The organism is Acidisphaera sp. L21, assembly GCF_009765685.1.
Lineage (GTDB): Bacteria > Pseudomonadota > Alphaproteobacteria > Acetobacterales > Acetobacteraceae > LMUY01.
This window is the reverse complement of sequence record NZ_LMUY01000015.1, coordinates 295,728-345,935: the sequence shown is the minus strand read 5'-3', so window position 1 is coordinate 345,935 and position 50,208 is coordinate 295,728. Positions and strand designations below refer to the sequence as shown.

Sequence of the window (50,208 nt, the reverse complement as noted above, 5' to 3'; positions counted from 1 at the left end):
AACTGTGCCACTCACGGTTGATCCTGGCAGTGCAACCAGTGTACCGCCACTTTGAACCGTCGTGTCGTTCGCCGTGCCGCCCGACGAGACAAATTCCAGACCGCCGGTGTTGATGACCGTTCCGTTGGTCGTACCGAGGCGGCCAACCTCTTGTTCTCCACCACTGCCGATCGTCGCGTCCGTTGACGTGCCGAGGTCTAGAACCTCTTGCAGACCACCATCGATGACCGCGCCGCTTGCGACGGCAAACACGCTTTCCGTCCCGCCGTTTTCAATGTGGGTTCCGTTGGCAAAGCCGCTATAGACGACATCCGCGCCGCCAGTTTCCACCGTAGTGGCGAACGCCGCGGCAGTGATCGCAAACGTCCCATCACTGCCAACGGTGGTGTTGCTAGCAATACCCCCCGACAGTAATTGCACGTCGGCGCCCACAATCGTCGCACTATTAATGTCGATGACGCCGCCGCCGTGAACAACCACGCCGTTCAGGGTAGTGTCGGACAGGGCAGAACCGAAGTTTTGTTCAGTGCCGTCTTCGATGCTGCCGCTGTTGAGCAACAAACCGGAAAACGTGACCGTTCCACCAGCATTTACGATGGTCCCGCTGGCATTGCCGCCCAATGCAATAAACTCGGCGCCGCCACTGCTGACGATACCAGCACTTGTCGTAGCACCACTAGAGACTGTGACGGTCCCGCCACTGCTCACCACGGCATTGTTGGCGACGCCGCCAGAGAGCACAATGAGTTCATCACCGTCGTTTACGCCAATGCCGGGACTCGATTGCCCGGCGCTAACAATGATAATTGCCATATAACCCCTCGAATTTCCGCCTTGCCTATCAGAGCAACTCAATCCTCCGAATTACCCTAGCAAGAATCATTCTGACAAGACAATGGAATAAAGACGTCCGACCCAAACCCCATATTGCGAGAACAATCTGCAAGATTCGCGGTATTCAGACGGCTATAGTTTGGCCGACCACTCTCGCGCTGCTGTGTCTTCTAGGCGGTTTTCCTCGATTTGTGCGCATACATAGAGATGATTTGGTCACGCACCTGATACTGCGGCTGCAATAGTATCGAGACTTTGAGGAAACCAACGTTTCACGGTGCCGGCTCTCGGCGTATTGATACCCCGCATTGTTCGAGGTCAGTAAGCCGTCCGGTTTGTGACCACGGCGGACGAGGGTCTTGCCGCCCAAGCCGTCCTTGTTTGAGCGACCGCCGACTTGGATGTTGATGACAGTGGCGCCGCTACTGACTGTTACCATGCCGCCGCCAGTGACAGCGTCGGCAATGGCGGTGCTGCCGTTTCCAACGATGTCCATTGCGGCAACGATGGTGCTAGCGGAGGCTGCCCGAGCACCTTCGTACGGTAGTCTGTTCCAGGAATGGTGGCACTGCCGCCACCGACAAGCACGCTGTCGAATGCGGTAGCGACGGCATTGAACGGAATGTTGCCAGCGCGGGTAACCGTGGTCGTGATGATGGTGCCATTGGACGAGACGGTCAGTATCTCGCTGGCGCTGACAGTGAGGCCACTGCTGGTAACGCCGGCATCGACAAAGTTGTTAAATGGCACAGTGATCGTGACACCAGGCTAAGCCGTCGTGCCAGTAGCAGTGCCGCCAGAATCGATGACAATGCCGTGCCCGGCAGATGGGTCGATACTGCTGGTCGCGTCGAACCCAGATCCTTTTATGGCCGAGGCCGAGGTCAATGAACCACCGGCCGAGATGACGAGGGTGCCGCCGCTGCCAACATCGGTGCTGACAGTAAGACCGCCGCAAGGCCGATGCCCGTGTTGGACGCGACGCCGCCCGCCAATACCGTCAGTGCTCCATCACCGGCGCTGCCACCTGTGAGTTTTCCGCCGAATGCTGTGCCACCGCTCAGGCTGAGCGAACCACCATTGGTGACGCCGACGTTAGACGCGGTGCCGCCTGCCAGCACGATGGCCGTGTCCCTGCTGGCCGGGACGCCGCTGAAAACCTGGCTAGATAGCGGGCCACGGGTGCAGAACGATCAGTATCATGTAAAAAGATGATGACGTGACGAAAATTCTCAGCAGTCTGTATCTTTCGACAAGCTGGTTTGAGGTTGAATAAATGCTGAGTGAAAGCGCGCGTGAGAGTTCAAGTTATGGTCCGGCGGCGACGGTTGCTGGGTCGGCCGATCCCGGGGCACCTGTCAGGCCTGTCACTGCAGGCGCACAATCGTCTGGCGAGCCGCTAAAGGAGCAGCCAGCTTATCCCCTCGCCGCTGCCGTCCCCACTCAGCAGGCGCCGGACGGCATCCGCTTCGATTTCAATCTCGGCTGCCGGGTGGTGCTGTCCGCGCGGGAAGATTTGAAGGTCTGGCGGGTCCGGCTGCGCGATCTGGACACCGGCAACACCCTGTTTGACACAAGTGTACAACAGGGTCATCAACAGCACCAAGCGCTGGTTCGTCCGCTTTCGGGTTGAGGTCTGGGCTGGTGACACACTCATATTGCAGCATGATTACGACGCCCGAGACCGACCCGTCTTGGTGCAATTCCCGGTGGGCACGCTCGGTGACACGATGGGCTGGTTCCCCTACGCTGTCCGCTTCGGCACCACCCGGGGCTGTAAACTTACCTGCGCGATGTCCAAGCTCATCATCCCTTTGTTCCGCGACGCCTACACGGATATCGAGTTCATCCCGCACGAGGACGTGGACGCCACGCGATTCTACGCCACCTACAGTCTCGGGCTATTCTTCGACGATGCGGATGCGGTGTGGCAGCCCACGGATTTTCGGATGGTCGGGCTGCATCGCACCGCCGCCTACATCCTGGGTGTAGCGGCGGAGGAGTTTGCCCCGGTGATCACCCTTCCGGACGAGAGCCGCGCGATCGCCGAACCGTATGTCTGCATCGGAGTGCAGAGCTCCAGCCAGTGCAAATACTGGAACAACCCGAATGGCTGGGCTGCTATCATCCCCTGGTTAAAGCAACGTGGCTACCGGGTGATCTGCATTGACCAAAAATCGGTGCATGGCACCGGACTGGTCTGGAACCACATACCGCACGGGGCGGAGGACGAGACCGGCGACCGCCCGCTGGCTGAGCGGGCTCGCTGGTTGCGCCACGCTGCCGGGTTCATCGGCCTGTCGAGTGGGCTATCGTGGCTGGCGTGGGCCGCGGGCACCAAGGTTCTGATGATCAGCGGCTTCACCCATCCGGCTAACGAATTCTCAACACCATACCGGGTCCATAATTGGCATTCCTGCAATAGCTGCTGGAACGATCCAACTCTTCGGTTTAACCATAAGGATTTTCTGTGGTGCCCTCGCCATAGCGGCACGCCCCGGCAGTTTGAGTGTACACGGTTGATCACGGCTGAGCACGTCTTGGCCACTTTGGAGCGAATGCTACCAGCGTGCTGATACCTTGGTTCGGGAAGGAAGATTCTCGAGAATGCTCTGTCCCGCAGCCCAGCCCTTGGTCAGCTTGGGCTGCCGCGATCCTGCTGCCTTCTTTGAAAGCAGGCGGCAGCGACGGGTGGCTTTGGCGCGCGACGGGCCCGGGTCCGTCTGTTACCGTTGGAACGCCCATCGAAGCCCCGGCGCGATGCCGAGACTACCGACACGAACCAGACGCCTGCCAATCAAAAGATTTTGCAAGCCATGCATTCGGAGAGCCCATCTCGGCAACAAGTCGACGCCGGCTTGGATAGTCAGGGGCTTGCGGCGGTCAGGGCATGCGATTGGCTGGCCGTTGAGTCAGTACTAGCCTGGCCGCCTCCCGCGGGCGGGCAGCGCAAATCAGGCCCGGTCGCATTGTCGAGATCAGAGCCAACGCTGACATTCTGGTCCGCGAAGCCAAGTCCGCCGCTAGCGCTTGTGCGATTTGGGCTATCTCGGCGAAATATCGATCTTGATCGGCGACCGACATGTCGGGCCCGGCGTCGCCTATCCAAGCGCTCAGAAGCCTGTTTAGCGGACGTCGATAAAGTTGAGGTGGCTCCATAAAAGCTGGAATTACCTTGCCTCAGACGCGCTGGTTATTTTGTTTTCGAGACGGCTAAGCATCTGAATTTACTGGCATGTTTTAATTTCAAAGGGCTTTCCGTCTAAATAATTGGGATTCTTCGCATCCGAATGATTAGGGCACGCGTATTGCCTAAAGAATTTCAAGGTGCGTCATGCTGCAACGATTGGCTATTCTGCCTTTGACTGAGATTTTACTCGGCCTACCTCTTAGCGGCGGATGGGCTCCAGCCCCGGCATCGCTGTATTCCGCCTTGAATGAATTGCTCGATGACAACTCCCCCATGGTTGAAGAGAGCGTTGAAGACGATGGCAACGAGAACTTCAATTGGCTGGTGAGGCTGACCGAACAGGGCATTGACGCACGCGTCCGGATTGAAGCTCGTTGGGCTACGACAACCAATCTGAGCTGAGCACGGCCCCTAGCTACTCAGGGGGGCGCTGACGGTGAAAGACAGCCTTTGTTCGTTAGTGGAGTAAATTCATTGATCCGCAAAATCAGCCCGAAGCCTCAGACAAAGGCGGAAAACTGGGAGTTCTTTATCTACGTCAAAGACGACACTCGAAAAGTCTTCGATCTGCGAGGGCCCACCTCCGACAACGAACCCGACACTCGGCAAGTTCATGAGGCAAATCGCTCAAGAGGCTGTCACTGGGCGGTTTCTGCGAGGCAAGGACCTTGTTATGCGGAACCAGCGCGCATTGCATTCCAAGAGAGTTTCCCGGATTATACCTTCGTTGAAAATGCTTTGGCACCTGAGCCAACGGCACTGGCTGTGACAGCGAAACCGTTAAAATGGTCAGCTCATCAAGCCTCGACCTAGCGGGAAGATCTCTTGAAACGATGAAAACTTGGCGCCCCGCAGCGTTTGGATGAGCTCTGATTCCCAAATCAGCACACGCCTAGGGCTGACGGTGGTTCGCGTGGTATTCTGTTTACCAAGCTCCCACGCGCAGGCGAGGTTGGAGCCGTAGCTCGTCAGCTGGTGGAAGTTCTAGTTTAGGGGCGCAGCGGCCCGGTCAACTGCTGTCTCCAGAGCTTCGGTTAATTCGTGAAGGACCTTCCGTAGGTTGCCGATCGCCTCGTCACTCAATGCAAGATCACATTTCACCTGAGCCTGAGCCTGGTTCATTCCGCTTTCCAGATCACGCCCGGCGGCGGTCAATTGATTGTCGATGATCCGCTCGTCCTCAGCGCGGCGGCTTCGCTCGATTAGGCCGGCGGCCTTCATTCTCTGGAGCATCGGCGTCATCGTGCTGGGATCGATCTTCAGCGCACGGCACAGTTCGACGGACGTCATGCTGGGCTGTTCCATGAGCGCCGCCAGCACGAGGTATTGGGTGTAGGTAAAACCGAGTTCCGTCAGCGGCCCACGATAGCTACGGGTAATCGCATTCGTCGCAGCATAAAGCGCAAAACAGAGTTGGTTGGAGAGGTAAAGGTTGCGGGACTTAGCGGGAGCTGGCGCTTCGGACATATTCGCCTCTAATTTCATCGTGCAAGACGACTTAATACCATCAGTCAACCGCCTCAAGTGCAGCCAATATCCCTACCAAGCAATGAAGTTTTCGACTTTGGGGCGTTATTTTCGGCGTATAATATTGTTAAATCCTTTCTATTATTGGTTACCAGGTGCCTACAACCGCACCCCTTGATTACGGTTTGTTTTGCGAAGAGGGTGGCCCTCGGATTATCCGTATGGATAGAAGTTGCAAGCCATCGACGAAACCTTCGTTCCACCATGATACTTCCGTCGGGTGGACGCTTCAAACCCGGTGGCTTTCCAGCGTCTATGATTTTTTGGCTGGATGAGCTCGGAGGTGGATCGATGCTTGGTCAGCCAGGGTTTCTCGATGTCGACGATCGCGTAAAGTGACTCAGCGACCTCGGCGATCAGCTGGAAGCCTTCAGCCTACCGTGGATTTCGAAATGTTTCGCGCTGATCTTATCGCGGCTCTGGACTATTTCGATGGAACGCAGGGTTGGCGGCCGCACTTCGATCCCGGCATGATGTTCAAAAAATACTGGTCATTCAGACGACCAACCCTCTGCCGGACGAGCGCACCGAGTTTTTGATCAACGATCGGCTGTCGTTCATTCAGTTTTTTGGGTTCGGCCTGTCGGACCGCGTGCCGAATGGATAGCGTCCGTGATGGTGGTGGAATTCTGTTGACTGAAACGGTGTAGGCGGAGGTGGTCATCGGATCGGCTGGCTAATACCAAGTCTCTGAGTGTCTGACTTTCGGGGTGTTGCCGACGCGGGAGGGTTCCGATTCTAGGTGGTGAACGAGAAAGGTCGCCATGCCAATATCGCTCCGAGTTGATTTGGATGCGGCGGGTCTTCGGCTGGCGGCGCGCCGAACGACGGATGCCGCACAAGCGCGACGACTGTGGATCATGTCCGTCAACGCGGTGGAATTTGCGGCGTAGTTCGAAGAGCTTGACCGCTCCCAGTCGCTTGGTATGGCTATGAGCACCAATTCCGGGGTGACGTATGAACACGAACCTTTTTCCCCGCCCTGTCGAGGTGTCGGATGTCCCAGAGGGCCATGTCGGCCTGGTCGTGAACGGCGGACTCATGCGCGGTATGCGATCGGCGTCGCGCATGAGTGCGGCCGGTGCCGTCTTCATGCGCGACGTCTCCACCGCCCCGGTCTATCGCCTCTGGTCGATCCTGGACCGCCATCCCGGCATGGTAAGGTTCGCGGCGGGCGGCACAGCTGTCGCGGCCGAACTCTACGCCGTCCCACGTCTGTGTTTCGCCCAAGTCGTGGAGGAGGAGGCGCCGGGCCTGAGCGTCGGCCGCATCCTCCTGGATGACGGCACCTCACCGCTGGGCGTTATCATCGAGCCGTGGCGTGTGGAGGGAATGGATGAGATTACACAGTATGGCGGCTGGCGTCCCTACGTTGCACGCAGAGGTATTCCCCAAGACATTTGATGGCCGGGCAATGGACCTCGGTGCGTGATCGAGACTTAGCTGTTCCCCAGCGACGCGGGTCGCCTCCACGGCATGTGTCACAGATAACGCTGGCACCGCATGGCCGTAGAGCCCGGTGAAGCGTTGAGATGCCGTTGGCGCTCGTGGGGGTTGTTCGTTGGCCAAAGGAATTGGCTTGCCGAGGGGCGATAATATCACCGCGGACGGCGTTCAGGCCCCTCCTCGGGGCATAGGCTGTGTCCGAACGGCAGGATCATCCCGGCAAACGCCTCGATTCTATGCGACAGCGTGTCCCCGCCCTGCGGCTTGGCACGGCACGAACCCGTGGTGCTCATCGTATGCGCCCCGCGAACCGCCGTCGCCGCAGACGTGCCAAACCGCTCGGCCGCAGCCCGGCGCGACAAGCCGCCAGACACAGCAGAAACAACACACCTGCGCAGATCCTGAGAAAGCGGTTGATCCATACATGCTGCCCCGCCAGCTTGCTGGGTGAACAACCTCGGGCCCGCGTCAAGGAAGCCGCGTGATTCGCTGTAAATGAAAACTGCTCGAGCGTGGCTCGACAGGCCAGTTTCAGAATAGCGGGACCGCTTCTAACTGGTCGCAAGCGTGTTGGTTGATGATCTTATCCTCGGCCATCAGGTTCATGGCTGGGCGTTGCAAGTCAGCCATAGCCGATGCAACGATCTCGCGCATATCTTCGCAGTTGAAGATACCGAGTTGCCGGAGCTTCACCAGCATTTTGACTTGAAGCATTAAGCCGGCAGCGGATATTCCACGATACCATGCCTCGTCTTCGTCCGCCTTCGTTTCCAAGTCGGTCATTTTGGCCCCGCAACTGCGTCTCGCGTCCCGCCTACGTCGAAACCGGCGACACACCAGCCCCTCATAATGGGTCGAAACTGGTAAAGATTTGTAAAGCGTCGTGCGCCGCACACACAAACTTCGCCCAAGCCCGTGGCGCCACTATCCGCTCGGCTCATACTTTCCTCCGCCGCACAGGTCCTCCCACACCTCCATAGGCGGTCGGCAACGCCCCGCAGGTTCCGCGCATACGCTGCCTCCATTTTGTCCCACGGCGTGCGCACCAGGGTCGCCTCCGCCACCTCACGGACGCGGCGCCCGATGGCAACCGCGAAATCGAGTGGGCAGCGCCGGTATGGCACGGGGGCCAGACCCGCCCCCGGCCGGCACCGGGCCCGGAGCGTACTCGTGAAGCCAGTCGAGGCGCGTGCAAAACGTCGCTAGTTCACAGCGCACCGATGGCGCATAATGAAAACAACAGAAGGGCAGCTACATGTCGGAACTCAAAGCACCGCTGACGGAAAGCGATGTTGACACCGCGTATCGCATCTTCCTCGGCCGCCCCCCGGAGAAAGCGCAAACTGTGGCCAATCATCTTGCGAAATACAAAACGAAAGATGAGTTTCGCAGAGCGGTGGTGACGGCAAAGGAGTTCTACGACAGAAACATCGTCGAGATTTCGAGATATGTCATCGCAACGGCCCCAATTTCGAGTGTCAAGAACATCGACGTCAATGTTTCGGGCGAAGACAGGGCCGCATTGTTCAAGCACGTCCACGATGTATGGTCGAAACTGGGAGCAACAGATCCGCATTTCTCAGTGCTGAGCACTCCGAAATACAAACCAGACAATATCGCGGCAAATCAACAAGAATTCTACGACAGCGGTCGTGGCGAACTCGAGGTCGTGTTTCGGCGATTGGAGTCGCTTGGCCTAGCGCCCGCCAGCGACGGTGTGGCGCTTGAACTAGGAGCGGGGGTCGGCCGTGTCACGCGCCATCTTGGCGACAGGTTTGCCAACGTCGTCGGGTATGACGTGTCCGCCAACCACCTCGCACTGGCATCCTCCTACGTGTCCGAGCAGGCGATCGCCAACGTGGAGTTCCGTCACCTCACGTCCATCGATTCGGCATCTTTCCCGGATCACGATTTCTTCTACTCGCGCATCGTCCTGCAGCATAACCCACCGCCAATCATTGCCTTTCTGCTAGATCGTGTGCTCGCGCGAATGAACCCCAACGGCGTTGCGGTATTTCAGTTAATGACGGCCCGATCTGGCTATACATTCGACGTCAAGAAATACTTGTCGAGCATGGACCAGCTTGACGATCAGGAGTTGCATGTATTGCCCCAGGCAGATGTGTTCCGAATTCTCCGCAACAGGGGTTTGACCTGCGTTGAGGCGGCCCGCGACTCGATGTTGCGCGGGTTTGACCGCACGAGCATGACGTTTATTGCCCAGAAGATGGGATGACCCGAAATAGCGCGTCGTGACCGGCTCACTCGCTCGCAAAGCTGCATGACGCGCGGCTAGCGCCGCATGCGGCGCCACGCGAGGTAGTGGCGCGCCCCCAGTTCTACGATCGATTCGCCATCAAAATGGGGACGTCGCGTCTCCTGGCTTTCGGCCAAGCCGTCCGTCTGAACGACACAAACGCCCGCTGGCGGCCTGTCGCGAAGGCGATCGAATGCGTCATTGCGGGAGGTCCATCGTTCGCTCCCCGCAAACCGGGCCAGTTCCTGGACCGAGACTGTCGTCACGCCGAGTCGCCACTGCGGCAATGCCTTGAACTGTTCCAGCAGGCAATCGAATGCGTCTGCATAGGCCTGCATCGAATTGTAGGGCGTCGACGCCGCGCTCGAGTCTGCCTCGCCCTGCGCGACGATGATGTGATCAATCGCTGCCGACGGATGCAGGGCGCTCAACAGGGCGAGATGCCTCTGCAATTCCGACCACATATGGGGCGATTTGTTGGTCGGGACCCATTCCCCGATGCTCTTGTTGCGCGCCCAGTTCGGGACGATGACGATGGCACGCGAAGCCGGCAGATCGCCCGATGCGCGAAGGAAATTTGCGAACTGAACGCCGACGTTGTTGAACGCCTCCTTGGAGGAACTGACCGTCACGAGCGGCACCTTGGAGTCGATGACCCCCAAATTCAACGGTGGCAGCCCGAACGCGGCGGGATATAATCCTTGATGCTCCCGCGACGCCCTCAGGATGAGGATGTCGGAGCCCACGCGTTTCGAGCCCCCAGTGTCGAACCCGGTGTTGGATTGACCCGATACTACCAGGACGAAGGGCCGATCCCCACCCATTGGGAGCGCCCGATCAGTCACAGGGTTTCCAGAGCACTGCGTTACTGGTGATCATCTGCCGTTCCGTAGCGGATCCGCCGTTCCCATGCGACCGTCGCCATGGATGTCCTGCATCATATCAGTTGGCATTTCGCGTGGACAACGCTTACGTTCCCTTCGCGCTGGGTCGGGACGACCCTGGCATCACCGGGCCGCTAACCCAAGCCACCGGGATCGGGCGTGCGGTCTCCACTGCCACATCGGTCGCGCTGCCCCGTCAGCAACACTGGGCCGCCTCACAAAAATTGGGACAGAGTTGGTCCGCCGGGCTAAGCTTTGGCGGAAAAGGTAAGGATCACCTGATGCCTAGCGACACCCAGGCGCCCCAGCCGGCACAGCCCGCTGCGGGGCCATCTCGCCCCTCAAATCCCTATCGCGGCCTGCCCGACAGCGCGTTTTGGAGCCGCGCGGTGGCCCGCCCCGAACCGCAGGACGTAGACCCGGTCATCCGCCCGGCCTTCACGCTTGGCCGCTCCGACAAAATCGCAACCGCCGGATCATGCTTCGCCCAGCATATCGCCCGCACCTTGAAGCGCGCGAATTTCAACTATCTCGTCGTCGAGGACGGGCCTGAGGAACGGAATTACGGCCTGTTCTCTGCCCGATTCGCCAACATATACACGATCCGGCAGTTGCTGCAGCTGTTCCAGCGAGCCTACGGCTTGTTCGAGCCAGCCGTCGCCACTTGGCGGCACGACGGGGCCTACGTCGATCCCTTCCGTCCCCAGGTCGAGCCCGGCGGCTTTCGGTCGGAGGAAGCCCTGCTGGCCGATCGCGAAAGCCACCTTGCCGCCGTGCGGGAGATGTTCGAGACCCGCGACGTGTTCATCTTCACGCTCGGCCTTACGGAGGCTTGGCGCTCGACCATCGACGGTGCGGTCTACCCCTCGGCACCCGGCGTGGCGGGCGGCGCGGAGCATGCTGGCGACTGCGAATTCGTCAATTTCGAGGTCGAGGAGATGGTCGCCGACCTCAAGGCGTTCCTGACCAAGTTCCGCGTCCTGAACCCGGCGGTCCGGGTGATCCTGACGGTATCGCCCGTCCCGCTCATCGCGACCTACGAGGATCGCCACGTCCTCGTCTCCACCACCGTGAGCAAGTCCGCCTTGCGCGTCGTCGCGGACCAAATCAGCCGCAAGGTGGAGAACGTAGCCTACTTTCCATCCTACGAAATCATCACCGGCGCGCATGCCCGATACGGCTACTACGAGGACGATCTGCGTGAGGTTGCCCCGCGTGGCGTCGATCAGGTCATGGGATTGTTCCGCAAGCATTATCTGTCCGAGGAGGCTAGCACCTACGCACCGGAACGTCCGACCCGCGCCATTGCCGATCGATCCGCCGAAGAAGCCGATTTGTACAAAGTGGTTTGCGAAGAAGAAGCGATCGTTCAATGAGCCTAACCTTCCGTGTGGTCCGTCATTGCACGGCACGCAGCTTCGCCGCAGCATTGAATTGCTGGTCCCGGACCGGCGCGCGGCCGTCATCCACCTGGCAGAGCCGCCACCGAGCCGTCTGAACGCGAAAAGTCGGGTGGCTAAAACGACTGGCCGAAGCGGACGTGGTCTTCACGCTCCCCAGCAGCGGCGGCGTCTGCGGCGATTTCGAGCCTGATGGGCTGGAGCCGATCTGTGAGAAGGTCGTTGCGTTTCCCAACCTCACATTCACTGGCTACCAACCCGATTGCTTTTACATCGGGAAGGATGGCCGCGACATCCAAGGGCCGATGGGCACCTATCACTCCGCCCTCGTGGCCGGTGCCTTCCTCGACGGTTTGCAGCCAGACAGATCCGTTCGGCTGTTCAACAACTACGTTTTGCCTCGCTTGGAGTCGCCATCCGGGCGCTGGACCTCGCCGGTATCCCATTCGACCGCGACCTCATCGCGAACGTTTCCGACGACTAACTCGTCCGCGCCGTGCGCTGGCCGGTGTGTCCGGCGATCGCTGAGGCCCTCGGCAAGCCCGACGGTGGCTATGACTTCTTCCATGGGAGCGGGGGAAAGCCGCACCGTAAGTTGTTCACGATTTCCCGCCACTATCGGGCCCAGGACTGGTAGACCCACCCATGCCGACCACGATCCACGGGTTTTCGGGCGGATTGCGTCGTGCCGCGTCCAAGCCAGACGACGCGCTCGGTGACGAACGCCCGACTACCTCCCGCGGCGCTGTGCGAGAAGGCGGCGCTGTGATCAGGGCACAAAGCCCGCCCACCCCAGGGTGAGAGCGAGCCCCCTATCGCGCGTGGGAACTTGGAGCTGGGATTCGACAAGCGGGACCCTCCATTTGTCGAAGCGGGCACTTTGCATGCTCGGCGCGGAACGAGAAATCGCCCACCATTCCGATCTTCTCCGACTCATCCATTGCGATGATCGTGACGCCGTTGCCAAAATCTTCGATAAGCATGGCGCCAGCGGCGATCGCGACGTCGACTTCCGGCCCTCCAAGGACGGGGCGGAGGGCGCTTGGCTGCGGATGCAGGGCGGTGCCACCAACGAGATATCGGACCCAAAGGCGTTTCGCGGGATCCTGATCGACATAGGCCGCCTGAAAGTGGCCGAGCGCGCGATCAACCGGCTGGCGGCCATCGTTGCCTCCTCAGAAGACGCCATCGTTGGGAAAACGCTTCAGGGGATCGTCACGGATTGGAACCGCGGCGCGGAGATCATCTTCGGCTACAGCGCGGCGGAAATGGTCGGACACCCAATCTCCAATCTGCTGCCGCCGGGTCGCCAGGACGAGGCCGGAGCCATCCTGGCGCGCATTGAACGTGGCGAACGGGTCGAGCATTTCGAAACCCAACGCCGCCGCAAGGATGGTGCCATCATCGACATATCGCTGACCGTATCATGTGTTTGGGATAATGCGGGCCGGCTCCTTGGACTGTCGAAGATTGCGCGCGATATCACGGCGACGAAGCTCGCCTATGCAGCGCTGGCCGAACGCGAGGCGCATTTGCAATCCGTGCTGGACACCGTGCCGGATGCGATGGTTGTCATCGACAGCCTTGGCATCATGCAGTCGTTCAGCGCGACGGCGGAACGGTTGTTCGGCTACAGCTCCGACGAGGCCACCGGCCAAAACGTCAGCATTCTGATGCCCGCACCCTATCGCGGACAGCATGATGGGTATCTGTCCCGCTACATGACGACGGGGGAACGCCGCATCATCGGCATCGGCCGCCTGGTCACCGGGCGCCGGAAAGATGGTTCGACCTTCCCTATGGAGCTGTCGGTCGGCGAGACGCAGTCCGGCAAGCAGCGCTTCTTTACCGGCTTCGTGCGGGATCTGACGGATCGTGAACTCACGCAACGGCGGCTTCACGAGTTACAGGCCAAACTGATCCACATGTCACGCTACACAGCCATGGGCGAGATGGCGTCCGCGCTGGCGCACGAGCTCAACCAGCCGCTCACCGCGGTAGCCAACTATCTCAAGGGATGCCACCGGCTGCTTGCCTCCGAACAGCTGCCCGACATTGCGACCGTGCGCGATGCGATCGAACTGGCTGCGGAACAGGCGTTGCGCGCCGGGCAGATTATCCGTCGCCTGCGCGACTTCGTGGCGAATGGTGAAACCGAACGGCGACTCGAAAGCCTGCATCGCCTGATCGAGGAGGCGAGCGCCCTCGCATTGATCGGCGCGAAGGAGGCTGGCATCTCGGCCAAGCTGGAGTTCGATCCGTCGATCGAGTTCGTCCTGGTAGACAAGATCCAAATTCAGCAGGTCCTGCTGAACCTTCTCCGCAACGCGATGGAGGCCATGCAGGACACAGCCGAACGCAAGCTGCTCGTCTCTACCAACCGGGTCGGTGAGGACATCGTGGAGGTCGGCGTCGTGGATACAGGGGCCGGCATCGCCGCCGAAATCGACGGACTTCTTTTCCAGCCATTCACGACGACCAAGCGCCACGGAATGGGGGTCGGGCTTTCGATTTCTCGCACCATCATGGAAGCACATGGCGGCCGTCTCTGGGCGGAGCCTAATCCCGGTGGCGGAACCGCGTTCCGCTTTACGCTGAGAATTGCCACCGAAGGACAGGCTGATCATGACGAGTGAGGCCTTCGTTCACCTGATCGATGACGACGATGGCGTCAGGCGTTCGCTCGCCTTCCTGTTGACGGCCGCGGGCCACAGCGTGCGGGTGCATGAGTCCGCGATCGCGTTTCTCGCGGCTTTGCCAACGATCCAACCCGGTTGCATTATCAGCGACGTGCGCATGCCGGGAATGGACGGGATCGAGTTGCAGCAGCGGTTGCGTGATGCGGGAACCAACCTGCCCATCATCATCATGACCGGCCATAGCGATGTGCCGCTCGCGGTAAAAGCGATGAAGGCGGGTGCGATCGATTTTATCGAGAAGCCATTCGATGATGAGGTCATGCTGGCTGCAATCCGCATCGCGTTGGACGAACACGACCAAGCTGGCCATCGCGAGGCAGAGGCGGCGAATGTCCAAGCCAAAGTAAAGTCGCTGACCAACCGCGAGCGTCAAGTGCTCGACCGGCTGCTCGAAGGCCGGCCGAATAAAATCATCGCTTATGATTTGACACTCAGTACCAGAACCGTCGAGGTGCATCGGGCGAGCGTCATGACGAAGATGGCGGCCAATAGTTTGTCCGAGCTTGTGCGGATGGCGTTAAACGCCGGAATGATGCCATCCCCACCATAACCGCGACTGCGATTTATACCTTGTGTTGCAACAATATTGGTTTGTTTGCACGCGATTCTCCGACGAGCGGCCTATACTCCCGATTTCCGGCACTGCGGGAATTGACGAGAGCGGAAATGACAATCGGGAAAGAGATCGTCTTCGTCGTCGATGACGACGATGCGGTTCGGGGGTCGCTGAAATTCTCGCTGGAGATCGAGGGGCTCACGGTACGCCTCTGCGCCGGCGGTGCGGAGCTTCTCGCCCATCCGGAACTCGATTGCGCGCGCTGCATCGTGCTGGATTACAAGATGCCCAGCATGGATGGCTTCGACGTCCTGGACGAACTTGCGATCGCAAAGGTCCAAGTGCCGATTATCCTCATCACCGTCTACGCCACCCCGGCGCTGTACCGGCGAGCAAAGGCGGCCGGCGTGGTGCGCGTGCTGGAAAAGCCGCTGTTCAACGGTGGCTTGCTGGAGAGCATTCATCACGTTCTGGGTACCAGCCCGGCCTCCAGCACCGCCTAGCGGCCAAGTTTGCCCCGGCGTGACGTCGCGCATCCCTGACTACGTAGAATCCGGCCCTGACATCATATGCGCCGCCGCGTAGAATGGCCGAATAACTGTCGTAGGGGCCGGGGCATGGCGAATTCGGATGTTTTTGCGTTTGAGAAATCGGGGCTCAGCCCCTTCCTGTTCGCGGAAATAGGGACCGATCTTAACGGCTCGGGGCTCACGATCCTGTCAACGCTCGCCAGGCTCGGTGCTGATCCTTGGGCCGAGGCAGCGCAGTGGTCAAGTGGTTCCCGATCCGCAGCGGCTGATTCTCTGGCGGCGGCGATCGTGCGGATGCCGCTCGATGCCGATGTCATTGCCAACGCGCCAGCGATCGCGCGCCGGCTGATCAAGCTGCTGCCCCGGCAGAACACGGTGTCCGACGCCCCCAACAGCCGCAGCATCAAGCGCTGGACGGCCGCTGGCGGCGGTTCGCTCATTCTGGTGTACGTCGCCGTAGCGCTGACGGTCGTTCTCAGCATCGGCTACGGGCTGATGTGGACGGCACCCCATGTCGACACTGCCCCGGCGTCTGAAAGCCAAGTCATCATTCCGCCGAAGTAAAGCCGCGCACGCCTGCCCGGTGCGCCCGGGTTTAGTGATAGCCCATATCTGCCCGCACCTTGCCGCGGAACACCCAGTAGGACCAGGCGGTATACAACAAGATGGTGGGCAGCAGGAATACAGTCCCAACCAGCAAGAAGGCCTGTGTCTTTGGCGAGGATGCCGCCTGCCACAGCGTATAGTAATGCGGCACAATCATCGGCCACAGGCTGATGGCGATGCCGAGATAGGATAGCAGGAACAGCGCCACCGCCCCGAGAAAGGGCGCCCCCTCCGATGGACTGCGCAGCGTCCGGCCGATGAATAGGGCGACTAGGATCGTCATCAGCGGCACCGGGGCAAACCACACGATATTCGGCCAGTCCAACCAGCGATGCGCGATGTCCGGATCCAGAATTGGGGTCCACACGCTCACGGCGGCGATGCAGATGACGACGCCCAGCAGGCACCATCCCCCCTGCCCGCGCACGCGTTGCTGCAGCGGCCCCGACGTCTTCATGATAAGCCAACCCGCGCCGAGCAGTCCGTAACCGAACACCAGCGCCACCCCGGTGAGGCAGGAGAACAGCGTGAAGCAGTCGAAGCTGCTACCCGTGAACTCCCGCCCCTGCACCTGGAAGCCTTGGATGAACGCGCCCAATACAACGCCCTGCGCGAACGTCGCGAGCACCGATCCGAAGAAGAAGCCGTGATCCCAAAAGGTGCGATGCGCCGCGTCCCGGAAGCGGAATTCGAACGCTACGCCCCGGAACACCAGCGACAGCAGCATGATCAGCACCGGGAAATAGACCGCCGGGATGATGATGGCGAAGGCGAGCGGAAATGCCACCAGCAAGCCCACCCCGCCCAGGATCAGCCATGTCTCGTTACCATCCCAAACAGGGGCGATGCTGTTCATCAGCAGGTTGCGCGACGCCGTGTCTGGCGCGAACCGGTACAGGATGCCGACACCCAGATCAAACCCGTCCAACAGGACATAGAGGAAGATGCCGACGGCAAGGATAACGGTCCAGATCGGCACGAAATCCAACAGCAATGCGGGCATCATGACGTGATTCCCTGGTTATGCCCGGGTGGCAGCGAGGTGATGGGTAATGTGGGCCGCCCGCTTTGCACCGGGGCATCCAATGCCTGCGCCTGAGGACCCAACCGGATGATGCGCCGCATGACGAAGAAGCCGCCGGGGAAGATGATGGCATAGACCACGATATAGCCAATCAACGACAGCAGAACGTCGAGGCCCGTCAGCGACGGTGACACCGAATTGGCCGTTCGCATCAGGCCGAACACCGTCCATGGTTGCCGCCCAACCTCGGTGGTTACCCAGCCGGCGAGCACGGCGATGAACCCCAACGGACCTGCCCATTGGCATGCGAGCAGGAAGCTGCGCGATGTGACGAAGGCACTGCCGCGCCGCATGATGTTGCCCGCGATGATGAGGGCCAGCATCAACATGCCGACGCCCACCATGATGCGAAAGGCATAGAACGGCGGCCCGACCGGCGGCCGTTGATCCGCAGGCCATTCTTTCAGCCCTTTGATCTGGCCGGTCCAGGAATGCGTCAGCAGCAGGCTGCCGAGCCATGGAATGGATATCTCGCTCCGCATCACCGCATCCTTGTCGTCGGGGATGCCGAACAATGTCAGCGGGGCGGGTGAGGCAGTGTCGTATCGCCCTTCCAGCGCTGCCAATTTGGTGGGCTGATATTCCAGCGTGTTCAGACCGTGCAGGTCGCCCAACCCGATTTGCACCGGCACCAGGACCAGCAGCACCCACAGCGTCGCCGACATGATGGTCCGCCCCTCCGCAATGAAGCGGCCGCTGCGCACCAGCCAGGCGCCGATGCCGAGCACGACGAATCCCGTGGTGATGTAGAAGGCGACGACCGTATGGGCCAAGCGATACGGAAAGGACGGGTTGAAAATGACCTGCCACCAATCCGTCGGGAAAAATCGGCCGTCGACGATTTCGTAGCCCGCTGGGGTTTGCATCCAGCTATTGGCAGCCAAGATCCAGAACGAGGACGACAACGTGCCCAGCGCCACCGCCAGCGCCGCCACGAAATGCACCCAGCGCGGGACTAATTTCCGCCCGAACAGCAGGACGCCTAGGAACGTCGCTTCGAGAAAGAACGCCGTCAGTCCCTCATAGGCAAGAAGCGGCGAGATGACGTTCGCCGTGGCGTCGGAGAACCGGCTCCAATTCGTGCCGAACTGGAACGGCATGACGATGCCGGACACCACACCCATGCCGAATGCGACGGAGAAGATCCGGATCCAAAATTGCGAGATCCGGGCGTAGATCTGCTTGCCGGTAAAGAAACTCATGCCCTCGGCGAAAGCGATGTACGAGGCGAGCCCGACCGTGAAGGCGGGAAGGAGAATGTGAAGCGCAATCACCCAGACGAATTGCAGGCGGGAGAGCAGCAGCGGATCTAGATGCATGGGGAACTCCAACGCCAATCCCGAATTTCCGGCATGTCGACGCCATGTGCGATGACGTAGCGCCGGTGTTCCACCAAGTGATCGCGAACGGCCTGCCTTGCATAGGCGGCGTTGTCGCCCAGGCGGGGCACGCGATCGATCGCGTCTGCCACCAGGTGGAACCGGTCCAACTCATTCAGCACCACCATATCGAACGGCGTGGTCGTCGTCCCCTCGTCCATGAAGCCGTGGACGTGGAAATTGTGGTGGTTGGTGCGATGGTAGATCAGGCGGTGAATAAGCGCCGGGTAGCCGTGAAAGGCGAAGATCACCGGCTTGTCTTTGGTGAACAAACTGTCGAACGCGTCATCCGACAGGCCGTGTGGGTGGGCGGATTTCGGCTGCAGGGTCATCAGATCGACCACATTGACTACGCGCACTCGTAGATCCGGCAGATGCTGGCGCAGCAGATCCACCGCGGCCATGCATTCCAGGGTCGGCACATCCCCGGCGCAGGCCATGACAAGATCCGGATCACTGGCCCCGCCCTCGATGCGGTCGTTGCTGGCCCATTCCCAGATGCCCAGCCCGGCCTCGCAATGCCTGACGGCCGCATCCATGGCCAACCATTGCGGTTCCGGCTGCTTGCCGGCGACGATGACGTTGATGCGATCCCAGCTGCGTAGGCAATGGTCCGTCACCCACAGCAGGGTGTTGGCGTCGCAGGGCAGATAAATCCGCGCGATGCCCGCCTTCTTGTTGGCGACGTGATCCATAAACCCCGGGTCCTGGTGGCTGGAGCCGTTATGATCCTGCCGCCAGACATGCGACGTCAGCAGATAATTCAGCGACGCGATGGGGCGGCGCCACGCGATTGCCCGGCTGCTTTTCAGCCATTTGGCATGCTGATTGACCATGGAGTCCACGATGTGGATGAACGCCTCGTAACACGAGAACAGGCCATGCCGCCCCGTCAGCAGGTAACCCTCCAGCCAGCCCTGGCAATTATGTTCACTAAGGATTTCCATAACCCGGCCATCGGGGCTCAGATTCTCGTCGTCATCCGCGATCGTGGCAGCATCCCAGGTGCGCCCGGTTGCCTCCAGCAAAGCATCCAGACGGTTGGATGCTGTCTCGTCCGGGCCGACCACGCGGAAATTCCGGCTCTCGGCATTGGCGCGCATCGTATCGCGCAGGAAAAACCCCATGACACGTGTTGCCTCGCCATCGGTCTGGCCGGGACGCTCGACCGGCACGGCGTAGGTGGTGAAATCAGGCAGACGCAGCGGCCGCATGAGCGCGCCGCCATTGGCGTGCGGGTTGGCCCCCATCCGGCTGTCGCCGACCGGTGCCAGCGCCGCGATCTCGGCATTCAGGCGGCCGGCGGTATCGAACAGCTCCTCCGGATGATAGCTACGCATCCATGTTTCCAGCAGCGCGATGTGCCCGGGCTTGCTCATATCGGCGATCGGCACCTGGTGCGACCGCCACGACCCCTCGGTCTTCTTGCCATCGACGAATTTGGGTCCCGTCCAGCCCTTGGGGCTGCGCAACACGATCATTGGCCAGCGGGCGCGGTCGGCCTGCCCGCTGCTGCGGGCGGTCCGCTGGATGGCGTGGATGGCTGTTATCGCCTGGTCCATCGCCGCCGCCATGGCCTGATGCATGGCCGCCGGGTCGTCACCCTCGACGAAGATCGGGTCGTGACCATACCCGGCCAGCAGACTGGCAAGTTCGGCATGGGGAATACGGGACAGGATCGTCGGGTTGGCGATCTTCCAGCCATTCAGGTGCAGGATCGGCAACACGGCCCCGTCCGTCCTGGGGTCGATGAATTTGTTGGAGTGCCAGGACGCCGCCAACGGCCCCGTCTCCGCTTCGCCATCGCCGATCACGCAGGCGGCGATCAGGTCGGGGTTGTCGAGGACGGCGCCATAGGCGTGGGATAGCGAGTAGCCGAGTTCACCGCCTTCATGGATGGAGCCCGGCGTGTCGGGCGCGGCGTGGCTGGGAATGCCGCCGGGAAACGAGAACTGGCGAAACAGCCGGCGCATGCCGTCTTCATCCGCGGAAATTTCGGGATAGGTCTCGCTGTAGGTCCCCTCCAGCCAAGTGCTCGCCACCACGCCGGGTGCACCATGGCCTGGCCCGGCGACGAACAAGACGTTCAACCCCTGCGCCTTGATGACCCGGTTCAGGTGCAGATAGATTAGGTTCAGCCCGGGCACGGTGCCGAAATGGCCCAGAAGCCGGGGCTTGATGTGCGCCGCCGTCAGTGGCTCCCGCAGCATGGGATTGTCGAGCAGATAGACCTGCCCGACCGACAAGTAGTTCGCCGCACGCCACCACGCATTCATGAGGTCCAATTCGGCAATAGCCAGTGGATTTGCGCCGGATGTCTGCATGAATGCTGTCCTAGGGTCGGAAGAAGCGCGGTCTTGAGCGGACCAGGGGCAATCCCCCGCGATAGACCGAGAGGATTGCTTGGTCGCTAGGCCGAATTACGCGGCGAGCGCTGGGATCGCTGGTGCGTCGGCGTGAATGTCGAGCCGCGCCGGGCCACTCGCCTGCAGCATCTCCTTGGCCCGCTGGATCTCGCTCTGCGGACCATGCGCCACGATCAGGTAGCTATCCGCCTTCAGCGCCGTCTCGTACTGCAGCACACTGTGATGCGGGATGCCGATGCTGAACAACGCCGCACCCAACGCGCCCAGGCCGCCCATGACAACCGCCCCCTCGACGGCGCCGGTAATCGCGGTGAAGACGCCGGCCGCCAATGAGCCCAACACGACGATTGGGCCGAGCACGGGGATGGTCAGCATCATGCCGCCGAACAGCAGGCCCCACAGGCCGCCCCAATAGGCCCCGCGAGAGCCCCAGAACTTGACCCGGTCACCCGCGCTGTAGAACCCGGTGACCTGCTCATCGGTATGATAGCCGCGACCGACGATGCTGAAATGCTTCATATCCAGGCCACCATCCGACACCTGGCGGATCGCAGTCTCGGCCGCGTCATGAGTCGCATAGATTGCAACCAGCGTTTCGTGTTGTGCCATGCTGTGTGATCCTTGCTTGATGATGGTCGCCGATGAGGAAACGGCGATATCGTTCTGCACGCTGGTGACACCGGGTGCCGACCATGCGGTGGCCGCCGCCATCTGCTTGTCACGCAACAGCCCAACCGACCCCGTGAGGTGGATGCGGCCGCCATTGGCAGTGACGTTGATCGTCTTGGGATCGAAATACCAGGAACGATGCAGTGCGTGCGTGATCTCATCGCACAGATCGGCGACGTCGACGCGCGGCTTGATGCTGATCTGGTCCGACAGGCCTTTGACGCCAAACAGATGGCGGATTTCAATGCGCGCGTTGTCTTTTTGATAGTAGGAGTCAACCTGGCCGGTGAGCGTAACCCAGCCGTGTTCGACCTGAACCTTGACGGCGTCCTTGGGGATCGTGACGTCCCAGCCCAACCGGTCGATAGCGGCGCCGGCGATTTCCTCGTCGGTTCGCATAGTCTCGAACGGGAGGCGAACCTCGATTTCCTCGGCGACTGCCTTCACGCCCTTGACACGGTGGGCGGCCATTTCGGCGGCATATTTCTCGGAGAAACTGGCGACATGGCCGGTGAGTGTCACCACACCGGCATTGGCGGCGACCCCGATATGGGCGGCAACGACGCTTGGCTCCCAGCCGAGTTCTGCGGTGACGGCTTGCTGGAGTTGACGGTCGGCTGACATGGTGGCCTCGCTTTTTGCTGCGTCATTCGCACGCAGGAATAGAGAAGTATTCAGCCGGGCCAGCAATTGCGGTTAGTACTCGGCCCGGCGCCGGCTAGTGCGACAAGAACGAACAGCGAGTGGGGTGCAGCAGGATGTCGCGGGTGACGCCACCCAGCACCCATTCGCGAACCCGGTTATGGCCGTATGCGCCAGTGACCATGAGCCCCGCGTGTTTCTCACCGGCGAAGCTGTTCAGGATATGGCGCCCATCCTCGGCGGATTGTGGGGTTGCCACATCCGCGTTGACGCCGTGGCCACTCAGCCAACTGGCGACGTCGCGCAAATGCTCCTGCGCGAGCGCCAGATCCTCCGGCCGGGTGACCTCGACAACCGTCACGCGCCCAGCCTGGCGCAGCAGGGGCAAGGCGTCCTGCACGGCACGCCGAGTTTCGGTAGTGTCCTTCCATCCGACTACGACCTGATCCAAATCGAGCTTGATCGCGGATGGCGGTATGACCATGACGGGGCGGCCGATTTGCATGACCAGATCGCCCAGTGCGACACGGCGACCGGAATCAAACACTGATTCACGCGGTTCCGGCGCGATCAGCAGCAGGTCGGCGGCCCGGGCTTGCGCGGCGATGAAGTCGGACAGGGAGTCGTAGCCAATCGTGGAACGCCATTGCAAATTGGCAACACGCCCCTTCATGGCGGCACGAAACGCCGTTTCCACCGCACGGGTCTGCATCTCCATCGTGGAGCGATCTTGCTCGATCGCCTCACCGGCGATGTAGCCGTCGCTGCCGTAGATCATCATGGGCTGGCAGGCGGCGATGCCGATGACGCTGGCACCAAACTGCTCCGCCAGATCGGCAGTCACCCGAAGCAGATTTTCATTCGATTGGCCAAGGTCCAGATGCACCATCAGGCTTGTGTAGGTCATGGCGTTTTGCTCCAGGTTTTGCGGTGAGGATGAGTAGGCCGAGGCTAGGCCGTGACACCGATGAGGATGCCGAGCGTCGCGATCGATATGATCGTGCTGAGCAGGATCGTGGCGTCCGATTCAGCGACGTAGACGTCGTATTCCACCGCGAACATCGCCGTCATCGAGGCCGTGGGCAGGGCTGCCAGCAAGATCATCTCGCGCCGGTAGACGCCGACGACATTGAATAATACGGCAAACCCCAACATGACGGCCGGCTGCAGCGCGACCTTGCAGAACACGTTCAGCAGCGCCGCCCACCCGATGCTGAATTTCTGCCCGCTGAGGACCAGGCCAAGCGCAAACAGCGCCACGCCAGATGTTGCGACGCCAATCAGGTTGAATGATTTTGCCACAAACTCAGGCAGCGGAAATTGGATCAACGCAAAGGCAATGCCCGCGAGAGGCGCCCAAACCAGCGGCTGCTTGATGGCACCCAACACGGAGGTCCAAATGACCGCGCCCCGGCTGGCATCCTTCTGCCTTGGCTTACCGGCCTCAAGCAGCGTGAGCGTCAGGGGCAGTAGCAGAAAACTGGAGATCAAATTGCCAATGACCACCGACAGCATCGCCGATGTGCCAATCACGGCAATCAGTACCGGTACACCCATGAACGCCATATTGGGAAACGCACTGTTGAGCGCCTGTAGCGCACTTGCCGCAACCGGCTTGCGAAATGCAACCAGGGAGATCGCCAGCGCGATCAGGTAGACGCTGAGTAACCCTGCAGCAATTCCTACGAAGAACTGCCAGTTCTCAAGTTCGGGCAGAGTCAGCTTGGCCGTTGCGGTGAATAGCAGCGCGGGCAGGCAAAAATCCAGCGCAAGCGTGGCAAGCACGGCGCTTTGTGTCGACTTGACGAGCCCGAGGCGGCCCGCGAGTAGGCCGAGTATGATCACGAACGCCACTGGTACGAGCGCCTGAACAATCATCGACAGGGATGACATGCGAACTCCTGAAGGATGCAAGTGGGTTCGGGCACCCTCGCCGGCACTTGCGTGCCAGCGAGCCGCCATGGCGTGTTACCGGGCGTAGGTCGGCGTGTAGAGTTGCGCCTCGATCCACGCGCGGATGTCCGCAGGGCGTTCGACCTGGGCGAGGCCTTTGTCGAACATGAACTCCGCAACACGAACGGCCGTCGTCACTTCCGTTTCCAGGATATTAGACTGGCTCGGGAACAACCGGCCCATCGCCCGCAGATCATCGCTGACCTGGTCTGCCATGGCCTGCGCGGCGACAATGAAGCATTCGTCGGTCAGCAGCTTCGGCCGCGCGGCATGCACGGCCAGCCCGATTGCCGGGTAGATGTAGAAATTATTCGCCTGCCCCGGATGGAACGTTTTGCCATCGATGGTCACGTCCGGGAACTGCACACCTGCCGCATAGAGCACCTGGCCTTTCGACCACGCATAGGCGTCCTGCGGCAGGCACTCGGTCTTCTCAGTCGGATTGGAGAGCGAGAATAGGATCGGCCGTTTGTTGAGCCGGCTCATCGTTTCGACAATATGCCGGGTGAAGAGGTTCTGCACGGTGCTGACGCCGATGAGCATCGTAGGCTTGAATGCCTCGATCGCGGCGACGATTTGGGGCGACTCGTTCGCGACGTCTAGATGATTGAACGGCTTGGTGGCGGCCATCTTATGCGCGAAGGGTCGCTTCTGGGCTGCGAGCCCAGCGCGGTCGGTCACCACTACGCCTTGGGTGTCGAACATCATGATCTGGCTGCGCGCCTCGGCATCCGTCAGACCATTGACGCGCATGGCGGACATGATCAGGTCGGCGATTCCGATCGCAGCCGAGCCTGCACCGAGGAAGAACACCTTCTGGTCGGTGATCTGTGCATTCAGTATTTGCAGCGCGGTGGTGAGGCCGGCCAAAACGATAGCGCCGGTGCCCTGAATGTCGTCGTCGTGACACAGGATCTTGTCCTTGTAGCGCGCCAGGATCCGGATCGCGTCCGTGCCCTTCCAATCTTCGAAATGCAGCAGGCACTGGGGGAACACGGTCTGAACTGCCTGCACGAATTCCTCAACCAATTCGTCCAGCTCGGCCTCGGTCGGCGGTACGTCGCGAATACCGAGATAGAGCGGATCTGCCCGCAATGCTGCGTTCGTGGTGCCGATATCGAACAACACTGGCAGCAGGCTGTCAGGCGGGACGCCGGCGCAGGCGGTATAGAGTTGCAGCTTGCCGATGGGAATACCCATGCCGTTGGCGCCGATATCACCCAGGCCCAATATCCGGCCGCCGGTCGACACGCAGATGACGCGGACATCGGCCACCGGCCAGTTGCGCAGCACCTCGGCCATACGGCCCTTCATGTCCCGCGTGATGTACATGCCGCGGGCGCGCCGATAAATGTGGCCGAACTTCAGGCAGGCTTCCGCGATGGTCGGATCGTACAGCACGGGGATGAAGCGCGCCGGGTCCGACATGACGACGTGGTAGAACAACGTCTCGTTCCGGTCGGCCAGATCGATAAGGTAGATGTAGCGATCGAGATCGGTTTGCATGACGGCGAGTTGCTGTTCGACGCGCTCGGCCTGGCGCTCCAGCGTTTCGACCGCATGCGGCAGCAAGCCTTCCAGGCCATGCTGGCGACGCTCCGCAACTGTGAAGGCCGTGCCGTGCGTCAGGACGTGATCGTTGAGAAGACCGAGCCCATGTTCGGCATTCGCAGAGGCTTTTACGAGCTGGTCCATGATTTTCTCCAAGATCAAGCCGGTGAGGGCACCGGTGGTTTTGCAAGGCAGTCGGCGGCGTCTGTAAGAGTGTTCTCGCCGCGAAGCAGCGCCGACGATAGAATCGGAAAATACGTAAAACCGTTTGCTGCTCTGTCGCTCAGTCGACGCCGAGGCGAGCAAACACTGAGTGTTTCAACAGATCCAGGCACAGTGCCAGACCACACGCCGCACCCAACACGCCCACGACCAACACTGCGGATAGGGGGGCCATGGCAATGCCGGTGACGGCCAGTATCGATGCGGCCGCGATATCGACCACGGATGAAATCGCCAGTGCCAGGCTGGGACGCAGGCTCCATAGGCGGGGGCGTCCACGGATGGCGTAAATCATCGCCTGGCTGCCAAAGACCAGCGTGATGAACGAGAGCGTTTGCAACGCGGTGAGCGGGAGCCGCAGGACGAATGTTCCGAAGGCGAGAACACCGCAGCCAAACGCCAGCAGACACACACCCAGTGCCGTTCCGGCGATCGTCAAATTGCCGATCTTCCAGGCATTCGGCTTGGACGACGCCCGGACGTGATCGGTCGTCAAGGACATCGCCAGGAAATCGCCGGCGATCATGATGATCACCATCAGCAGCGGCGTCAGCACCGCGTGCCCCGTCATGACCAGCCCGGCAATCAGGAAGAAGACCGTCACAATCTTTTTGGTGATGGAATTGATGGTGTACGTCTGGATCCGTTGAAACGTGATCCGCCCCTGCCGCACAGCATCAATGACGCCGGACAGGCCGGGCGCCGTCAGCACCATGCCAGCCGCGGATTTTGCGATATCGGTGGCGGTGGATACTGCAATTCCTATGTGCGCCTGGCGCAAAGGCGGCGCATCGTTCGCGCCATCGCCGCACATGCCAACAATCTCACCCGCTGCCTGGAATAGTTTGACCAGGTCATATTTGTCCTCCGGCGTGACGCCGGCGAAAATTCCGAATGTGTTTGCCTGCAATTGCTTGGGAAACGCGCTAGCGGGGCATACCGATCCGGGTAGGCCAACGGCTTCGGCGACGATTACCGCGGTTTTCGCCGCATCGCCCGTGACCATCACGGTTTGGATGCCAAGGTCGCGCAAGGCCTGGACCAGCGGCGCGGAGTCTGGTCGCGGCGGATCGCTCAGCGCGATGAGGCCTGCAAGTTGGAGCGCGCTGCCCTGCCCGGTCGCCACGGCCAGGACGCGGAACCCCTGATGTTCCAGGCTGTCTGCCCGGTCCGCGCCAACCGATTGCGCGCCGCAAAGCCGGATGACGGCGGCGAAGGCGCCTTTGACGACGTGGCATTCGGCGCCAGACTGGTCGGAAAACAGCGCCTCCGCCGTTTTCATCGCCGGGTCGAACGGCGTGAACTTGAGCAATCGCGGCGCGCCAGGACTGGGTTTTCCCGCCGCGGTGCGGATCGCGCTATCAACGGGATCCGGCCCGCCTTCCGAGCTTGCCAATGCGGCCAGAGCCAGCACCTGCGCGGCGGCAAACCCGGGCATCGCCTCAACATCGGCCACCGCCAATTGGTTCTGGGTCAGCGTGCCGGTTTTATCGACGCATAGCAGCGTCATCGTGCCCGCCTCGTCGACCGCGGAAAGCCGCGTTGGCAAGACTCCGACCTTGGCGAGCGCCTTGGCGCCGATCGCCGCAGCCAGGGTGAACGTGGCGGGCAACGCGACTGGAATGGAGCCAAGCACCGCAGTAAGCACGAGCGGCAGGATTGCCGAGAACGGCAGATGCAGGATTGACGCATAGATCGCCATGACGACGATGGCGCACCCGGCAAAGCCCATGAGGTTTCGCACCACCTTGACGACGGCGGTCTGCTGCGAACTGGTGACGTGGGCGGCCACGACGAGTTCTGCCGTACGGCCGAATTTGGTGTGGCTGCCGGTCGTTGAAACGACAGCCATGGCCTCACCGCGCCGGATGAGGGACCCGGCGTAGACCCTAGTCCCTGCGTTCGCCTGGATCGGGACCGACTCACCCGTCAGCATCGACTGGTCAACCAGAACCTGCCCATCGGAGATATCGGCATCCGCGGCAACCACGCCGCCGAGCGAGAGTTTGACGGTGTCGCCCGGCACCAACCGTGCCGCTTGCAGCACACGCCACTGTCCATCCCGCAGCACAAACGCATTCATGGCGAGGCTGGATTTGAGCGCCTTCAGCGTTTGCTGCGCTCGACCCTCCTGCACCAGTCCGATGATGGAGTTGAAGAGGAGCAGGCCAAAAATGACCGAGGCCTCGAAATACTTGCCCAGGCCTAACTCAAGCGCGATCGCGGCTTCCAGCATCCACGGGACGGGCGCCCAGAATTTCCCGACCGCGCGGCGCCAGGGCCGGGCTACGGTGTCGGGCATGGTGTTGGTGCCGAACTGGGCAAGCCGGCGCGTGGCTTCCGCCTCGGTCAGCCCGGTGGCACTCTGCAAAACCGGTGTGGGTTTCGTCTCAGCGAGGGAGAGTATTGGCATAGGCGCGATTAGCCGCTCGCGGGCTGTCCCGTAAGCATCGGCAATTACGTAACGGTGCCGCCAGCTTGGTCACTTGTCTGGCGTTTCGGAGCGGAATGTCCCGCCACGCCGGCGATGACGTGGGTGCAACTGCCCCCATGTGGTCTTGGGGCAAACAAGCGAGCTGGGCATGAAGATTGCGATCATAGGGGCCGGACTGGCAGGTCTGGCCGCAGGACGAGGGTTAGTTGAGGCCGGGCATCAGGTCCGACTGGTCGACAAGGGCCGCGGGCCGGGGGGACGAATGTCCAGTCGCCGGGTCACCACTGCCATGGGCGAGGCAGGCTTCGACCATGGGGCGCAATACTTCACTGTACGGGATAGCGGATTCCGCGAACAGGTTCTTGCCTGGCGCGAGCTTGGCCTGGTGGCAGAATGGCCGGCGCCGGGCCCGGGATGCTGGGTCGGGACGCCGGCGATGAACGCGCCGGTGAAACACCTGGCGCAAGATGCCGACGTCACCTGGGGCGCCCGGGTGGACAGCATGTCGGGCAGCGCCGGCAGTTGGGCGTTGCAGGGCGAGGCAGTTCCGGCGGACACGTTCGAGGCTGTCCTGCTGGCCGTGCCATCCGAAAATGCGATGCCGTTGCTGGATGACATTGCACCGGCCATGGCGTCGCGCGCCCGCCAGACCCCGGCAAGCCCGTGCTGGACGGTGATGGCAGCCTTCGACGCGGGGGTCGACTTCGCCGCAGATGTCGCGCGGGAGGACGGCGCCATTGGTTGGGCGGCTCGGAACTCGTCCAAACCTGGTCGCACCGGGCCGGAGGCATGGGTCATCCAGGCAGGCACCGCCTGGTCTGTGACGCATCTTGAGGACTCACCCGGCGAAGTTGTCCCGGCCTTGCTCGCGGCGTTCGCACAACGGGTTGGAACGATTTTGCCCGGCGTGCTCAGCGCGACCGCGCATCGGTGGCGTTACGCAAAATCCGGCAATTCCGGCGATGTCGCGCTATGGGATAGCAATTTGGGGCTCGGCGCTTGCGGCGACTGGCTGGCTGGACCAAGGGTGGAAAGCGCCTGGATGTCCGGCGTTCGGCTGGCCCGCTTGGTCGGCTACAGCATAGCGGTGGCGCGGTAGCAAGGCCCCCCGGGCTCATGGCCGGGCTTTATACGAGTTATCCATGCGCCGACGCGAGAGGCATGCCCATGGCGACGGAGGCGACGGCCATCGATCTTTTCGATAGCTGAACTACCACAGCCGAACTCCCGCCCTGGGGGTGAACCGCTTCGGCCGTCAACTCCACCCCGTGAGCGGGTTGAACGCCGGTGCCAATACCAGGTTGCCCGTAGCGGCGCGGTTCTGGCCCATTGAAGAAGTCGTTATGACGCCCACCCGCTTGGCGTATAGCTGCACGATCGCCTGCCGAGGCACTCGGATGCAGGTCACTGAAGGCCCCGTGTGTTATCGGTCGCAGACGGTTCGCGGCCGCGCCCTGGCTTGGTCGACGGCCGAGTTGGCAGCGGCCGTGCGGCTGCGGGCAACATGACTAGAGGTGCGGCAGGTTCAGCGCATCAACGACCTAAACCGCCGCCTCACCGATCTGCTCCGGGACAAGGACTCCCTGTTACAGCAAAAGGAGTTCCGGATCACCGAGGTGAACCAGCGGGTTCAGAACAGCTTGCAGCTCGTCTCCAGCTTTCTGTCGGTGCAAGCACGGCAATCGGAGGATGGGGACCTGCAGGCGGCGCTGGGGGAAGCGCGCCGCCGGTTGACCGCGGTCGCGCTGGTGCATCGCAGACTATATCTTGGCAACCAGGTCGAATTCCTCGACGCAGCCCGATACATCGAAGAGCTGTGCGCGGAGACGTTCTCCTTCATGGGAGAGGAGTGGAAGCGGAACCTCCTGCTCACATTGACTCCGATGCAGATTTCGACCGACCGTGCAGTGCCGCTTGGCTTCGTGCTGAACGAACTGCTGATCAACGCCGACAAATATGCCTATGCCGGATCGGCCGGCCCGATCGAAGTATCGCTGACGCAGGGCCGGACGCATTTCATCCTGGTGGTGGCCGATAAGGGCGGCGGTAAGGTTGGTCCGAAACCCGGCTTCGGGTCGCGCATCATGACAGGCTTCGTGGGCCAGTCGGCTGGCGCAATGACATACGGTGACAGCAGACCGGGATTGCGTGTCGAAGTGAGCGTCCCGATCCTGAAGCACTAAGCGTCTGGGCGTCCGCGAGCCTTCACGATCCGGATGCGCGCGACGATACCTTGCGCCGTGAGCCGAACCTTCCATGGCAGCAGGTCGGCATCATCCTCTGCGATGCTCTGCTCCTCGATCAAGGCGGTGTCGGAATCAAGCAATTCGCCCAGCAGCACGGAATGCTTGCCGACACCGAGCATCCACTCGCCGGCGCCCGGCATCGCGATCAGAAGGTCGTCGATGCGTGATTCAGCTGATGTCATGATGTCTTCGTTGGTGAGCGCGGTTTAAGCAGGGGTGGATGATCGATCGCGTACCGGGTATCCCACCCGGCCTGCCAGCCTTTAGCCGCCCGATCCGAATCATGGCCGGCACGGCAGTCCGGGCCTCGCCATGTTTTTGGGCAATCTTGCCGTCGGCAAACACGACAGCAGCGTAACCGGGACCAGGGCAAGGGCTCATCGTTCTTCGGCGACCAGAAAGGGCCAGCCTTCACAGGCGCAGGTCTGGCGACCAATAGCGAGGCATTTCCTTCGTACGCGAGTTAGCATGGGCCTGGTAGGCAAATTTGCCCGCAGGACGGCGAGAATCAGGAGCCGAGACATGACCAACACACCCGCCCATGACTGGATGCTGCCAAAGCTCATCGGGCTGCTGGCCGAAGCGGAGAAGGTGGGCATCGCGCAACAGATCGCCGTTGCGGTGCTGACCGACCTGCTGGAGGGGCCGGCGTTCAACCAGTCGGAGCTAGAGCCCGGCCCAGCCGCTTGAGCGATCGGGCTCGTTCGTGGTCGTGCGGCGATGCTGGGCCGCCGTGTATCGCCAGATGAATCTTCACGCAGGTAAAACTACTGCATTCCATTGGCGAAAAAATGCACTATAATGTTAACCAGTCGTTTTAATGATCTGTGACGAGAAATCATGCGCATCGTTGGCTGGGTTCTGGTCGTGCTTATCTGTGTCGTCGTCATCGGCGGCGCCTCCAGCTACTACCTGGGCTGGCCCAGCTTCGCCGCGCAATACACGCAATCCGCCTATAACGGCGCGCCCGCAAGCCAGGGCAACGGCGCCTACGTGCCGCGATACAGCAATGTCCGCGGCCTGCAAGACGCGCCGCGCGATGACGTGGCACAGGGCGCCAGGATCGACATGCAGCATTGCCTGAACACGATGGATCTGCGCGGCCTGAAGCGCCCCGTGGCCGAGCACACGTGTGAAGAGATCATCGCAGGTATTTCGCGTTAAGCGCCCGCTGCCGCCGTTAGGGCAAAGCAAAGACGCCGCTAGAAACACTCCGCACGCCGGTGACGATGGCGCCCCGGGCTGGGTTGCTGCTGACGGGAACGGCGCCCGTGCCCAACACGGGCGCCGGGTCGAATTTCGGGTGCGGGCGATCTGCCTCGGCAGAGGGCGGGGGCGCACTGGCACGGGCAGAGCATGATGCGGCGCCTGGCAGCCCGCAGGAGGATTGTGCAGCCATACAATCCCGAACCCTTGCACAGGCGGACAGGGATGCGGCCGAACTGCGGCTAGAGCGGGATCAGGTGCTCGCGGACATCTCGCTGCTGCGCGATTGGGCCATCGAGCGTCCGGCCGCGGGACAGCTATCCGTGTGGCAAACCATCGTGGTGTGGCTGCGGGGCAAGCGGAAGACGCGCCATTTCTGGCTCCAGGACGCCAATACCGCGCGGAATGCGCGCGATTGGCCACGCGCCGCCATGGTTGATGCCCGGCGGCTGGACCTCGTACCCGGCGAGGCTGCGATCTGGATCCAGTACGGACACGCCTTGAAGGAGTCGGGAGAGTTGGACTGCGCCCTGCTCGCCTACGAGCGAAGCCGGTTGCTGGACCCGGCGGATAGCGACCGCGATATTCATCTGACGCATCTTCGCCGGATGATTGCCAAGGCGAAGGCGGCGGCGCACGCCGGCTAGCCGCGAAGCAATATCCTTATTCGGTGTGACGTAGACCACGCCTATCACTGGCGCATGCGTGGTTCGGTGATGCAGCCTGGGCAGGCAGATGACGGGCGGAATGGGTTTCTCACCCCCCGGGAATCTGCCACTCTAGCGACAGGACAACGCCAAGAGGTCACGAATGCCACGCCATGCTCTGCTGCCCACCCTCGCCCTTGCTGCGATGCTGGGCGGGCCTGCCTATGCGCAAACTGCCCCAAGTCCGGAGCAGGCCAAGGCGCTGGAGGCGCAGGTGACGGCCTGGCTGAAGCAGGTGACGGGTAATTCCGTCACCCTGCCCGCCCGCCCGATCGAGTTGACGCCGGAAGGCGACCACTACCTGGTGCGTGTGCCGCTGGGCGGTCTCGGCAAGGTGCAGCCGGCGAACGCCGCCATCACCATGAAGGCCCGCGCGCTGGATGGCACGCGCTGGGCGCTGGATGACCAGCAATTCCCGGCGGACCTGACGGTCACCACCAGCGAAATGGTGCCCGACGCACCGGATGCGAAGGACCCCAGCCCGACCGGGACGCATTCCGAAGCCGTCACCTACCACGCCGTCGTCGGAAAACAGGACGTGCACGGCGTCTTCGACCCGACCTACAGCACGGCCACCACGAATGGCGGCACTATCGCCTCGATGGATCTGACGAAGACTGGCGGCGCTGGCGCATCCACCACGCATCTTGGTCGCATGACCAGCCAATCCAGCACGCAGCCGACCGACCCGGCGCATATCAACCTCCTGGTGGATGGCACGGGCGAGGATTACACCATCAAGTCGGCGATGCCGGATGGCGGCTCCATCAGCATCAGTTCGAGCCGGCTACACGTGATGTCCGCGATTTCCGGCTTGGCGCATGACCAATTGCTGCCCGTGATCCAATCGCTGGCAGCGATCGGCAAACTCAGCCAGGGATCGCATCCCGATGGCGACCAACAAGGCCCCACGCCCGCCGAAAAAGTCGCAATGCGCGACCTACTGCAGAAGGCCCATGCCCTGCTGACCGGCACGAAGGTGGACGAGTCGCTGGAGGGCGTGAAGTTCGACGTCAGCGGCACCAGCGGATCGATCGGCAAGGTGCAGATCTCGTTCGGGGGCGACGCACCGCAGAATCTGCTATCGGCCGACATGGGACTGACGCTGGATGGGCTGGTGGTGGACGCGCTGCCGCCCAACCTGGCCGGGTTCGTGCCGACGCACTTCACCATCCATCCCACAGTGTCCAACATCGCGGTGGATGCGCTGACGAAGATGGGCATGGACGCGACGGCGCCGGTCAAGCCCGGCGGATCGCCGGCGCCTGACCCGGATGTGCAGGCGCTATTCGCCCATGGCGGCCTCAACGCCGGGTTCGACAAGCTGGCGATGGACATTGCCGGGACGACGCTGGAGGGCGATGGCAAGTTCGTCGTGACGGGGCCGCAAACCGTCACCGGCCAGGCGCAATTCACCGCCAAGGGGCTGGATGCGCTGATCACCAAGATGCAGGCCGACCCGATGCTGGCCCAGGGCGTGCCGGTGGTGATCTTCCTGAAGGGCATCGCCCGCACCACGGCCGATCAGTCGGTCTGGCAGGTCAGCGTCAACAACACCAAGCTTCTGGTGAATGGCGTGGATCTGTCGGCGATGGCCGGCGCGATGTCGAAGTAGGCAGCGGGGTGGCGGCCTACACCGACACGTAGGCCGCCAGCATGACCAGGGCCGCCACACCCAATGTGGCATGGAGACCGATCACCAGGGGCGACGGCGCCCGGCGTCGCAACCGAGCCGCGAGGAGCCCGGCGCCGATCAGCAATGTGATGGCGACCAGCACCGCCGCGATGCGCCCGAACGCGCCAGCGCCGAACTCCACACCGCGCGCCGGCCCACGCAGCCCCACCAGCAACAGGACGAATGTAACGAGAGCAAGCCCACCATGCGCCGCGCCCACCGCCCAATAGCGCAGCCCGGTGGATGCCGCGACCACGCCGAGCACGACGACGCCGGCCAGCGAACAAGCCGACCACACCAACATCGCTGCGACTAGGCCGCCTTCGCCTGGCCAACGATGCGGTTCAGACTGCGCAGCGTCTCCCGCGCGGTCTTGATCCGCTCGTCCACCGCCATCTCGCGCACGATCGCCAGCTTGTGGTCGGGGCGCAGCTTCACCGCGCCCTTCTGGGTGCCCAGCCAGCCAACCAAGCCGGCCGGGTTGCTAAAGGCATTGCCGCGGAACTGCAGCACCATGCCCTTCGGCCCGGCCTCCAACCGCTCGACCCCAGCCTCGCGGCAGCCGCGCTTCAGCGCCATGACCTGCAGCAAATTGTCCACTTCGTTTGGCAACGCGCCGAACCGGTCGACCAATTCGGCCGCCATCGCCTCGCTCTCCCCATCCGAGGCGAGCGTGCCGATGCGACGATACAGGCCCAGCCGCACTGGCAGATCACGCACATAGGTCTCCGGGATCAGCACCGGCAGGCCCAACGAGATATTCGGCGTCCAGTCGCGGGCCTCCGACTTGCTGTGGCGGCCGCGTTCGGTGCGCAACTCGCCGACGGCGTCCTCGAGCATCTGCTGATACAGCTCGATGCCGACTTCGCGGATATGGCCGCTTTGTTCGTCGCCCAGCAAGTTGCCTGCACCGCGGATGTCTAGGTCGTGCGAGGCGAGCGTGAAGCCGGCGCCGAGTTGGTCGAGCGTTTGCATCACGTTCAGCCGCTTTTCCGCCGCGACCGACAGGCGGTGGCTGGCAGGCCAGGTCAGGTAGGCGTAGCCGCGATGCTTGCCGCGGCCGACACGGCCACGAAGCTGGTAGAGTTGGCCCAGGCCGAACATGTCGGCGCGGTAGATGATCAGCGTGTTCACCGCGGGCATGTCCAACCCGCTCTCCACGATGTTGGTGGACAGCAGAATGTCGTATTTGCCATCACCGAACTCGGTCATCACCCGTTCCAGCTCGGTCGGCGCCAGGCGGCCGTGCGCCTCCACCATTCGTGCCTCGGGCACGATCTCACGCAGGCGTTCGGCCATGCGGCCGAGATCCTCCACGCGCGGAACGACGCAGAAGATCTGGCCGCCGCGGAAGCGTTCGCGCTGGATCGCCTCGCGCGCCACCACACCGTCGAACGGCATGATGAAGGTGCGCACGGCCAGGCGGTCGACCGGCGGGGTGGCGATCAGGCTCATCTCCCGCACCCCGGTCAGCGCCAGTTGCAGCGTGCGCGGGATCGGCGTGGCGGACAGGGTCAGTACGTGCACATCGGCCTTCAGCGCCTTCAGTTTCTCCTTATGGGAGACCCCGAAATGCTGCTCCTCATCCACGATCAGCAGGCCGAGATCGACGAACTCGATCCCCTTGGCCAGCAGCGCGTGGGTGCCGACGACGATGCTGACGCTGCCATCGGCCAGGCCGCGCTTGGTCTCGGCCGCGTCCTTCGCCGTCACCATGCGGCTCAATTGGCCGATCTTCACTGGCAGGCCCTCGAACCGCTTGGTGAAAGTGCGGAAATGCTGCCGGGCGAGCAAGGTGGTGGGCACGACGACGGCGACCTGGGCCCCGCTCATCGCGGCCACGAAAGCGGCGCGGAGGGCGACTTCGGTCTTGCCGAAGCCGACGTCGCCGCAGATCAGCCGGTCCATCGGGCGGCCGGCCGACAGATCCTCCAGCACGTCGCTGATGGCGCGGGCCTGGTCCTCGGTTTCGGAGAACGGGAAACGGGCGCAGAACTCGTCCCACGCGCCTTCCTGCGGGGTCAGGCTCGTTGCCTCCTGCACCCGGCGTTCCGCGGCGGTGCGGATCAGCACGCTCGCCATGTCGCGGATGCGCTGCTTCATCCGCGCCTTGCGGTTCTGCCAGGACGCACCGCCCAGTTTGTCCAGCGTCGCCCCGCCCTCGGCGCCGAAGCGGCTGAGCACCTCGATATTTTCGACCGGCAGGAACAGCTTGTCGTCGCCGTCGTACAGCAGGCGCAGACAGTCGTGCGACGCACCGCTCACCTGCAGCGTCACCAGCCCGGCATAACGGCCGATGCCGTGATCCTGGTGCACCACCAGGTCACCCTCCGCGATCTCCGTCGCTTCGGCGATGAACTGGTCGGCGCGCTTGCGGCGGCGCGGCGGCCGGCTGATGCGCTCACCCAGCAAATCCTGCTCGCCCACCACGCCAAGATCGCCGGCGACGAAGCCGCGCTCGACGCCCAGGGTCACCAGCACCACGTGGTCGCGCGGGGCGACACGCACCTTCTGCCAGGTGTCGGCGATATGCGCCTTCAGCCCGTTCTCGCGCAGCAGATTGGCCATCCGCTCGCGCGAGCCGCGGGTCCAGGCCGCCACCACGCAGCGGCGACGCTCCTTCGCCCAACTCGCCGACTGATCGGCCAGTTGCTTGAACACGTCGCTATTGGCGTGGGCGCCGGCTTGGGTGAACAGCGCGCCGGGCCGCCCGCCGGCATCGATTCCGGTGGCGCCGTCGGCCATGCCATAGGGGCTGAACTGGAACAGCGGGCCCATGGACAGCATCTCGTCCCACTCGGCCTGGTTCAGATACAGCCGGTCGGGCGGCAGCGGGCGATACGGGACTTCGCCGTCGCGCGGCACGGCCTTTCGCGCCTCGAAATGGTCGGCAATCATTTCCAGCCGGGCCGCCAGCACGTCGTCCGACAAATTGTCGAAGCTGACGGCGGCGTCCGGCAGGTAATCCAGCAGGTTTTCCATCGTGGCATGAAACAGCGGTGCCCAATGCTCCATGCCAGGGTGGCGCCGCCCGTCGGAGATCGAGTTGTAGATCGGATCGCTGGCGGCGCCGGGGCCAAACAACTCGCGCCAGCTTTCGCGGAAGCGGCTGATGCTGGCCGGGTCGAGGGCGATTTCGGAGACTGGGCGCAACTCCATCCGGTCCAACCGATCGTTAGAGCGCTGGCTGCTGGCGTCGAAGGACCGGATGCTCTCCACCTCCTCCCCGAACAGATCCAGGCGCACCGGGTCCGGCTGCCCGGCGGGGAAGATGTCGACGATGCCGCCGCGCACGGCGTATTCGCCCGGCTCCATCACCGTGTCGGCGCGGCCGTAGCCATTCGCTTCCAGGAAGGTGGTCAGCGCCGCTTGGGTAATCGTCCCGCCGGTGCGCACGGTGAGGCTGGCGCCCTGGAATACGGCGCGGGGCGGCACACGCTGCACCAGGGCATTGACCGTGGTCAGCACGATCCGCGGCCGGGTGGGAGGCTCCAGCAAGCGGGCGAGGCAGGCAATTCGCTCCGACACGATCGCCGGGTTGGGGGAGACGCGGTCGTATGGCAGGCAGTCCCAGGCGGGGAAGCGCAGCACCTCCACCTCGGGCGCGAAGAAGGCCAGTGCCTCGTGCAGGCGGGCCATGCGGCTGTCGTCGCGGGTGGCGTGCAGGACCGAGCCATTGTGCTCGGCCCGGCGGCGCGCGAGCAGCAGGGCGTCGTAGCCCTCCGGCGCGCCGTAGATGGTGACGGCGCTCATCGTGCCACCACGGCGGCGCGCATGGCACGCAGCAGCGGGGCGTGCGGGCCTTCTGGAATGGGCAGTCGCCCCATCAGCCAATCGGCCAGGTCGGGGTCGGGCAGGTCCATCAACGCCTCCACCGCCTCGAGTTCAGCCTCGGTGAAGTCCATCAGCCGGGGAGCTACGTAGCCGCCAATCAACCTGTCGGTCTCTTGGGTGCCCCGGTGGGTGGCGCGAAACAGGATTCGGCGGCGTCGGGGATCGGGGCTGGTCATTGCGCGCTGTCATATAGCGGTGGCGGACGGCTGTGTCAGCCTGTCTCCCCTCATCTACCCTGGTCACATAGGGTTTCGCTGGGTATTAGCCCGATGTGGACGATCCGCTTGCCCCCCTTCTCGCCCCCGTGTCCGAATTGCGCGGCGTCGGCCCGGCGACCGCGGAGAAGCTGGCGCGGCTGACCGGCGGTGGGCGCGTGCGCGATTTGCTGTTCCATCTGCCCGACAGCTTCATCGATCGCCGCACCCGCACCAGCCTACGCGACACACTGGCGGGCCAGGTGGTGACCTGGACGGTGGAGATCGCCGGGCACGAGCCAGCCACCAAGCCCAGCCATCCGCACCGCGTGCGCGTCACGGACGGCACCGCCTTCGCCGAGTTGGCGATCTGGGACAAGCACCGCCTGGCCAACCTCACCCGTGCCCGCAACGGCGCGCCCTACATGGTGAATGGCCGGGTGGAGGCGTTCGGCAGCCGCCTGTCGATGCGCGACCCCGCCTACGCCGTGCCGCCGGAGGACGAGGCGCTGATCCCGCCGGTAGACCCGGTGTGGCCGATGACGGCCCGGCTTTCGGCGCGAGAGCTACGAACCGCCATGCGTGCCGCCTCCAGCCGCGTCACCGACCTGCCGGAATGGCACGACCCGGCGCTGCTGCGGCGGGAGCGTTGGCCGTCCTTCCGCGACGCGCTGCTGGGCCTCCAATGCCCCAACGAGCCGCCGACGCCGCAGCACCGCGCCAGGCTGGGCTATGACGAGATGCTGGCGCACCAACTCGCCATGATGTGGATGAAGGCGCGGGAGAAGCGGCGCCCGGGTAGGTCGCTGGTCGCTACCGGCGCCATGCGGGCGGAGGCGCTGCGGCGCTTCGGGTTCGATCCGACCGCATCCCAAGCCCACGCGCTGGCGGAAATCGATGCCGATATGGCAGCGCCGCGGCGCATGCTGCGGCTGCTGCAAGGCGACGTCGGATCGGGCAAGACGCTGGTGGCACTGTTGGCCATGCTCGGCGCAGTCGAAGCCGGCACGCAGGCCGCGCTCATGGCGCCGACCGAGGTGCTGGCCAAGCAGCACCTGCGCACGTTGGAGCGGTTGGTGCCCTGCCCGGTGGGATTGCTGACGGGCTCCGTCACCGGGGCAGCCCGGCGCAATCTATTGCTGCAGTTGAACAATGGCCGCCTGCCGATCGTCGTCGGCACCCATGCGCTGTTTCAGGAGGCGGTGGAGTTCCGCGATCTGGGCTTAGCCGTGATCGACGAGCAGCATCGCTTCGGCGTGGAGCAGCGCCTGCTGCTGGGCGGCAAGGGTGAGCGGACCGATTTGCTGGTGATGACCGCGACCCCCATCCCGCGCACCCTGCTGCTGACGCAATGGGGCGAGATGGAGGTGAGCCGCCTGACGGAGAAACCCGCTGGGCGCCAGCCGATCCGCACCACGCTGCACTCGCTGGCCACGTTGGAGAGCGTGATCGAGGGGATCGGCCGCGCGCTGGATCGCGGAGAACAGGTCTACTGGGTCTGCCCCATGGTGACGGACAGCCTGGTCAGCGACCTGGCCGCGGCGGAGGCGCGGTTTGCCGAAATGCGCACCCGGTTCGGCCACAAGGTCGGCCTGGCGCATGGCCAACAGGATTCGGCAGTGCGGGATGCGTCGATTGCAGCCTTCGCCGCCGGACGCACCCAGTTACTCGTCGCTACCACCGTCATCGAAGTGGGCGTCGACGTGCCCGGCGCCAGCGTGATGGTGGTGGAACACGCCGATCGGTTTGGCCTGGCGCAACTGCACCAGCTGCGCGGCCGGGTGGGCCGGGGTGCCGCGCAAAGCTACTGCCTGCTGCTGCACGAAGACGGGCTGACCGAAACTGGTCGTCGCCGCATGACCACCCTGCGCGACACCGAAGACGGCTTCGTCATCGCCGACGAGGATTTCCGCCTGCGCGGCGGCGGCGATCTTCTGGGCAAGCGGCAGTCCGGTCTGCCTGGATTCCGTTTGTCCGATCCTGAGGCGCAGGATGGCATGCTGCGGATGGCAAACCAGGATGCCGCCGTGCTGTTGGACCGTGATCCAAAGCTGGAAAGTGAACGAGGCCAGGCGGCGCGCCTATTGCTGCGGCTATTCGACCGGCGCGCTGCATTGGAGACGCTGGGCGCTGGCTAAAGCCGAGTAGGGAAATAACTGCTTTGCAGTTTTATGTGATTTTGCTTCAGTAAATTTAGTCGTGTTGGCTTACATTTGGTTGAAAAACATTTAGTCGAAGTCACGAACCATTCGATTAATGCGAGTGTATTCGTTAATTGCGTGAATTCGTAGTAATTAGAGCCAATTCGCCGTGTTCTTAGTGACTTTGGCCATCTCGGAACTGTATTCAGATGGGATGGGGTGAGAGGGGCGACGATGACACTCAAGACGCTAGGCCGGGCCGGCCTCCTGCGATCGATGTCGCTCATGCTCTATATCGGCGTTGCGTTATCGGCCGCGATGATCGGCATCGTGGTGTTCGCATTGCGCGACACGCGACTGGTTGCACGGCGTCAGGCAGATCAGCAGGCCCAGAACGTGGTGCTCAACCTTGATCAGGCCATCGGGCGGTTGTTCACCGACATGGATCTGGGGCTGCAATCGGCAGTGCGGGGAATGTCATTTCCCGGTGTGGACGCGCTGCCTCCGGCGATGCGACAGGCGATCCTGTTCGATGGCGCCATCGCCGCGCAGGGATTTAGCGGCATCGCCATCACCGATGCCACAGGGAATATCATCTACGAATCGAAGGGCGCGGTCCAAACACCGATCAATCTGAGTGACCGGGATTATTTCAAGCAGCAAGCGTCGGGGGCGGGCCCGGGCTTGGGTATTAGCGGCCCACTGCGCAGCCGCAACGAAGGCACTTGGACCATCGGGCTCGTCCGCAGCATCAGCGCGCCGGATGGCGGCTTTCGTGGTGTGGCGGTGGGCGGTTTGCGGATTGATTATATCTCCCTGTTGTTTCAATCGCTGAAGCTGGGACCGTTGGGCAATGTCGCCCTGTTCACCGCCGATGGCGTATTGATCGCCGAGCAAATCGTCCGTGAAGGCAGGATCGGCCACGATGTGACCAGGGCCGACGTGTTTCGCCACTTCGCCGAAAGCCCATCCGGGACCTTCATCTCGGACACCTCCCCAGATGGGGTGGAACGTCTGTACCATTACCGGCAGATCGGCGCGTTGCCCTTCGTCATCAGTGTGGGTATCGCGACGCAAGACATCTACGCCGATTGGACCCGGAAGGCCGCTGTCATCGGTGGGGCGTTGTGCATCCTTATCCTGGTCGGGGTCGGACTGGCGCTGACGCTGCGGGCAGAGCTGCGGCGGCGCGCCCTGGCCGAATACGCCACGACGCGCTCGCGCTACGAGCACGCGACGTCGTTGGCGCAGATGAAGGCGCTGTTCGACAATTCGCCGGACGCCATGTTCATGGTCCGCATCGGCAGCGGCGACCGTTTCATCTACGAAAGCGTCAACGTGGTTTGGCTCGGCCTGATGGGCCTGGGGTCGGAGGACGCGTTGGGACACACCCCGCACGGGTGCCATGCGTTCGAACTTGCCGAAATGATGCTGGGACATTGGCAACGATGTCTCGACCGCAAGGAGCCCTGCCGCTACGGCTTCATCCTTCCCCAATCTGGCAGCAGTCGAGAATGGGAGGCCGTGGTCGTCCCGGTGCTGGGCAACGATGGCAGGATTCGGCGCTTGGTGGGCGTCGCGCGGGACCTGACCGATCGTAACCGGCTGGAGGCGAAGCTGCGTCAGGCCCAACGAATGGAAGCGTTTGGCCAGCTGACAGCTGGGGTCGCGCATGATTTCAACAACCTGCTGCAGGCCATCCTCGGAAGCCTGGAAATGCTGCGTGACCAATCGGGCCTGAACCAGGATAGCCGCGATTGCGCCGCCGTTGCCGAGGATGCGGCCCGGCGTGGTGCGGCGCTGACGCATAGGCTGCTGGCATTTTCCCGCAAGCAAATGCTGACGCCGATCTTGCTGCAACCGCAGGCGCTGATCGCCGATTTGACGGCCCAGTTGCAGCGCACTCTGGCTGGACGCGTCCGCGTGGCGCACCAGATAGACGAGGCGACGTGGCTCGTCTGCGTCGATGGGCATCAGTTGCACGAGTGTCTGGTGAACCTGGCGATGAACGCGCACGACGCGATGCCGGGTGGCGGCACCTTGTATTTGCGCGCCGTCAACGTCAGCCCGGCGGAAGCAGAGCAGGCCGGAATGGCCGCCCACGAGTACGTCCGGTTTGAGGTTGAGGACGAAGGCACCGGCATGGCGGAGGACACCCTGTCCCGCGCGCTGGAACCGTTTTTCACGACCAAGGAGGTCGGCCAAGGAACTGGGCTCGGCCTATCAATGGTGGAAGGGTTTGCCCGGCAAAGCGGTGGCGATCTGCGCATCCGCAGCCGGTTGCACGAAGGCACGACCGTCTCGCTATGGCTGCCGCGGGCGATACCAGATGCGGTGGCACAAACGACCCGGCCCCTGATCGGCCCCGCGCACGAGCGACCGCATATCTTGGTGACGGATGATGAGGCGAACATCCGCCAGTTGTTGACATGGTTCCTGTCCAAGGCTGGGTTTGCCGTGACGTCTGTCCAGTCCGGGGAAGCAGCCTTGGAACAATTGCGTGGTCCGCAACCATTTGCCCTGTTGGTGACCGACCAGTCCATGCCCGGCATCACCGGGTGCGAGCTGATTGCCGCAGCCGGCCAGATCCGCCCGCAAATGCCGACGATGCTGATTACCGGTTATGACAAGGTCAGCGGGCTGGACCAGCTGGATGGGCGGGTGACGGTGCTGCGCAAACCGTTCGAGCGGGCGGCGTTCCTGCGTCAGGTGCATGCGCTGATCGGCGCCAATGATGCGACGATCCGGCCGCGGGAAGCTGGCGAGGCGGCTTCCAATATCGTACGGTTCGGCGCGTAGTGCGGCCATGCAGCTATCGCTCGATCACATCGCCTCGCCAGTCGGCGATATTCTCATCGTGTCCGACGGCGACAATTTGCGGGCGCTGGATTTCCACGATTATGCGCCGCGGATGCACCGCCTGCTCCGACTACACTATGGCGGTTACGAGCTGACGCCCGGCACGGCGCCCCGGCCCTTACGGCATGCGTTGGAAGCCTATTTCGACGGCGAGCTTTCGGATTTGGCGTCCATCGCCGTGACCACTGGCGGCACGGCCTTCCAGCGGCTGATTTGGTCGGAGTTACGCCAGATCCCGCCGGGCACGGTGACAACCTATGGCAGTCTCGCCGCTCGGATCGGCCGGCCTACCGCCAGCCGAGCCGTCGGCATGGCGAATGGGGCGAACCCGCTGAACATCGTGGTGCCGTGCCATCGGGTGGTGGGCGCCGATTCGAAACTCACCGGCTATGGCGGCGGCCTGCATCGCAAGGAATGGCTGCTGGCGCATGAACGCCGGCACAGCGAGGGCTAAACGATGCTGGCGGCATCGGCGGTTTCCGTCTTCACCGCTGCCAGCGCCACCTGCACCGTTCGCTTGCGGGACACCCGGCCGCTGAGTTCATCGCCAGCGTCGCGTGGCAGGCGGGCACAGGTGGGGGCCGCTGCCAGGGCAACCAGTGCCACCACGATGAACGCCACACTGTAATCGATTAGGAGTGGATGAGTGTGGCCGGTGACCGCCAACGACCCGCCCAAGGCGGCGGCTGCAGTACAGATGCCCAGCGTCAGCATCAGTTGCTGGAACGTCGTGTAGAAGCTGGTGGCAGCGCTCATCTTCGTGCGGTCGATATCGGCGTATGCGATGGTGTTATACGCCGTGTATTGCAGCGACTGGAAAAACCCGCCGACCAGCAGGGCGGCATAGATCCCCGCCAACGGCCAACTCGGCCGGAACGTGGCGATGACCCCCAGGAAGATCGTTGCAGTCAGCCCGTTCCACATCATGACGTTGCGAAAGCCCCAACGCCGCAGGACCGGCTTGGCCACGCCTTTCATCATCAACGACCCAGCGCTGCTGGTGAAGGTGATCAGCCCGCTTTGCAGCGCCGACATGCCGAAGCCCAATTGCAGCATCATCGGCAGCAGGAACGGCACCGCGCCGCCGGAAATCCGCGTCAGCCCGCCGCCGATCACCGACAGGCCGAAGGTCGGCACCCGCATCAGCGAGAAATCCAGCACGGGTTGCGGATGGTGGCGGCTATGGTGCACGTACAACGCGCCACTGCCCAGGCCGACGCCGACGATCCCGATCGCGGCGAGCCACGACGTCTCCCCCCGGCTGGCCAGTTCCAGGCCGAACATCAGGCACGACAGCGAGACGCCGGACAGCAGCAGGCCCCAGCCATCGAAATCAACGCGCCCCTCCTCCTTGATGTCCCGGATGTAGAGGGTGGCGAGCACCATGCCGAGCACGCCGATCGGCACGTTGATATAAAAGATCCAGCGCCACGAGAGCGTGGTCACCAGGAACCCACCCACTGGCGGCCCCAGCACCGGGCCAATCGTGGCGGGGATCATCAGCCAGGTCATGGCAGACACCAATTCCGACCGTTCGACCGAGCGGAGCAGCACCAGGCGGCCGACCGGCACCATCATGGCGCCCCCGACCCCCTGCAGCACGCGTGCGCCGACCAGTTGCCACAGACCGTTGGACAAGCCGCACAGGATCGAGCCGAGGGTGAACAGGGCGATGGCGTAGCGGAACACGGTGCGTGTCCCGAAGCGGTCGGCAACTTTGCCGCTGGCCGGGATGAAGACCGCCAGGCTGAGCAGATAGGCGGTGAGCGCCACGTTCATCTGTAGCGGGTCGACGTTGAAGGTCCGCGCCATGGTGGGCAGCGCCGTCGCCAGCACCGTCCCGTCCAACTGCTCCATGAACAGGGCGCTGGCCACGATCAGCGCCGTGGTGCGCACCGACACATGGGACAGCCGCTCCCGCGAGCGAACACGGCGGTTGTAACGCGCCCTGGCCCGAATTCTGCGCCGGGCCTGGGCGTTGATGGCATCGGTGAAGATCGCGCGGAAAGGCATCGTGGATCATTGCCTGATCGGGCCGTCACGGAAACCGCGCATCCTGCATGGCGGATCGTCTCGGGCTGCGGTATGCGGATGGCTATGCGGCGGCGAACTCTTTTGGTGGCAATTCCGGCGATGCTCGCGGGGGCTGGGGCCGCCATCACCGCGATGTGGCCGGATGCCGCCCCGCCCGCCCCCACCGGACCGCAGCCGGCGCTGCCGGTGTTGATCGCCAACCTCGCCACGGCGGACCGGATCGAGATCAAATATGGCGAGCGACTGCTATGGCTGGAACGGCGTGGCCAGGTCTGGGGCATGCCGCAGCAAGGCGGCTACCCGGCCCGGCCGGACCGGGTGGCCGCCCTGATCGACGGCCTGCTCGGGCTGACGCTGGTCGCGCCCGCGACGGGCGCCCCGGAGTCGCTTGGGGTGGCCGATGAGTCAAGCAAGAGCGGTAGCGGCACGCTGGTGCGTGTGCTGGCCGTGTCCGGTGCCGTATTGGCGGCGATGATCGTCCAAGGCGACTCGGCCTCCGAACCGCCGATCGTGCGTCGTCCCAATGACCCACAGGCCTGGGTCGCGAACCGCCGGGTCGTAGTGCCGACGAACTTGAGCGGCTGGATCGATCCGCATCTGCCCCTGCCGGACGGCCTGGCCGACCCGGCGTTGCGGGACGGGTTGGCGCAGCTTGTCTTCACCGCAGTGCGCGCCAGCCCGCTGGTGCATCCGGCGCCAGAGCGGTCTATCCAGTTAACCCTAGCGGACGGCACGGCCGTACTGGCGCTGGGAACGGCAGATGGGCAGGATTGGCTACAGATCTCCGGCACAGCCCGATGGGCGCTCCGGCTGGCGCCCTACGCTTTCGCCATTCCCCCGAACAGCCTGCCGCCCGGGCCAACATGACCCGGGAGTATCCGGCGCACCCGCTGGTCGGGATCGGCGCCGTGATCTTGCGGCCCGGCGCGGTGCTGCTGGTACGCCGCGGCAAACCGCCGAACGCCGGGCAATGGAGCATCCCCGGTGGGGCGCAGGAACTGGGCGAGACGGCCGAGGCCGCCGCCCGGCGCGAATTGACCGAGGAAACCGGGTTGGTGGTGGACACGCTGACGCTGGTGGCCAACGTCGACAGTATCCATCGCGACCCGGACGGTCGGATCCGATTTCACTATACGATCCTGGATTTCGCCGGGTTATGGCAGGGCGGCGAGCCGGTGGCGGGTGACGATGCGAGCGATGCGGCGTTCTTCGCGTTCGATGCGCTGGCCGGGCTGGGCCTGTGGCGCGAGGCGCACCGCGCGATCGCAGCGGCCCGGCAACTCCTCGGGGTTTAGCTGCGCCGGCGGCGGGAGTTGGGGGCCTTCTGCGTGCTGGCCATCGTCATTGCCGCGCCGCCGAGCAACACGCCAGCGGCGGCGGGGACCAGCCAAGGCGGCCGAACCAGCAGCGCACGCACCGGGTGCTCCCAAATCCAGGCGGAGATATGGAGGCGGAAATATGCCTCGACGGCGGTATACCGCATATTGTCGAGGGCGGTCAGCGCTTCAGCCAGCGACATTTCCTGCGGGCCCAGCGTGGCCACGGCGACAGCGATCACCAACATGGTCGCAGATAGCACTGCAAGGATCTTGACGACGATCAAGTGAATAGCTTCTCGTTTTTCTTGTCGGCATACATACCGGCAACCCACTCACCATAGCCATTCCAGATGACGGTTGGCACCCGTTCCCCCGTGCCCAGAAGCCGTTCCGACGCTTGGCTCCAACGCGGATGCGGCACGTCTGGGTTTACATTGGCCCAGAAGCCGTATTCCTCGGGCTGAATGGCATGCCACATGGTCTCCGGCTGGGTGTCGGTGAAGGAGATCTTCACGATCGATTTGCCGGATTTGAAACCGTATTTCCACGGCAGATGCAGGCGCAGCGGGGCGCCATTCTGCTTGGGGAGGTCCTTGCCATACATCCCGGTGACCATGAAGGCGAGGTCGTTGCCCGCCTCCTGCATCGTACAGGCTTCGACATACGGCCATGGATACAGGCTGGAGCGCAGGCCCGGCATCACCTTCGGTAAGGCTGCCGACTCGAAGACCACGTATTTGGCGGATGCAGTTGGCTGCGCCACCTTCAGCAGCGAGGCGAGGGAAAAACCGGTCCAGGGCACGGTCATCGCCCACGCCTCGACACAGCGATGCCGGTAGACCCTATCCTCGACCTGAACTTGCTTCAGAAGATCCGCGAGATCCATCTTGCGCGGCTTGTCTATCATGCCGGCGAGCTCGATCTGCCAGGGCGCGACCGGCAGCCGCTGGGCAGCGCGCCAGATCGACTTGTCTTCCCCGAACTCGTAGAAGTTGTTGTAGGTGGTGGCGTCCTGTTCCGGCGTGACCGGCCGCCCAGCTGGGTAGCGCGAATTCGTTTCGGCCTCGGCCTTCGATGCAGTGGCCCCCGCCGCCAGCCCTGCCGCAACGCCGCCCATCAGCGCACGACGCCCAAGCATGATGGGCTCCGGCGTTGCCAGACTCTCCGGAAGCTCCCATCCGCGGCGCCGATGGATGAACATGGTAGGCCTCGCTCTTGCGGGTGACAGCGATATAGGTCGGTTCGGCAGCACGACTATACTGCGCCGCCGCCCCGGCAACGTAAAGATTGTCACAACCTAGCGGATATTCACCGGCAATGACCTTACGATGGGGTAATCCATAGCGCACCACGGCGTGATCGGGTAGCGTGCTGCCCGACTGGGCAAGGCCCCGATCGGGCGCCCCGAAGGAGTGTTGAGGTTCGTGGCAAAGCAAGTCCGCATCGCCGTTTTCGCCGCGACTGCCCTGTTGCTGGGCGGTTGCCAAACCGCATTCAACCTGGTCGGCGTCGCCAAGCCACTGAGCGCCGGGGAGGCACGGGCCTATAATGGCAGCTATCAGGGTGACATCAGCCAAGTCGCCGCCACCGGCCCAGGCTGCCCGAAGGAGCATGGGGAGGGAGTGATCATGGTGGGCGACGGCGTGCTATGGTATGCCTACAACCCAGTGACTCTGTTTACCTCGCCGGTGAGCTATGATGGCACGATCGACGCGGTGTCGGGCACGTCGCACATGACGGGCCGCATCGTCGGCGATCACCTCGAGGCAACGGTGAAGTCCCCCGCGTGCCAGACCCAGATCTCGATGGACTATATCCTCAACCACTCCTAACCGGACTGGTGGGAGGCGGCGCGAACCGCCTCCCACCAATCTACATCGCGTGCTTGACGAACCTGCCGGCCTGCATGATCGCCGGGATGTGGGCGCCCTGCCCTTCCAGCAGGCTCCAATCCCGCAGCGGATCGCCATCCACCACCAATAGGTCGGCATCGGCGCCGGGTTCGATGATCCCGGCGCGACCGGCCAGGCCACAGAGTTCAGCCGCCAGCGTGGTCGCAGACCGCAAGACCTCCAGCGCCGGCAATACCCGGGCCCGCAATGCAAACTCACCGGATTGGTGGCGGTGCATGGCGCCCAGCAAATCGGTGCCGTAGGCCATCCGCAACCCGGCCTCGTGCATCACCGACAGGGATTCCAGGCCGGCCTTCCGCACCGTCTCGATCTTGGCGACGCTGTCCGGCCCCATCCCGAGCGAGGCCGCCTCGATCGCCAGGCGGTCGTAGGTGATCAGCGTCGGCACGGCGAACGATCCCTTGTCGGCCGCGAACTTGGCAGTGGCAGACTCGATCAGGTTGCAATGTTCCAGCGAGTAGACGCCGCACTCGACGGCGCGGCGGATCGCCACATCGGTGTACAGATGGGCGGAGACGTAGGTGCCGTAATTCACCGCCTCCTCCACCACCGCCAGCAACTCGGCGCGGGAGAATTGCAGCATGTGGATCGGGTCGGTGGGCGAGGCGATGCCGCCATTGGCCATCACCTTGACGAAGTTGGCGCCCTTGCGGAGTTCATCCCGGGCGGCGAACCGCGCTTCCTCCACCCCGTCGCACAGCCGACCCATCGCGCCCACGCGGTGTTCGGAGGGCGTGCGGTCGTCGCTGCGGATGCGCATGTCGCAATGGCCGCCGCTCTGGCTCAGCGCCTTGCCGGAGATGACCAGGCGCGGCCCCTGTATCAGGCCAAGCTGCTGCGCCTCCACCAGGCCACGATCGGCGCCGCCGACGTCGCGCACGGTGGTGAAGCCACGCATCAGCATCGCATTCATGATGTGCCCGGCGCGAATGGCGGCCAGCGAAGATTGCTGCACCGTATTGGCCGCCAAATCGGCAAAGGCGGCGATGACGTGCACATGCGCGTCGATCAGCCCGGGCATCAGCACCTTGCCGCCGAGGTCGAACCGTTCGGCCCCGGCGCTGCTGATGGGGCGGTCCGACACTTCGCGGATGGTGCCGTCCTCGACCAGCACCGCCATGCCGTCGCGTGGGCCGTCATGGCGTGGGTCCAGCACCCGGCCGTTGACGAAGAGGGTTTGGGTCATAGGCTGGCTCCTTGCGTGGCGAATGGGTCGTCGACGGAATGGCAGGGCTGGGTGAACCAGTGCGCCCCGTCCTCCGCCATGTAGATGATGTCCTCCAGCCGGACGCCGAATTCGCCGTAGATGCACATCATCGGCTCGTCGGAGAAGCACATGCCGGGCACCAGTGGGGTCATGTTGCCGCGGACCATGAAGGATTCCTCGTGCACGTCCATGCCGATGCCGTGGCCGGTGCGGTGCGGCAGCCCCGGCACCTTGTAGCCGGGGCCGAACCCGGCGGCCTCGATCACGCCGCGGGCCGCGATGTCTACGGCCTGGCAGGGCGCGCCCAGCTTGGCGGCCTCGAACGCGGCCAGTTGGGCGCGCAGTTCCAGATCCCAGATCTCGCGCTGGCGCGGGGTGGGGGTGCCCAGCACGTAGGTACGGGTGATGTCGGAGCGATAGCCCTCGACGAAGCAGCCGGTGTCGACCAGGACCATGTCGCCGTCTGCCACGGTTTGGGTGTAGGGCACGCCATGCGGATAGGCCGTCGCTTCGCCAAACTGCACGGCGCGGGAGGCGGGTTGGCCGCCGAGCTTGCGATGCGCCGCGTCCAGGAAGCTTTGCACCTCCCCCGTGGTCAGGCCCGGCGCCATACAGCGGGCGGTGGCCTTATGCACCTCCAACGT

Annotated in this window: 43 protein-coding genes and 2 pseudogenes; 23 read left to right on the top strand and 22 right to left on the bottom strand. The window is 63.1% G+C overall.

Features of this window, described 5'->3' with window-relative positions; translation table 11 throughout:
• Together GSQ76_RS04690 and GSQ76_RS04685 are read right to left on the bottom strand one after the other, a co-directional pair.
• Window positions 1-813: AIDA repeat-containing protein (locus GSQ76_RS04690; protein WP_216850895.1), on the bottom strand; the 813-nt coding region annotated here is incomplete at its 3' end.
• A 453-nt stretch (window positions 814-1,266) separates the two neighbouring features.
• On the bottom strand, window positions 1,267-1,584 hold the full coding sequence (locus tag GSQ76_RS04685; RefSeq protein WP_158742729.1) for a hypothetical protein: 318 nt from the start codon (window positions 1,582-1,584) through the stop codon (window positions 1,267-1,269).
• A gap of 526 nt (window positions 1,585-2,110) precedes the next feature.
• Between GSQ76_RS04685 and GSQ76_RS04680 the strand changes: the two are divergent.
• Together GSQ76_RS04680 and GSQ76_RS04675 are read left to right on the top strand one after the other, a co-directional pair.
• Window positions 2,111-3,410: pseudogene (locus tag GSQ76_RS04680) on the top strand (autotransporter strand-loop-strand O-heptosyltransferase).
• Window positions 3,411-4,168: 758 nt separating this feature from the next.
• The gene (locus GSQ76_RS04675) at window positions 4,169-4,426 is read left to right on the top strand and encodes a hypothetical protein (RefSeq protein ID WP_158742728.1); all 258 of its coding nucleotides are present in this window, start codon (window positions 4,169-4,171) and stop codon (window positions 4,424-4,426) included.
• A gap of 582 nt (window positions 4,427-5,008) precedes the next feature.
• On the opposite strand, the gene GSQ76_RS04670 is transcribed toward GSQ76_RS04675, so the two are convergent.
• On the bottom strand, window positions 5,009-5,491 hold the full coding sequence (locus GSQ76_RS04670; protein WP_158742727.1) for a MarR family winged helix-turn-helix transcriptional regulator: 483 nt from the start codon (window positions 5,489-5,491) through the stop codon (window positions 5,009-5,011).
• A 351-nt stretch (window positions 5,492-5,842) separates the two neighbouring features.
• Here GSQ76_RS04670 and GSQ76_RS04665 point away from each other — a divergent pair.
• Window positions 5,843-6,152 (top strand): annotated as a pseudogene (locus GSQ76_RS04665) (transposase); the annotation flags it as partial.
• Between the two features lie 356 nt (window positions 6,153-6,508).
• Window positions 6,509-6,955, top strand: a complete 447-nt coding sequence (locus tag GSQ76_RS04660; RefSeq protein ID WP_216850894.1) for a hypothetical protein — start codon at window positions 6,509-6,511, stop codon at window positions 6,953-6,955.
• Window positions 6,956-7,528: 573 nt separating this feature from the next.
• Here GSQ76_RS04660 and GSQ76_RS04655 read toward each other — a convergent pair.
• Window positions 7,529-7,780, bottom strand: a complete 252-nt coding sequence (locus GSQ76_RS04655) for a hypothetical protein (protein ID WP_158742726.1) — start codon at window positions 7,778-7,780, stop codon at window positions 7,529-7,531.
• Window positions 7,781-8,252: 472 nt separating this feature from the next.
• Between GSQ76_RS04655 and GSQ76_RS04650 the strand changes: the two genes are divergently transcribed.
• Complete coding sequence (locus GSQ76_RS04650) at window positions 8,253-9,233, top strand: class I SAM-dependent methyltransferase (protein ID WP_158742725.1); 981 nt, start codon at window positions 8,253-8,255, stop codon at window positions 9,231-9,233.
• Between the two features lie 56 nt (window positions 9,234-9,289).
• Here GSQ76_RS04650 and GSQ76_RS04645 read toward each other — a convergent pair whose 3' ends face one another.
• A complete protein-coding gene (locus tag GSQ76_RS04645) occupies window positions 9,290-9,895 on the bottom strand; it encodes a sialate O-acetylesterase (protein ID WP_158742724.1) in 606 nt (201 codons plus the stop codon).
• Window positions 9,896-10,419: 524 nt separating this feature from the next.
• Here GSQ76_RS04645 and GSQ76_RS04640 point away from each other — a divergent pair.
• From GSQ76_RS04640 to GSQ76_RS04615, 6 genes are all read left to right on the top strand, one after another.
• Window positions 10,420-11,514 carry a GSCFA domain-containing protein gene (locus tag GSQ76_RS04640; RefSeq protein ID WP_158742723.1) on the top strand — a complete coding sequence of 365 codons (1,095 nt, stop codon included), beginning with the start codon at window positions 10,420-10,422 and terminating at the stop codon, window positions 11,512-11,514.
• Window positions 11,515-11,678: 164 nt separating this feature from the next.
• Window positions 11,679-12,257: a WcbI family polysaccharide biosynthesis putative acetyltransferase gene (locus tag GSQ76_RS32575; protein ID WP_158742722.1), complete on the top strand. Its 579-nt coding sequence runs from the start codon at window positions 11,679-11,681 to the stop codon at window positions 12,255-12,257.
• A 411-nt stretch (window positions 12,258-12,668) separates the two neighbouring features.
• A complete protein-coding gene (locus tag GSQ76_RS04630) occupies window positions 12,669-14,174 on the top strand; it encodes a PAS domain S-box protein (RefSeq protein ID WP_254070232.1) in 1,506 nt (501 codons plus the stop codon).
• Complete coding sequence (fixJ, locus tag GSQ76_RS04625) at window positions 14,164-14,787, top strand: response regulator FixJ (protein WP_158742720.1); 624 nt, start codon at window positions 14,164-14,166, stop codon at window positions 14,785-14,787. Before GSQ76_RS04630 ends, fixJ begins: the two co-directional genes overlap by 11 nt.
• Before the next feature lie 116 nt (window positions 14,788-14,903).
• On the top strand, window positions 14,904-15,296 hold the full coding sequence (locus GSQ76_RS04620) for a response regulator (protein WP_158742719.1): 393 nt from the start codon (window positions 14,904-14,906) through the stop codon (window positions 15,294-15,296).
• 114 nt (window positions 15,297-15,410) lie between these two features.
• Window positions 15,411-15,887: a hypothetical protein gene (locus GSQ76_RS04615; protein WP_158742718.1), complete on the top strand. Its 477-nt coding sequence runs from the start codon at window positions 15,411-15,413 to the stop codon at window positions 15,885-15,887.
• 31 nt (window positions 15,888-15,918) lie between these two features.
• Here the strand turns inward: GSQ76_RS04615 and cydB are convergent, their stop codons facing one another.
• The 8 genes from cydB to GSQ76_RS04570 form a co-directional block, all read right to left on the bottom strand.
• Entirely contained in the window at window positions 15,919-16,935 is a 1,017-nt protein-coding gene (cydB, locus tag GSQ76_RS04610) for a cytochrome d ubiquinol oxidase subunit II (protein ID WP_216850893.1), read from the bottom strand.
• Window positions 16,932-18,332: a cytochrome ubiquinol oxidase subunit I gene (locus GSQ76_RS04605; RefSeq protein ID WP_158742717.1), complete on the bottom strand. Its 1,401-nt coding sequence runs from the start codon at window positions 18,330-18,332 to the stop codon at window positions 16,932-16,934. Before GSQ76_RS04605 ends, cydB begins: the two co-directional genes overlap by 4 nt.
• Window positions 18,323-20,716, bottom strand: coding sequence for a phosphoketolase (locus tag GSQ76_RS04600; protein ID WP_158742716.1), 2,394 nt, complete (start codon window positions 20,714-20,716; stop codon window positions 18,323-18,325). The genes GSQ76_RS04605 and GSQ76_RS04600 overlap by 10 nt, the downstream gene beginning before the upstream one ends.
• A gap of 96 nt (window positions 20,717-20,812) precedes the next feature.
• Entirely contained in the window at window positions 20,813-22,051 is a 1,239-nt protein-coding gene (locus tag GSQ76_RS31005; RefSeq protein ID WP_216850892.1) for a BON domain-containing protein, read from the bottom strand.
• Window positions 22,052-22,145: 94 nt separating this feature from the next.
• A complete protein-coding gene (locus tag GSQ76_RS04585) occupies window positions 22,146-22,976 on the bottom strand; it encodes a universal stress protein (protein ID WP_158742715.1) in 831 nt (276 codons plus the stop codon).
• Window positions 22,977-23,020: 44 nt separating this feature from the next.
• Window positions 23,021-23,962 (bottom strand): AEC family transporter, encoded by a 942-nt coding sequence (locus tag GSQ76_RS04580; RefSeq protein ID WP_158742714.1) that lies wholly within the window; start codon window positions 23,960-23,962, stop codon window positions 23,021-23,023.
• A gap of 75 nt (window positions 23,963-24,037) precedes the next feature.
• Entirely contained in the window at window positions 24,038-25,717 is a 1,680-nt protein-coding gene (locus tag GSQ76_RS04575) for an NAD-dependent malic enzyme (RefSeq protein WP_158742713.1), read from the bottom strand.
• Between the two features lie 139 nt (window positions 25,718-25,856).
• Window positions 25,857-28,208, bottom strand: coding sequence for an HAD-IC family P-type ATPase (locus GSQ76_RS04570; RefSeq protein WP_158742712.1), 2,352 nt, complete (start codon window positions 28,206-28,208; stop codon window positions 25,857-25,859).
• A 169-nt stretch (window positions 28,209-28,377) separates the two neighbouring features.
• Here GSQ76_RS04570 and GSQ76_RS04565 point away from each other — a divergent pair, with 169 nt between their 5' ends.
• Both GSQ76_RS04565 and GSQ76_RS04560 read left to right on the top strand, forming a co-directional pair.
• Window positions 28,378-29,328, top strand: coding sequence for an NAD(P)/FAD-dependent oxidoreductase (locus GSQ76_RS04565; protein ID WP_158742711.1), 951 nt, complete (start codon window positions 28,378-28,380; stop codon window positions 29,326-29,328).
• A gap of 415 nt (window positions 29,329-29,743) precedes the next feature.
• Window positions 29,744-30,412 carry a sensor histidine kinase gene (locus GSQ76_RS04560; protein WP_158742710.1) on the top strand — a complete coding sequence of 223 codons (669 nt, stop codon included), beginning with the start codon at window positions 29,744-29,746 and terminating at the stop codon, window positions 30,410-30,412.
• Here the strand turns inward: GSQ76_RS04560 and GSQ76_RS04555 are convergent.
• Window positions 30,409-30,657 (bottom strand): hypothetical protein, encoded by a 249-nt coding sequence (locus GSQ76_RS04555; protein WP_158742709.1) that lies wholly within the window; start codon window positions 30,655-30,657, stop codon window positions 30,409-30,411. The genes GSQ76_RS04560 and GSQ76_RS04555 overlap by 4 nt on opposite strands.
• Window positions 30,658-30,997: 340 nt before the next feature.
• Between GSQ76_RS04555 and GSQ76_RS30855 the strand changes: the two genes are divergently transcribed.
• The 4 genes from GSQ76_RS30855 to GSQ76_RS04540 all read left to right on the top strand — a co-directional run bounded on the left by GSQ76_RS30855 (window position 30,998) and on the right by GSQ76_RS04540 (window position 34,003).
• Window positions 30,998-31,165 (top strand): hypothetical protein, encoded by a 168-nt coding sequence (locus GSQ76_RS30855; protein WP_174247287.1) that lies wholly within the window; start codon window positions 30,998-31,000, stop codon window positions 31,163-31,165.
• Between the two features lie 150 nt (window positions 31,166-31,315).
• The gene (locus GSQ76_RS04550) at window positions 31,316-31,639 is read left to right on the top strand and encodes a hypothetical protein (protein ID WP_158742708.1); all 324 of its coding nucleotides are present in this window, start codon (window positions 31,316-31,318) and stop codon (window positions 31,637-31,639) included.
• A 65-nt stretch (window positions 31,640-31,704) separates the two neighbouring features.
• Window positions 31,705-32,328: a hypothetical protein gene (locus GSQ76_RS04545; protein ID WP_158742707.1), complete on the top strand. Its 624-nt coding sequence runs from the start codon at window positions 31,705-31,707 to the stop codon at window positions 32,326-32,328.
• Between the two features lie 163 nt (window positions 32,329-32,491).
• Window positions 32,492-34,003, top strand: coding sequence for a hypothetical protein (locus GSQ76_RS04540; protein WP_158742706.1), 1,512 nt, complete (start codon window positions 32,492-32,494; stop codon window positions 34,001-34,003).
• Between the two features lie 16 nt (window positions 34,004-34,019).
• Here GSQ76_RS04540 and GSQ76_RS04535 read toward each other — a convergent pair whose 3' ends face one another.
• Genes GSQ76_RS04535 through GSQ76_RS04525 form a run of 3 tightly spaced genes read right to left on the bottom strand, consistent with a single transcriptional unit; the run spans window position 34,020 to window position 38,073 of the window.
• Window positions 34,020-34,367: a hypothetical protein gene (locus GSQ76_RS04535; protein ID WP_158742705.1), complete on the bottom strand. Its 348-nt coding sequence runs from the start codon at window positions 34,365-34,367 to the stop codon at window positions 34,020-34,022.
• Window positions 34,368-34,375: 8 nt separating this feature from the next.
• Window positions 34,376-37,816: a transcription-repair coupling factor gene (mfd, locus tag GSQ76_RS04530; RefSeq protein WP_158742704.1), complete on the bottom strand. Its 3,441-nt coding sequence runs from the start codon at window positions 37,814-37,816 to the stop codon at window positions 34,376-34,378.
• Window positions 37,813-38,073 carry a succinate dehydrogenase assembly factor 2 gene (locus GSQ76_RS04525; protein WP_158742703.1) on the bottom strand — a complete coding sequence of 87 codons (261 nt, stop codon included), beginning with the start codon at window positions 38,071-38,073 and terminating at the stop codon, window positions 37,813-37,815. The genes mfd and GSQ76_RS04525 overlap by 4 nt, the downstream gene beginning before the upstream one ends.
• A gap of 95 nt (window positions 38,074-38,168) precedes the next feature.
• Between GSQ76_RS04525 and recG the strand changes: the two genes are divergently transcribed.
• The 3 genes from recG (at window position 38,169) to GSQ76_RS04510 (ending at window position 43,545) form a co-directional block, all read left to right on the top strand.
• The gene (gene recG, locus GSQ76_RS04520) at window positions 38,169-40,229 is read left to right on the top strand and encodes an ATP-dependent DNA helicase RecG (RefSeq protein WP_158742702.1); all 2,061 of its coding nucleotides are present in this window, start codon (window positions 38,169-38,171) and stop codon (window positions 40,227-40,229) included.
• A 237-nt stretch (window positions 40,230-40,466) separates the two neighbouring features.
• Entirely contained in the window at window positions 40,467-43,031 is a 2,565-nt protein-coding gene (locus GSQ76_RS04515) for an ATP-binding protein (RefSeq protein WP_158742701.1), read from the top strand.
• Window positions 43,032-43,038: 7 nt separating this feature from the next.
• Window positions 43,039-43,545 carry a methylated-DNA--[protein]-cysteine S-methyltransferase gene (locus GSQ76_RS04510; protein WP_158742700.1) on the top strand — a complete coding sequence of 169 codons (507 nt, stop codon included), beginning with the start codon at window positions 43,039-43,041 and terminating at the stop codon, window positions 43,543-43,545.
• Here GSQ76_RS04510 and GSQ76_RS04505 read toward each other — a convergent pair.
• A complete protein-coding gene (locus GSQ76_RS04505) occupies window positions 43,542-45,104 on the bottom strand; it encodes an MFS transporter (protein ID WP_158742699.1) in 1,563 nt (520 codons plus the stop codon). The genes GSQ76_RS04510 and GSQ76_RS04505 overlap by 4 nt on opposite strands.
• A 105-nt stretch (window positions 45,105-45,209) precedes the next feature.
• On the opposite strand from GSQ76_RS04505, the gene GSQ76_RS04500 reads away from it, so the two are divergent.
• Both GSQ76_RS04500 and GSQ76_RS04495 read left to right on the top strand, forming a co-directional pair.
• Window positions 45,210-45,992: a hypothetical protein gene (locus tag GSQ76_RS04500; RefSeq protein WP_158742698.1), complete on the top strand. Its 783-nt coding sequence runs from the start codon at window positions 45,210-45,212 to the stop codon at window positions 45,990-45,992.
• Window positions 45,989-46,420: an NUDIX hydrolase gene (locus GSQ76_RS04495; protein ID WP_158742697.1), complete on the top strand. Its 432-nt coding sequence runs from the start codon at window positions 45,989-45,991 to the stop codon at window positions 46,418-46,420. The genes GSQ76_RS04500 and GSQ76_RS04495 overlap by 4 nt, the downstream gene beginning before the upstream one ends.
• Here GSQ76_RS04495 and GSQ76_RS04490 read toward each other — a convergent pair.
• Both GSQ76_RS04490 and msrP read right to left on the bottom strand, forming a co-directional pair.
• Window positions 46,417-46,728, bottom strand: coding sequence for a hypothetical protein (locus GSQ76_RS04490; RefSeq protein ID WP_158742696.1), 312 nt, complete (start codon window positions 46,726-46,728; stop codon window positions 46,417-46,419). The two genes, GSQ76_RS04495 and GSQ76_RS04490, sit on opposite strands and share 4 nt — an antisense overlap.
• Window positions 46,725-47,645 (bottom strand): protein-methionine-sulfoxide reductase catalytic subunit MsrP, encoded by a 921-nt coding sequence (gene msrP / locus GSQ76_RS04485; protein WP_158742695.1) that lies wholly within the window; start codon window positions 47,643-47,645, stop codon window positions 46,725-46,727. Before msrP ends, GSQ76_RS04490 begins: the two co-directional genes overlap by 4 nt.
• 223 nt (window positions 47,646-47,868) lie before the next feature.
• Here msrP and GSQ76_RS04480 point away from each other — a divergent pair, with 223 nt between their 5' ends.
• Window positions 47,869-48,276 (top strand): hypothetical protein, encoded by a 408-nt coding sequence (locus GSQ76_RS04480; protein WP_158742694.1) that lies wholly within the window; start codon window positions 47,869-47,871, stop codon window positions 48,274-48,276.
• A gap of 40 nt (window positions 48,277-48,316) precedes the next feature.
• On the opposite strand, the gene GSQ76_RS04475 is transcribed toward GSQ76_RS04480, so the two are convergent.
• On the bottom strand, window positions 48,317-49,543 hold the full coding sequence (locus GSQ76_RS04475) for an amidohydrolase family protein (RefSeq protein WP_158742693.1): 1,227 nt from the start codon (window positions 49,541-49,543) through the stop codon (window positions 48,317-48,319).
• Window positions 49,540-50,208: Xaa-Pro peptidase family protein (locus GSQ76_RS31620; RefSeq protein WP_254070231.1), on the bottom strand; the 669-nt coding region annotated here is incomplete at its 5' end. The genes GSQ76_RS31620 and GSQ76_RS04475, both read right to left, overlap by 4 nt.

Coding starts and splice junctions, on each gene's coding strand:
- GSQ76_RS04675 (WP_158742728.1), top strand. CDS start 4,169: ATGCTGCAACGATTGGCTATTCTGCCTTTGACTGAGATTTTACTCGGC.
- GSQ76_RS04670 (WP_158742727.1), bottom strand. CDS start 5,491: ATGTCCGAAGCGCCAGCTCCCGCTAAGTCCCGCAACCTTTACCTCTCC.
- GSQ76_RS04660 (WP_216850894.1), top strand. CDS start 6,509: ATGAACACGAACCTTTTTCCCCGCCCTGTCGAGGTGTCGGATGTCCCA.
- GSQ76_RS04655 (WP_158742726.1), bottom strand. CDS start 7,780: ATGACCGACTTGGAAACGAAGGCGGACGAAGACGAGGCATGGTATCGT.
- GSQ76_RS04650 (WP_158742725.1), top strand. CDS start 8,253: ATGTCGGAACTCAAAGCACCGCTGACGGAAAGCGATGTTGACACCGCG.
- GSQ76_RS04640 (WP_158742723.1), top strand. CDS start 10,420: ATGCCTAGCGACACCCAGGCGCCCCAGCCGGCACAGCCCGCTGCGGGG.
- fixJ (WP_158742720.1), top strand. CDS start 14,164: ATGACGAGTGAGGCCTTCGTTCACCTGATCGATGACGACGATGGCGTC.
- GSQ76_RS04620 (WP_158742719.1), top strand. CDS start 14,904: ATGACAATCGGGAAAGAGATCGTCTTCGTCGTCGATGACGACGATGCG.
- GSQ76_RS04615 (WP_158742718.1), top strand. CDS start 15,411: ATGGCGAATTCGGATGTTTTTGCGTTTGAGAAATCGGGGCTCAGCCCC.
- cydB (WP_216850893.1), bottom strand. CDS start 16,935: ATGATGCCCGCATTGCTGTTGGATTTCGTGCCGATCTGGACCGTTATC.
- GSQ76_RS04605 (WP_158742717.1), bottom strand. CDS start 18,332: ATGCATCTAGATCCGCTGCTGCTCTCCCGCCTGCAATTCGTCTGGGTG.
- GSQ76_RS04600 (WP_158742716.1), bottom strand. CDS start 20,716: ATGCAGACATCCGGCGCAAATCCACTGGCTATTGCCGAATTGGACCTC.
- GSQ76_RS31005 (WP_216850892.1), bottom strand. CDS start 22,051: ATGTCAGCCGACCGTCAACTCCAGCAAGCCGTCACCGCAGAACTCGGC.
- GSQ76_RS04585 (WP_158742715.1), bottom strand. CDS start 22,976: ATGACCTACACAAGCCTGATGGTGCATCTGGACCTTGGCCAATCGAAT.
- GSQ76_RS04580 (WP_158742714.1), bottom strand. CDS start 23,962: ATGTCATCCCTGTCGATGATTGTTCAGGCGCTCGTACCAGTGGCGTTC.
- GSQ76_RS04575 (WP_158742713.1), bottom strand. CDS start 25,717: ATGGACCAGCTCGTAAAAGCCTCTGCGAATGCCGAACATGGGCTCGGT.
- GSQ76_RS04570 (WP_158742712.1), bottom strand. CDS start 28,208: ATGCCAATACTCTCCCTCGCTGAGACGAAACCCACACCGGTTTTGCAG.
- GSQ76_RS04565 (WP_158742711.1), top strand. CDS start 28,378: ATGAAGATTGCGATCATAGGGGCCGGACTGGCAGGTCTGGCCGCAGGA.
- GSQ76_RS04555 (WP_158742709.1), bottom strand. CDS start 30,657: ATGACATCAGCTGAATCACGCATCGACGACCTTCTGATCGCGATGCCG.
- GSQ76_RS30855 (WP_174247287.1), top strand. CDS start 30,998: ATGACCAACACACCCGCCCATGACTGGATGCTGCCAAAGCTCATCGGG.
- GSQ76_RS04550 (WP_158742708.1), top strand. CDS start 31,316: ATGCGCATCGTTGGCTGGGTTCTGGTCGTGCTTATCTGTGTCGTCGTC.
- GSQ76_RS04545 (WP_158742707.1), top strand. CDS start 31,705: ATGGCGCCCCGGGCTGGGTTGCTGCTGACGGGAACGGCGCCCGTGCCC.
- GSQ76_RS04540 (WP_158742706.1), top strand. CDS start 32,492: ATGCCACGCCATGCTCTGCTGCCCACCCTCGCCCTTGCTGCGATGCTG.
- GSQ76_RS04535 (WP_158742705.1), bottom strand. CDS start 34,367: ATGTTGGTGTGGTCGGCTTGTTCGCTGGCCGGCGTCGTCGTGCTCGGC.
- mfd (WP_158742704.1), bottom strand. CDS start 37,816: ATGAGCGCCGTCACCATCTACGGCGCGCCGGAGGGCTACGACGCCCTG.
- GSQ76_RS04525 (WP_158742703.1), bottom strand. CDS start 38,073: ATGACCAGCCCCGATCCCCGACGCCGCCGAATCCTGTTTCGCGCCACC.
- GSQ76_RS04515 (WP_158742701.1), top strand. CDS start 40,467: ATGACACTCAAGACGCTAGGCCGGGCCGGCCTCCTGCGATCGATGTCG.
- GSQ76_RS04510 (WP_158742700.1), top strand. CDS start 43,039: ATGCAGCTATCGCTCGATCACATCGCCTCGCCAGTCGGCGATATTCTC.
- GSQ76_RS04505 (WP_158742699.1), bottom strand. CDS start 45,104: ATGCCTTTCCGCGCGATCTTCACCGATGCCATCAACGCCCAGGCCCGG.
- GSQ76_RS04495 (WP_158742697.1), top strand. CDS start 45,989: ATGACCCGGGAGTATCCGGCGCACCCGCTGGTCGGGATCGGCGCCGTG.
- msrP (WP_158742695.1), bottom strand. CDS start 47,645: ATGTTCATCCATCGGCGCCGCGGATGGGAGCTTCCGGAGAGTCTGGCA.
- GSQ76_RS04475 (WP_158742693.1), bottom strand. CDS start 49,543: ATGACCCAAACCCTCTTCGTCAACGGCCGGGTGCTGGACCCACGCCAT.